Annotated in this window: 57 protein-coding genes (2 of these 57 cut by a window edge); 15 read left to right on the top strand and 42 right to left on the bottom strand. The window is 49.0% G+C overall.

The genetic code is table 11. The features are described 5' to 3' along the window. The 11 genes from lpxD to rpsB all read right to left on the bottom strand — a co-directional run. On the bottom strand, positions 1–884 hold the 5' portion of the coding sequence (gene lpxD / locus AC6R0S_RS13715; RefSeq protein ID WP_500638144.1) for a UDP-3-O-(3-hydroxymyristoyl)glucosamine N-acyltransferase. Its footprint begins 148 nt before the window's first position; only the first 884 of its 1,032 coding nucleotides appear in the window; it begins with the start codon at positions 882–884; its stop codon lies off the left edge, out of view. A 6-nt stretch (positions 885–890) separates the two neighbouring features. Further along, positions 891–1,400, bottom strand: coding sequence for an OmpH/Skp family outer membrane protein (locus AC6R0S_RS13710; RefSeq protein ID WP_500633918.1), 510 nt, complete (start codon positions 1,398–1,400; stop codon positions 891–893). Between the two features lie 14 nt (positions 1,401–1,414). Then, a complete protein-coding gene (gene bamA / locus AC6R0S_RS13705; RefSeq protein ID WP_500638143.1) occupies positions 1,415–3,838 on the bottom strand; it encodes an outer membrane protein assembly factor BamA in 2,424 nt (807 codons plus the stop codon). Between the two features lie 39 nt (positions 3,839–3,877). After that, positions 3,878–5,236, bottom strand: coding sequence for a sigma E protease regulator RseP (gene rseP / locus AC6R0S_RS13700; protein WP_500638142.1), 1,359 nt, complete (start codon positions 5,234–5,236; stop codon positions 3,878–3,880). Beyond that, on the bottom strand, positions 5,233–6,441 hold the full coding sequence (gene ispC, locus AC6R0S_RS13695; protein ID WP_500638141.1) for a 1-deoxy-D-xylulose-5-phosphate reductoisomerase: 1,209 nt from the start codon (positions 6,439–6,441) through the stop codon (positions 5,233–5,235). The genes rseP and ispC overlap by 4 nt, the downstream gene beginning before the upstream one ends. A gap of 48 nt (positions 6,442–6,489) precedes the next feature. Next, the gene (locus tag AC6R0S_RS13690) at positions 6,490–7,332 is read right to left on the bottom strand and encodes a phosphatidate cytidylyltransferase (RefSeq protein ID WP_500631731.1); all 843 of its coding nucleotides are present in this window, start codon (positions 7,330–7,332) and stop codon (positions 6,490–6,492) included. Positions 7,333–7,343: 11 nt separating this feature from the next. Then, positions 7,344–8,099 carry a polyprenyl diphosphate synthase gene (gene uppS / locus AC6R0S_RS13685; RefSeq protein ID WP_334554463.1) on the bottom strand — a complete coding sequence of 252 codons (756 nt, stop codon included), beginning with the start codon at positions 8,097–8,099 and terminating at the stop codon, positions 7,344–7,346. A 96-nt stretch (positions 8,100–8,195) separates the two neighbouring features. Continuing rightward, a complete protein-coding gene (gene frr, locus AC6R0S_RS13680; RefSeq protein WP_334554544.1) occupies positions 8,196–8,753 on the bottom strand; it encodes a ribosome recycling factor in 558 nt (185 codons plus the stop codon). A gap of 108 nt (positions 8,754–8,861) precedes the next feature. Beyond that, on the bottom strand, positions 8,862–9,593 hold the full coding sequence (gene pyrH / locus AC6R0S_RS13675; RefSeq protein ID WP_334554461.1) for a UMP kinase: 732 nt from the start codon (positions 9,591–9,593) through the stop codon (positions 8,862–8,864). A 245-nt stretch (positions 9,594–9,838) separates the two neighbouring features. Then, a complete protein-coding gene (gene tsf / locus AC6R0S_RS13670; protein ID WP_334554459.1) occupies positions 9,839–10,681 on the bottom strand; it encodes a translation elongation factor Ts in 843 nt (280 codons plus the stop codon). Positions 10,682–10,814: 133 nt separating this feature from the next. Then, positions 10,815–11,543 carry a 30S ribosomal protein S2 gene (rpsB, locus tag AC6R0S_RS13665; protein ID WP_334554457.1) on the bottom strand — a complete coding sequence of 243 codons (729 nt, stop codon included), beginning with the start codon at positions 11,541–11,543 and terminating at the stop codon, positions 10,815–10,817. Positions 11,544–11,918: 375 nt separating this feature from the next. Here rpsB and map point away from each other — a divergent pair, with 375 nt between their 5' ends. From map to AC6R0S_RS13650, 3 genes are all read left to right on the top strand, one after another. Further along, positions 11,919–12,797, top strand: a complete 879-nt coding sequence (gene map, locus AC6R0S_RS13660; protein WP_500638140.1) for a type I methionyl aminopeptidase — start codon at positions 11,919–11,921, stop codon at positions 12,795–12,797. Between the two features lie 98 nt (positions 12,798–12,895). Then, positions 12,896–15,517, top strand: a complete 2,622-nt coding sequence (glnD, locus tag AC6R0S_RS13655; protein ID WP_500638139.1) for a bifunctional uridylyltransferase/uridylyl-removing protein GlnD — start codon at positions 12,896–12,898, stop codon at positions 15,515–15,517. 137 nt (positions 15,518–15,654) lie between these two features. After that, the gene (locus AC6R0S_RS13650) at positions 15,655–16,038 is read left to right on the top strand and encodes a DUF3461 family protein (protein ID WP_334554450.1); all 384 of its coding nucleotides are present in this window, start codon (positions 15,655–15,657) and stop codon (positions 16,036–16,038) included. A 92-nt stretch (positions 16,039–16,130) separates the two neighbouring features. Here the strand turns inward: AC6R0S_RS13650 and pgpA are convergent, their stop codons facing one another. The 15 genes from pgpA to vcdP all read right to left on the bottom strand — a co-directional run bounded on the left by pgpA (position 16,131) and on the right by vcdP (position 29,144). After that, positions 16,131–16,634, bottom strand: a complete 504-nt coding sequence (gene pgpA, locus AC6R0S_RS13645) for a phosphatidylglycerophosphatase A (RefSeq protein WP_500638138.1) — start codon at positions 16,632–16,634, stop codon at positions 16,131–16,133. After that, on the bottom strand, positions 16,631–17,608 hold the full coding sequence (thiL, locus tag AC6R0S_RS13640) for a thiamine-phosphate kinase (protein ID WP_500631735.1): 978 nt from the start codon (positions 17,606–17,608) through the stop codon (positions 16,631–16,633). The genes pgpA and thiL overlap by 4 nt, the downstream gene beginning before the upstream one ends. A 61-nt stretch (positions 17,609–17,669) precedes the next feature. Continuing rightward, positions 17,670–18,137 (bottom strand): transcription antitermination factor NusB, encoded by a 468-nt coding sequence (gene nusB / locus AC6R0S_RS13635; RefSeq protein ID WP_334554444.1) that lies wholly within the window; start codon positions 18,135–18,137, stop codon positions 17,670–17,672. After that, positions 18,137–18,607 carry a 6,7-dimethyl-8-ribityllumazine synthase gene (gene ribH, locus AC6R0S_RS13630; protein ID WP_053408902.1) on the bottom strand — a complete coding sequence of 157 codons (471 nt, stop codon included), beginning with the start codon at positions 18,605–18,607 and terminating at the stop codon, positions 18,137–18,139. Before ribH ends, nusB begins: the two co-directional genes overlap by 1 nt. Positions 18,608–18,737: 130 nt before the next feature. Continuing rightward, positions 18,738–19,844, bottom strand: coding sequence for a bifunctional 3,4-dihydroxy-2-butanone-4-phosphate synthase/GTP cyclohydrolase II (gene ribBA / locus AC6R0S_RS13625; protein WP_500638137.1), 1,107 nt, complete (start codon positions 19,842–19,844; stop codon positions 18,738–18,740). 46 nt (positions 19,845–19,890) lie between these two features. Then, entirely contained in the window at positions 19,891–20,544 is a 654-nt protein-coding gene (locus tag AC6R0S_RS13620) for a riboflavin synthase (protein ID WP_500626545.1), read from the bottom strand. 1 nt (position 20,545) lies between these two features. Continuing rightward, the gene (ribD, locus tag AC6R0S_RS13615; RefSeq protein ID WP_500638136.1) at positions 20,546–21,646 is read right to left on the bottom strand and encodes a bifunctional diaminohydroxyphosphoribosylaminopyrimidine deaminase/5-amino-6-(5-phosphoribosylamino)uracil reductase RibD; all 1,101 of its coding nucleotides are present in this window, start codon (positions 21,644–21,646) and stop codon (positions 20,546–20,548) included. 26 nt (positions 21,647–21,672) lie between these two features. Further along, positions 21,673–22,122 carry a transcriptional regulator NrdR gene (nrdR, locus tag AC6R0S_RS13610; RefSeq protein WP_334554434.1) on the bottom strand — a complete coding sequence of 150 codons (450 nt, stop codon included), beginning with the start codon at positions 22,120–22,122 and terminating at the stop codon, positions 21,673–21,675. A gap of 103 nt (positions 22,123–22,225) precedes the next feature. Continuing rightward, complete coding sequence (locus AC6R0S_RS13605) at positions 22,226–23,476, bottom strand: glutamate-5-semialdehyde dehydrogenase (protein ID WP_500633926.1); 1,251 nt, start codon at positions 23,474–23,476, stop codon at positions 22,226–22,228. 19 nt (positions 23,477–23,495) lie between these two features. Then, entirely contained in the window at positions 23,496–24,629 is a 1,134-nt protein-coding gene (gene proB, locus AC6R0S_RS13600) for a glutamate 5-kinase (RefSeq protein WP_500633927.1), read from the bottom strand. Positions 24,630–24,766: 137 nt separating this feature from the next. Beyond that, positions 24,767–25,156 (bottom strand): sigma factor-binding protein Crl, encoded by a 390-nt coding sequence (gene crl / locus AC6R0S_RS13595; protein WP_500633928.1) that lies wholly within the window; start codon positions 25,154–25,156, stop codon positions 24,767–24,769. A 105-nt stretch (positions 25,157–25,261) separates the two neighbouring features. Next, positions 25,262–26,509 (bottom strand): esterase FrsA, encoded by a 1,248-nt coding sequence (gene frsA, locus AC6R0S_RS13590; protein ID WP_500633929.1) that lies wholly within the window; start codon positions 26,507–26,509, stop codon positions 25,262–25,264. Between the two features lie 121 nt (positions 26,510–26,630). Continuing rightward, positions 26,631–27,095 (bottom strand): xanthine phosphoribosyltransferase, encoded by a 465-nt coding sequence (gene gpt, locus AC6R0S_RS13585; RefSeq protein WP_487901288.1) that lies wholly within the window; start codon positions 27,093–27,095, stop codon positions 26,631–26,633. Between the two features lie 214 nt (positions 27,096–27,309). After that, entirely contained in the window at positions 27,310–28,602 is a 1,293-nt protein-coding gene (locus tag AC6R0S_RS13580) for an NCS2 family permease (protein ID WP_500638135.1), read from the bottom strand. A 455-nt stretch (positions 28,603–29,057) separates the two neighbouring features. Next, positions 29,058–29,144, bottom strand: coding sequence for a small protein VcdP (gene vcdP / locus AC6R0S_RS13575; protein WP_500626601.1), 87 nt, complete (start codon positions 29,142–29,144; stop codon positions 29,058–29,060). Between the two features lie 448 nt (positions 29,145–29,592). Between vcdP and AC6R0S_RS13570 the strand changes: the two genes are divergently transcribed. Continuing rightward, the gene (locus tag AC6R0S_RS13570) at positions 29,593–31,065 is read left to right on the top strand and encodes an aminoacyl-histidine dipeptidase (RefSeq protein WP_500638134.1); all 1,473 of its coding nucleotides are present in this window, start codon (positions 29,593–29,595) and stop codon (positions 31,063–31,065) included. A gap of 324 nt (positions 31,066–31,389) precedes the next feature. Continuing rightward, entirely contained in the window at positions 31,390–32,295 is a 906-nt protein-coding gene (rimK, locus tag AC6R0S_RS13565; protein WP_500638133.1) for a 30S ribosomal protein S6--L-glutamate ligase, read from the top strand. 42 nt (positions 32,296–32,337) lie between these two features. Here rimK and AC6R0S_RS13560 read toward each other — a convergent pair whose 3' ends face one another. The 3 genes from AC6R0S_RS13560 to dinB all read right to left on the bottom strand — a co-directional run bounded on the left by AC6R0S_RS13560 (position 32,338) and on the right by dinB (position 35,738). Then, positions 32,338–33,699 carry a sodium-dependent transporter gene (locus AC6R0S_RS13560; protein ID WP_500631744.1) on the bottom strand — a complete coding sequence of 454 codons (1,362 nt, stop codon included), beginning with the start codon at positions 33,697–33,699 and terminating at the stop codon, positions 32,338–32,340. 169 nt (positions 33,700–33,868) lie between these two features. Beyond that, positions 33,869–34,612, bottom strand: coding sequence for a DUF2884 family protein (locus AC6R0S_RS13555; protein ID WP_500638168.1), 744 nt, complete (start codon positions 34,610–34,612; stop codon positions 33,869–33,871). Positions 34,613–34,685: 73 nt separating this feature from the next. Continuing rightward, complete coding sequence (gene dinB, locus AC6R0S_RS13550; RefSeq protein WP_500638132.1) at positions 34,686–35,738, bottom strand: DNA polymerase IV; 1,053 nt, start codon at positions 35,736–35,738, stop codon at positions 34,686–34,688. A gap of 154 nt (positions 35,739–35,892) precedes the next feature. On the opposite strand from dinB, the gene AC6R0S_RS13545 reads away from it, so the two are divergent. After that, positions 35,893–37,107, top strand: coding sequence for a GGDEF domain-containing response regulator (locus AC6R0S_RS13545; protein WP_487901295.1), 1,215 nt, complete (start codon positions 35,893–35,895; stop codon positions 37,105–37,107). Positions 37,108–37,152: 45 nt separating this feature from the next. Here AC6R0S_RS13545 and nqrM read toward each other — a convergent pair whose 3' ends face one another. From nqrM to bolA, 9 genes are all read right to left on the bottom strand, one after another. Beyond that, on the bottom strand, positions 37,153–37,386 hold the full coding sequence (gene nqrM, locus AC6R0S_RS13540) for a (Na+)-NQR maturation NqrM (protein WP_334554408.1): 234 nt from the start codon (positions 37,384–37,386) through the stop codon (positions 37,153–37,155). Positions 37,387–37,407: 21 nt separating this feature from the next. Then, positions 37,408–38,412, bottom strand: a complete 1,005-nt coding sequence (locus tag AC6R0S_RS13535) for an FAD:protein FMN transferase (RefSeq protein ID WP_500631746.1) — start codon at positions 38,410–38,412, stop codon at positions 37,408–37,410. Positions 38,413–38,522: 110 nt separating this feature from the next. Continuing rightward, complete coding sequence (gene nqrF, locus AC6R0S_RS13530; protein ID WP_334554404.1) at positions 38,523–39,746, bottom strand: NADH:ubiquinone reductase (Na(+)-transporting) subunit F; 1,224 nt, start codon at positions 39,744–39,746, stop codon at positions 38,523–38,525. Positions 39,747–39,779: 33 nt separating this feature from the next. Further along, a complete protein-coding gene (gene nqrE / locus AC6R0S_RS13525) occupies positions 39,780–40,376 on the bottom strand; it encodes an NADH:ubiquinone reductase (Na(+)-transporting) subunit E (RefSeq protein WP_014232790.1) in 597 nt (198 codons plus the stop codon). A gap of 7 nt (positions 40,377–40,383) precedes the next feature. Next, the gene (locus AC6R0S_RS13520) at positions 40,384–41,016 is read right to left on the bottom strand and encodes an NADH:ubiquinone reductase (Na(+)-transporting) subunit D (RefSeq protein WP_487901298.1); all 633 of its coding nucleotides are present in this window, start codon (positions 41,014–41,016) and stop codon (positions 40,384–40,386) included. Next, the gene (locus tag AC6R0S_RS13515; protein WP_334554398.1) at positions 41,016–41,786 is read right to left on the bottom strand and encodes a Na(+)-translocating NADH-quinone reductase subunit C; all 771 of its coding nucleotides are present in this window, start codon (positions 41,784–41,786) and stop codon (positions 41,016–41,018) included. The genes AC6R0S_RS13520 and AC6R0S_RS13515 overlap by 1 nt, the downstream gene beginning before the upstream one ends. Beyond that, complete coding sequence (locus tag AC6R0S_RS13510; protein ID WP_334554396.1) at positions 41,776–43,020, bottom strand: NADH:ubiquinone reductase (Na(+)-transporting) subunit B; 1,245 nt, start codon at positions 43,018–43,020, stop codon at positions 41,776–41,778. The genes AC6R0S_RS13515 and AC6R0S_RS13510 overlap by 11 nt, the downstream gene beginning before the upstream one ends. A 5-nt stretch (positions 43,021–43,025) precedes the next feature. Beyond that, positions 43,026–44,366, bottom strand: a complete 1,341-nt coding sequence (locus tag AC6R0S_RS13505) for a Na(+)-translocating NADH-quinone reductase subunit A (RefSeq protein ID WP_500638131.1) — start codon at positions 44,364–44,366, stop codon at positions 43,026–43,028. A gap of 424 nt (positions 44,367–44,790) precedes the next feature. Further along, complete coding sequence (gene bolA / locus AC6R0S_RS13500; protein WP_500626533.1) at positions 44,791–45,102, bottom strand: transcriptional regulator BolA; 312 nt, start codon at positions 45,100–45,102, stop codon at positions 44,791–44,793. Between the two features lie 149 nt (positions 45,103–45,251). Between bolA and AC6R0S_RS13495 the strand changes: the two genes are divergently transcribed. The 4 genes from AC6R0S_RS13495 to AC6R0S_RS13480 all read left to right on the top strand — a co-directional run bounded on the left by AC6R0S_RS13495 (position 45,252) and on the right by AC6R0S_RS13480 (position 49,007). After that, entirely contained in the window at positions 45,252–46,382 is a 1,131-nt protein-coding gene (locus AC6R0S_RS13495; protein WP_500638130.1) for a methyltransferase, read from the top strand. Positions 46,383–46,441: 59 nt separating this feature from the next. Continuing rightward, complete coding sequence (locus AC6R0S_RS13490; RefSeq protein WP_334554388.1) at positions 46,442–47,011, top strand: YajG family lipoprotein; 570 nt, start codon at positions 46,442–46,444, stop codon at positions 47,009–47,011. Beyond that, positions 47,011–47,556, top strand: coding sequence for a peptidylprolyl isomerase (locus AC6R0S_RS13485; RefSeq protein ID WP_487901302.1), 546 nt, complete (start codon positions 47,011–47,013; stop codon positions 47,554–47,556). Before AC6R0S_RS13490 ends, AC6R0S_RS13485 begins: the two co-directional genes overlap by 1 nt. A gap of 95 nt (positions 47,557–47,651) precedes the next feature. Further along, entirely contained in the window at positions 47,652–49,007 is a 1,356-nt protein-coding gene (locus AC6R0S_RS13480; protein WP_500638129.1) for an AmpG family muropeptide MFS transporter, read from the top strand. A gap of 76 nt (positions 49,008–49,083) precedes the next feature. Here AC6R0S_RS13480 and AC6R0S_RS13475 read toward each other — a convergent pair whose 3' ends face one another. The 3 genes from AC6R0S_RS13475 to AC6R0S_RS13465 form a co-directional block, all read right to left on the bottom strand. Beyond that, positions 49,084–49,755, bottom strand: a complete 672-nt coding sequence (locus AC6R0S_RS13475; protein WP_500626528.1) for a ChrR family anti-sigma-E factor — start codon at positions 49,753–49,755, stop codon at positions 49,084–49,086. Beyond that, the gene (locus AC6R0S_RS13470) at positions 49,752–50,336 is read right to left on the bottom strand and encodes an RNA polymerase sigma factor (protein ID WP_334554380.1); all 585 of its coding nucleotides are present in this window, start codon (positions 50,334–50,336) and stop codon (positions 49,752–49,754) included. Before AC6R0S_RS13470 ends, AC6R0S_RS13475 begins: the two co-directional genes overlap by 4 nt. A gap of 85 nt (positions 50,337–50,421) precedes the next feature. Next, positions 50,422–50,988 (bottom strand): LON peptidase substrate-binding domain-containing protein, encoded by a 567-nt coding sequence (locus AC6R0S_RS13465; RefSeq protein WP_500633936.1) that lies wholly within the window; start codon positions 50,986–50,988, stop codon positions 50,422–50,424. Between the two features lie 356 nt (positions 50,989–51,344). On the opposite strand from AC6R0S_RS13465, the gene AC6R0S_RS13460 reads away from it, so the two are divergent. The 4 genes from AC6R0S_RS13460 (at position 51,345) to csdA (ending at position 54,931) form a co-directional block, all read left to right on the top strand. Continuing rightward, complete coding sequence (locus tag AC6R0S_RS13460) at positions 51,345–52,133, top strand: nucleoside-specific channel-forming Tsx family protein (protein WP_500638128.1); 789 nt, start codon at positions 51,345–51,347, stop codon at positions 52,131–52,133. Positions 52,134–52,240: 107 nt separating this feature from the next. Beyond that, positions 52,241–53,128 carry a 2-dehydropantoate 2-reductase gene (gene panE / locus AC6R0S_RS13455; RefSeq protein WP_500638167.1) on the top strand — a complete coding sequence of 296 codons (888 nt, stop codon included), beginning with the start codon at positions 52,241–52,243 and terminating at the stop codon, positions 53,126–53,128. Continuing rightward, a complete protein-coding gene (locus AC6R0S_RS13450; protein ID WP_500633938.1) occupies positions 53,121–53,720 on the top strand; it encodes a DJ-1 family glyoxalase III in 600 nt (199 codons plus the stop codon). The genes panE and AC6R0S_RS13450 overlap by 8 nt, the downstream gene beginning before the upstream one ends. Beyond that, entirely contained in the window at positions 53,720–54,931 is a 1,212-nt protein-coding gene (csdA, locus tag AC6R0S_RS13445; protein ID WP_500638127.1) for a cysteine desulfurase CsdA, read from the top strand. The genes AC6R0S_RS13450 and csdA overlap by 1 nt, the downstream gene beginning before the upstream one ends. A gap of 88 nt (positions 54,932–55,019) precedes the next feature. Here the strand turns inward: csdA and radA are convergent, their stop codons facing one another. Continuing rightward, a complete protein-coding gene (gene radA, locus AC6R0S_RS13440) occupies positions 55,020–56,399 on the bottom strand; it encodes a DNA repair protein RadA (protein ID WP_500638126.1) in 1,380 nt (459 codons plus the stop codon). A 134-nt stretch (positions 56,400–56,533) separates the two neighbouring features. Here radA and AC6R0S_RS13435 point away from each other — a divergent pair, with 134 nt between their 5' ends. Continuing rightward, a protein-coding gene (locus tag AC6R0S_RS13435; protein ID WP_500633940.1) for a PilZ domain-containing protein crosses the window boundary here: on the top strand, positions 56,534–57,671 show its 5' end (the start). The gene runs 1,208 nt beyond the window's last position; the window shows 1,138 of its 2,346 coding nt (coding positions 1–1,138); it begins with the start codon at positions 56,534–56,536; the stop codon falls past the right edge of the window.

Below are 57,671 nucleotides of genomic sequence, written 5' to 3'. Positions count from 1 at the left end.
ATACCTCGCATCACCATGCCCATACCGGTAATGGTAACGCCATCGGCAATCTCAATATGACCATTGATCACGCTGCCGCCACCAATGATACAGTACTTGCCAATGGTGGTACTGCCAGCAACAATCGTACCACCCGCCATGGCGGTACCATATCCGATGTGTACGTTGTGCGCGATTTGCAGTTGGTTATCAAGAATGACGTTATCTTCAATCACCGTATCGTCAAGCGCACCACGGTCAATCGTGGTACATGAACCGATTTCAACTCGGTTACCAATGCGAACGCTACCAAGTTGAGGAATCTTAACCCACTCACCTTTCTCATTGGCATAACCAAAGCCATCTGAGCCAATCACTGTGTTGGCTTGCACTAGACAGTCTTCACCAAGAGAGACTTGATGATAAATGCTCACATTCGGCCATAGCTTGGTGCCTGCACCAATTGAGACGTTTTTGCCAATAAAGCAGCCCGCGCCAATCGAGACATTATCACCCAGTGTTGCGCCTGACTCGACCACCGCATTCGCGCCGATCGAGACATTGCTGCCCAGTGTCGCATCCGCGGCGATAACGGCACTTGGCGCGATTTCAGCCGCTGGCATAGGCGTGGTGTCTAGTGCTTGCGCTACTTTAGCAAACGCGACATAAGGGTCGTCAACGACAAGCACGTTACCGTGACATTGCTCTCGCTGGGCCTCTTTGACCATCACCACAGTGGCTTGGCACTGAGCTAGGTGCTTGGCGTACTTAGGGTTAGAAAGAAAAGTGACATGGCCCGCTTGGGCTTTGTCCATCGGAGCAACCATAGTGACGGTCGCCGTTGCGTCGCCATACAATTGACCCGAGGTAATCGTTGCCAGTTCGGCAAGAGTCAGAGTTTTCATAAACAATTATTTAAGTGCTTTGATCACATCTTCAGAAATATCGAATTCAGGCTTACCGTATTGCAATGCGGTAATATCGATCACGAGATCGTAGCCTTGCTTTTCAGCGATTTTGTTCACCGCGTCTTGAATCACTTTAAACAGTTTCTGCTTCTCTTGTGCTTCACGACGAGCAGACGCTTGCTCAAGAGATTGACCTTTAATGCGGAATTCATTTTCTAGCTGCGCAATTTCGATACGCGCTTTTTCGACATCTTCTTGGCTCATCAGCTCAGCGTCACGCTTAAGTTTTTCCACTTTGGTACGCGCTTTCGCTTCAATCGCTTTTAGCTCGTCCGCTTTGTCTTTAAAGTCTTCCTGCATTTTCTGCAGAGCAACTTCACGTTGGGGCAGAGCCTGAAACACCATGGCGGTATTGATGTAACCAATTTTTTGCGCCGCTTCTGCTGCATGAGCAAAAAGAGAAGACGTCATAATAACAAGGCCAAGGCCCGCCGCTTTGATAGTTTTGTTCACTGTAAAATTCCCCTTTAGAAGGTTCTGCCGATTGTGAAAGTGAAGAATTCTTCGTCATCACCTTCGTATTTCTTAATAGGTTTCGCGACCGAGAAGACCAATGGTCCCATCGGAGACATCCATTGCAACGCCGCACCGTATGATGCGCGATAGTTGGTTGGATCTGAGTAATCCTCATAGTATTGAGTGCCCGCATAACTCGCATCGTAGTTAAACTCGGTATCCCACACACTTGCCGCGTCGACGAACACACTGGTTCGGATTTGGCTGCGCACTTCATCAGACGCAAATGGCGTCGGTACAATCAGCTCCATACTGGCCAGCGCGATAGCATTACCACCAACCGAGTCGTCCGTTGCCACCACACAGCCGTCGTTTCCACTGCTTGGAGGACAGACGCTCGAGTTGCTGGAGTTGTAAACCGCCCTTGGACCTGCTGAGTTAGAACCAAAGCCACGTAATGTGGTGAAGCCACCCGCGTAGTAGTTCTCATAGAATGGGAACAGGTTATCGTTGCCATCCGTTTGACCGTAACCATTACCGTAACCCAAGCGACCACGCATCAACAAGGTAAACTCGTGCTTTTTGGTCAATGGCACATACTGTCTCACGTCGTACTGCAGCTTAAAGTACTGCGCGTCTGAGCTAGGCACGGTGGCCTTGGCGAACGCACGTTGGTAGTTACCTGCTGTTGGGAAGTAGCCCTTGTTGAGGTTGTTGCGCGTCCAAGAGACATTCACGTCAAAATCTTGAGTGATGATGTTATCGCTTTCACCTTGACCAATACTGGCAGCAAACTGCTGCGCCTGATCGTAGGTGGGCACGTTACCGATGTTGTTATGGGTGTAGCCTAACCCGAATTCGAAACGGTTGAGTTCATCAAACGGGAACCCCCAAGTCACACTAGTACCATAACTTTCGTTGGTGTAGTCGATGATCCCCGCTTCTGAGGCTTCAAATTCGTTGTAGAAAATCTTACCGCCCATACTGACACCATCGAGGTTCCAGTACGGATCACGATACTCAAGGCTGACGTTCTTCTGGTAGTCGTTCATCATTGCACTGATACCGACGCGATCTCCAGAGCCCGCAAAGTTATCTTGTTGCAAACCGACCTGGAAACTGACCCCCGACTCAGTGCCGTAGCCAACACCAAAGTTAATGCTGCCTGAGTTGGCTTCTTTGACGTTGTAGACTAGGTCTACCTGATCATCACTGCCCGGAACTCGTACCGTCTGGACATCAACGGTTTCGAAGAAGCCCAAACGGCTCAAACGGTTTTTACCCGTTTCGATCGCGCGCGAATTAAGCCAACTGCCTTCCATCTGACGCATTTCACGGCGCAGCACTTCGTCTTTGGTCGCATTGTTACCGACAAAGCGAATATCACGAACGTAGATACGATTCCCCGCCTCGACATTGACAATCAAAGACACCTGCTGATTTTTATCATCAAATTCGGGAATGGTGGTCACTTGTGGATAGGCATAACCGGCTTCACCCAATACGCGCTTGATGTTCTCTTCAAGAGAGGTCACGGCAGAGCCATTGTAGATTTCGCCGTTTTCGAACGTAACCAAATCTTGCAGCTCTTGCTCTTTACCGATCAGTTCACCACGGAATTGGACATCTTTGACGGTGTACGGCAAGCCTTCTGATAACCCCAACGTGATGTACACCCCTTTTTTATCGGGTGAAATCGCGACTTGCGTCGAATCCACTTGGAATTTTAAGTAACCACGATCCAGGTAGTACGATCTTAAGGCTTCAATGTCGCCCGCTAAGACTTGCTTTTGATATTTATCATCGGCGAGGAAGTTCCACCATGCGACATCCACATTAAGATTGAAACGGCTCAAAAGCTCTTCATCTTCGAAGACTTCATTGCCGATAAAATTGATTTGTTGGATTTTCGCAGAGACACCTTCAGAGAAGACGAATTTGACATCACTCCGGTTACGCGGCAGCGGCGTCACGACTGCTTTGACTGACGCGTTGTATTTACCCACGCTGTAGTAGAAATCTTCCAACCCTTTCTCAATATTGGATAGGGTAGTGCGATCCAGCGCTTCACCGACACGCATTCCGGAGGCGTCAAGGTTTTGCTGCAACTGCTCTTCTTTGATCGCCTTATTCCCAGAGAAAGAGATGCTGGCAATCGTTGGGCGCTCTTTGACTTGCACCAACAACACATCGCCATCGCGAAGCACTTTGATGTTCTCAAAGTTACCCGAATCGTAGAGTGCACGAATGATCTCAGAAACGTCTTGCCCATCGACAGTGTCACCGACACGGACAGGCATTTTCAAAAGCGCCGCACCGAGAGCCACACGCTGCAACCCTTCGATCTGTATGTCTTCAACCACGAAGCTCTCGGCACCGTTTGCGCTCACACTCGTCGCGAGAAGCGTCGCAAACAGAATATTTTTCATCGCCATATTTGTTTTAGTTATTCCTTTCTACACCCTTCGCCCCGTTTAAAGACGAGCAAAATCATTGAAAATCGCCACTGCCATGAGAGAGAAGATAATCGCACCGCCGATACGGTAACCCATTTCCTGGACTTTTTCAGGCACAGGGCGTCTGATTATGGCTTCAATAGCAAAAAACAATAAATGTCCACCGTCGAGCATCGGCAGTGGAACGAGGTTTATAATGCCTAAGTTCACGCTGATAAGCGCAAGGAAGCCGAGAAAATAGACCAAGCCATAATCGGCGGTCGTTCCTGCCCCTTTCGCGATCGAAATCGGTCCACTTAGGTTGTTCAATCCAACATCACCGACAATCAGTTTTTTCAGCATACTGATGGTCAAGGTGATCACTTGCCCGGATTTTTCAATCGCTTTACCGACTGATTCAAATACACCAAATTGCAGGTCGAAGCGATAGCTTTGCGGCCATTCTGCGACTTCTGGAGCAATTCCCGCAAAACCAATCACTCGCTGGTCTGAAAGCGCTCGGCTGTCTGGTGTTAAAGACACGTCCACAGACTGGCCATCACGCTCCACCTTGAGTGCAAGCGCGCGATTAGGGCTTGCTTGAATGGTCTCGACGACCTGCTGCCAACTCTCGACAGCCCGTCCATCGATACTCACTAACGTATCACCGACAAGCAGGCCAGCACGTTCACCGGCACTTCCCTCGCCGACATTGGTCAAACGAGCGGAAATCTCTGGCGTAAAGGGAATAAATCCAAGCGCTGACATAGCAGACTGCGTCTCAGGGTCAAAGTTCCATTCATCTAAATAGAGCTCTTTGGTTTCTTCGACCCCCACACCGTCCGCCGGTGCGACGGTCAGGGTCAATTGACTGTCGCCAATATGGCGGATAAGCCCCATATTGACCGACTCCCAATCTGCGGTTTTGACGCCGGAAACCGCTTTAAGTTCCATGCCAGGTTCAAGACCGGCTTGCGCCGCAATCGAGTATGGCGTGACTTGTCCCACGACCGGTTTCACCGCAGGGACACCAATGATGAACACCAACCAATACGCGAAAATGGCAAACAGGAAGTTAAATGCTGGGCCTGCCGCGACAATAGCGCTTCGCTTCCACAACGGTTTACGGTCAAAGGCGAACGCTTGCTGATCCGCGGGCACATCATCCACTCGGCCATCAAGCATTTTCACGTAACCACCGAGAGGGATCAAAGAAATAGAGTACTCGGTGCCATCTTTACCGACTTTACTCCATATGGATTTACCAAAACCGATAGAGAATTTTTCGACTTTTACGCCACAGCGGCGCGCCACCCAAAAATGGCCAAACTCATGCACGGCGACCAAAATGCCTAATGCAATGATAAATGAGATAAAGTTCCACAAAATACCGGTCATAGCGTCCGTCCGTTCATGGTTTCTATGGCGAATGCACGTGCCATACGATCGAGCTCTAGAATGCTCTCCAAACTATCACATTGCCCCTGACCACGGCTAGCACAGATCCGATTAGTGACCTGCTCATTGATGCGAGCGATGTCAGTGAACGCCAGTTTACGATCAAGAAAAGCCTGCACTGCAACTTCGTTGGCCGCATTGAGCGCTGTGGTCGCATGCTGGCCTTCAAAACAGGCATCAATGGCCAATTTCAAGCAGGGGTAACGTTGGTAATCCGGCTGTAAAAAGGTCAGTTCGCCCACTTGAGTAAAATCTAACGGTGCCACACCAGCAGCAATACGCTCAGGGTACGAGAGTGTCAGCGCAATCGGCGTTGCCATATCCGGCTCGCCCATCTGAGCCAAGACGGAGCCGTCACGATATTGCACCATTGAGTGGATCACAGATTGAGGGTGGATCAGAACTTTGAGTTGCTCGCGGCGAGCATTGAACAGCCATTTTGCTTCAATAAACTCAAGCCCTTTATTCATCATGGTGGCCGAATCCACCGAGATTTTTGGCCCCATGGACCAGTTGGGATGAGCAATCGCTTGTTCTGGGGTCACCTGCTCTAGACTCGCAATGTCGCTGTAGCGAAACGGCCCGCCAGAACCGGTCAAAAGAATATGGCTAATACCCTGCTTTTCAAGATCGCAGCGCCCTAGCTCCGTTTGCGCCTCGACGGGCAAACATTGGAAGATGGCATTGTGCTCGCTATCGACAGGCATTAACTCCGCGCCATACTTGGCAACCGCGTCGATAAAAAGTTGCCCAGACATCACCAACGCTTCTTTATTGGCAAGCAGCACTCGCTTACCGGCTTTCACCGCCGCCATGGTCGGTAACAAACCGGCCGCGCCGACAATGGCCGCCATCACGGTATCGACATCATCCAGCGCCGCCATTTGGCACATTGCATCCACACCAGATAAGACATCAATGGTGAGCGACTCTCCGGTTAACGCTAACTTGAGCGCGCGCGCAGCATCATCGCTCGCCATGACCGCATACTGGGGTTTCCACTTAAGGCACAACTGGCGCATTTTCTCGACGTTGTGTCCCGCGACCAAAGCAACGACCGAATAATGTTCACGATTCTGTTCGAGCACCTTAAACGTACTGTCACCAATCGAACCTGTCGCGCCGAGTATTGTCAACTTACGCATAGTAGTTACAACCAAGAAGGTAAAGGCAAGCGCTGGCTTGCCTTAGAATTAGAAAATGAAGTAGAGCAGCGCAAACACGGGAAAGGCAGCCGTCAAACTGTCAATGCGATCCAATACACCGCCATGACCAGGAATGATGTTACTGCTGTCTTTAATGCCAGAGACGCGCTTAAACATGCTCTCTACCAGATCGCCCAATACTGAGATAATCACCGTTGCTAAGGTAATCCCGACCATCACAAATGCGTTGGTAAACGGAATCTCAAACCAATGTGAAAAGCCCCAAGCAACTAAACTGGCGGTCACCATTCCGCCCACTAATCCTTCAATGGTTTTATTGGGGCTCACTTTAGGTGCCATTTTATGTTTACCGATGCTTTTACCGACAAAGTAGGCACCGCTGTCCGCCGCCCAAACAATCAAACAGACAAATAGAACCAAACGCGCGCCGTGGAAAGGATCGCTATAGAGGTCCTGCGCACGCAGCATCACCACGCTCCAGAAAAAGGGCAATAGCGTTAAGATTCCGAAAAGGTGTCTGAGCAGCGTCGACCCCTGCCACAGTGTGGCGGATTTGGGATAGGTAATCGCCAGCACGCTGGCAAAAAGCCACCAACCACAACCTAAGCCTAGTAAAGTAAGGTGGGATAAGGAAATCTCATTTAAGCTGTACGCATCAAATGGGACAAAGAACGCACTGGCCGCAAACAGTATCGCTGCAGGGACAAGTGCTAAGTAGCGGGATTTGGCCTCGACAAATTGAGTCCACTCCCAAAAACCTATCATAGTGACCACGGCCAGCGCCGCCATAAACGTAGGTAAAGACAGTTGAAAGATGCCTAAAATGACTAACGGAGCAAGGATAAGTGCCGTTATTATTCTTTGCTTCAAACTTAAATCCTTTATTCGCTTTTCATCAATGCCTTGATTTGTTCACCTGTACACCCGAACCGTCGTTCGCGATTAACAAACCAAGTCACTGCTTCGACAAGACTATTCTCGTCAAATTCTGGCCAGTAGATCGGCGTAAAGTAGAGCTCAGCATACGCCATCTGCCATAGCATGAAGTTGCTAATTCTACACTCTCCACTGGTTCGAATCATCAAATCGACCTCAGGAATGTCGTTCATCGACAAATGATCGGTCATTAATGATTCAGTAATCTCTTCTGGTGCAAGTTCACCGCGAGCCACTTTGCTGGCAATCGCTTTGGTCGCTTCCACAATGTCCCATTTGCCGCCGTAATTCGCCGCAATATTGATCACCATTCCGCTATTGTTCGCCGTTAAGGCTTCTGCAGCGGCAATTTTCTCTTGCAAGCGTTCATTAAAACGAGACTTGTCACCAATGATCCGAAGCTTGAGGTTATTCTTATGCAGTTTCTTTACTTCTGATGACAGCACAGAAATAAACAACTCCATCAACACGCCGACTTCTTCTTCTGGTCTGCGCCAATTCTCGCTACTGAAAGCAAACAAGGTGATGGCCTTGATGCCGAGTTTAGCGGAAGTCGAAATCGCCTTACGTACCGCTGCCACTCCATTTTTATGGCCAAAGACACGCGGTTTACCTTGTGCTTTCGCCCAACGGCCATTGCCGTCCATGATGATTGCGATGTGTTTAGGGAGTACGTCAGGTGAGAGTTGAATGTTTTGCATAAGAGGGATTGGGTTTCCAGCAGGGTCGAAGAGATGCAATAAAAAAACGCTGTGCTGTTCGCCCAGCGTTTTTACTCATGGGCAGTTTAATGACTATTAAACTTCCATCAACTCTTTTTCTTTTGCTGCTAGCACTTCGTCAACTTTCTTAACCGCTGCGTCAGTCAGTTTCTGAATTTCATCTTGTGCTTTGCGATCTTCGTCTTCAGAGATCTCTTTGTCTTTCAATAGCGCTTTAAGGTCGCCATTGGCATCACGACGAATGTTACGAATCGCCACGCGAGCACCTTCTGCTTCACCGCGAACGATCTTAACGAGGTCTTTACGACGCTCTTCTGTCAGTGGTGGCAAAGGAACACGGATGATAGTGCCCGCAGACATTGGGTTTAGCCCCAAATCAGACATCATGATCGCTTTTTCTACTTTCTGAGTCAGCTCTTTGTCGAATACCGTGATCGCCAGTGTACGCGCATCTTCCGCAACAACGTTCGCGACTTGGTTTAACGGTGTTGGTGCGCCGTAGTACTCAACTGAAATACCAGAAAGAAGGCTTGGGTGAGCACGACCAGTACGTACTTTAGATAGGTTGTTTTTTAGCGCTTCAACGCTTTTTTCCATGCGCTCTTGAGCGTCTTTTTTGATTTCGTTAATCACAATATCACCTTGATGTGTCATTCTTATCGAAGTCTCCCCACTAATGGGATGACGACCTTCGAAAGGCAATACCGTAGCCAACACAATGCTCGCTACGGTTGAATTCAATTAGTTTGCAGAGCTAATCAGTGTGCCTTCAGCTTCACCCATAACCACGCGGCGCAGTGCACCAGGTTTGTTCATGTTGAACACACGAATTGGCATTTTGTGGTCACGAGCCAGAGTAAATGCGGCTAAATCCATTACTTTCAGTTCTTTATCAAGAACTTCAGCGTAAGATAGCTTATCATACAGCTCCGCGTCTGGGTTGGCTACTGGGTCTGCAGTAAATACCCCGTCCACTTTTGTCGCTTTGAGAACCACGTCAGCTTCAATCTCAATACCGCGCAGACACGCCGCTGAATCTGTTGTGAAGAATGGGTTACCTGTACCGGCAGAGAAGATCACAACGCGACCTTGGCGCAGCTGGCTGATAGCATCGGCCCAGTTGTAATCATCACACACACCTTTTAGAGGGATAGCGGACATCACACGCGCGTTCACATACGCACGATGCAGCGCATCACGCATCGCAAGACCGTTCATCACTGTTGCTAGCATGCCCATGTGGTCACCGACAACTCGGTTCATACCTGCCTCAGCAAGACCGGCACCACGGAACAAGTTACCACCGCCGATAACAACACCCACTTGAACGCCCAGTTCAACGAGCTCTTTTACCTCTTGAGCCATACGATCAAGGATCGTAGGGTCGATACCAAAACCTTCTTCGCCTTGTAGAGCTTCACCGCTCAGTTTTAACAGAATACGTTGATATGCTGGTTTAGGGTTTGTCGTCATGGAGTCTACCTTCCAATAAAGAGAGTGGTTGATTAACAGTCATGGATAGGGGAGAAAATCAAGTTCATAGACCCTAGTTCCTAGAGAAGAAATCCACTCTAGACTCTAGGAACTAGGCACTAAGCACCTAGGAACTCGCACCGAGTCACTATCACCCCTATTCATCACGGCTAATCGTTTGCACGCTAGTCATAAAAAGACCGCAGCCTTGGCTACGGTCTAAATAGTAAGCGCTACACTCAGGATTAACCTTTTTGAGCTGCTGCTACTTCTTCAGCAAAGCTCATTTCTGCGCCTTTCTCAATACCTTCGCCAACTTCTAGGCGAACGAACGTAGCAACAGAAGCGCCTTTCTCTTTCAGCATTTCGCCTACAGATTTCTTAGGCTCCATGATGAACGCTTGACCTGTTAGAGAGATTTCGCCAGTGAATTTCTTCATGCGGCCGATAACCATCTTCTCAGCGATCTCTTGTGGCTTGCCTTCGTTCATAGCGATTTCAACTTGAACTTCTTTCTCTTTAGCCACTACGTCAGCTGGTACGTCTTCTGGGTTAACGTACTCTGGCTTAGACGCAGCAACGTGCATTGCAACGTGCTTAAGAGTTTCAGCATCGCCTTCACCCGCTACCACAACACCGATTTTCTCACCGTGACGGTAAGAAGCGATTGCAGCACCTTCAACGTACTGAACGCGACGGATGTTGATGTTTTCACCGATCTTAGCAACTAGAGCAACACGCTCTTCTTCGAATTTAGCAACAAGCTCTTCAGCAGATGCTTTAGACGCTAGCGCGTCTGCTGCTACTTTCTCTGCGAATGCAGTGAAGTTGCCATCTTTAGCAACGAAGTCAGTTTGGCAGTTAACTTCAAGAAGAACAGCAACACCGCCTTCTTCTTTGATGATGATTGCGCCTTCAGCTGCTACGTTACCTGCTTTCTTAGCAGCTTTCGCAGCGCCTGATTTACGCATGTTCTCGATTGCTAGTTCGATGTCAGCGTTTGCTTCAACAAGCGCTTTCTTACATTCCATCATACCTGCGCCAGTACGTTCGCGCAGTTCTTTAACTAGAGCAGCAGTAACAGCCATTCTCTATTCCTCAGTTGATTCTGGATTGGGTAAAAAACAGGGGCCTACACACGTTCGGCCCCTATTGATAACTATAACTCAGTTTATGCGACAACAAGATTGCACATAAACCAAGTGTGACACGGAGCCGCTATTATTCAGCTTCTACGAAACCGTCTTTTTCAGCAGCTGCAGCTACGTCTTTGTTACGACCTTCTGTAACCGCTTGAGCAGCAGCGTTTAGGTATAGCTGTACTGCACGGATTGCGTCATCGTTACCTGGGATAACGAAGTCAACGCCGTCTGGGTTAGAGTTAGTATCAACAACAGCGTAAACTGGGATACCTAGGTTGTTTGCTTCTTTAACTGCGATGTGCTCGTGATCAGCGTCGATAACGAATAGAGCGTCAGGTAGGCCGCCCATATCTTTGATACCACCAAGAGATTTCTCTAGCTTCTCCATTTCGCGAGTACGCATTAGAGCTTCTTTCTTAGTTAGCTTGTCAAAAGTACCGTCTTGAGACTGAGCTTCTAGGTCTTTTAGACGCTTGATAGACTGACGAACAGTTTTGTAGTTAGTTAGCATACCGCCCAACCAGCGGTTGTTAACGAAGTACTGGTTGCTAGCAATAGCCGCTTCTTTAACAGCTTCAGATGCAGCGCGCTTAGTACCTACGAAAAGAACTTTACCTTTTTTCTCGCCAACTTTTGCTAGCTCAGCAAGCGCTTCGTTGAACATTGGTACAGTTTTTTCTAGGTTGATGATGTGAACGCGGTTACGAGCACCAAAGATGAATGGCTTCATTTTTGGGTTCCAGTAACGAGTTTGGTGACCGAAGTGAACACCAGCTTTCAGCATATCGCGCATTGATACAGTTGCCATTTTAAAATCCTCTATGGGGTTAGGCCTCCACATTCCCCATAACTCCGACTAGGCTTCTGCCCAGCACCCCGGAATATGTGTCGGAATGTGTGTGATTTAAAGATAAATGTGTTTGGATGTTGCCCGCTTCGCCACCTCAACGCATCAAGGTGAAGAGAACAGACCGCAATTCCGGCGCGCTTTATATCATATTTTTGCGTTGTTTGGCTAGAAAAAAAACCACTTTCACCGCGTCCACCCCCCGCGAAATCACCGACCGTTACAGTAACCCTAGTCATTTTAAGGATTTATCGAGATTACACTTTCGCCCCTCTTCCTGTTAGAATGCGGCCATTCGCACCAGAGCGTGCTGACAGTGTTAGATAGAGAAAGCCGATGTCAATTAAGATCAAAACCGCACAAGAAATTGAACGCATGCGCATAGCTGGCGCATTGGCCGCTGAAATCCTAGAGATGATCGAGCCACACGTCCAAGTCGGCGTGACGACCGATGAGCTCAACCAGATTTGTCACGACTACGCCACCAGCAAAGGTGCGTACTCTGCGCCACTCGATTATCATGGGTTCCCGAAATCTATCTGTACTTCGATCAACCACATTGTTTGCCACGGCATTCCTGCCAACCAAGATGAAGTTGGTAGCAACGGTCAGATGAAACCGGCGGTGTTAAAAGATGGCGACATCATCAACATCGACATCACAGTGATTGTTCCTGATGATGAAAACGCCGATCTTTCCGTGCGCCCAGCAGGCTACCATGGCGATACTTCGAAGATGTTCTTAGTGGGTGAGGTCTCCCCTGCCGATAAGCGCTTGTGTATGGTGACACAAGAAGCCCTGTACGTCGGGATGCGTAAAGTCAAACCGGGTGCTACGGTTGGCGATATTGGTAGTGCCATCGAGAAATACATCAAAGAGAACAACAAGAAAAACCCACGTAATAAGTTCTCTATTGTCAAAGACTTCTGTGGTCATGGTATCGGCAACGAATTCCATGAAGAGCCACAAATTGTTCACTACAAGAACAATGACCGACGTGTGTTGAAAGAAGGCATGTGCTTTACCATCGAGCCTATGATTAACGCCGGTAAATTTGGTGTCAGCGTTGATGCCGAAGATGACTGGACGGTCTACACTGGCGATGGCAAAAAATCCGCTCAGTATGAGCACACCATAGTAGTAACGAACAACGGCTGTGAAGTGCTGACACTAAGAAGCGATGACACCATCCCACGCCTGATGAACAACGATTAACGATTGAATGGAATATCCCCGCTTACGGGGATATTTTTTTATCTGACTAACTTTGCTAGATTCCTAATTAGGATTTTTTTGCTGCATGGATTCGCTGTATGCCCTTTCAAACCCCTTTAGCGCTCGACGAGTCGCAACTCTCCGTCGCCGAGCTTAAACAGCAACTGGAACATTTTGCTGAACATCAAAAGAATGAATTTCTCAACCATCACCCAGTGACTGACCTTGTCCTAGGTCGCTCTGACTACATTGATTTACTATTAAATCGACTGTGGCAACATTTCGGTTTCGCCAACTTACCCAACATCAGCTTAGTTGCGGTAGGCGGTTATGGCCGCGGTGAGCTACACCCGCTCTCGGATATCGATATCCTGATTGTCTCTCGCCATACCTTACCGGAAGCGCTGGCCGCCAAAGTCAGCGAGTTTATTACCCTGTTGTGGGATTTGCGCCTGGAGATCGGTCACGCCGTGCGTACGGTTGAGCAATGCGCTCAAATCGGCCGTGAAGACCTAACCGTTGCGACCAATTTGCAAGAAGCGCGCCTGTTGTGTGGCTGTGAAGAGACCTTCCACAAGCTGAAGATGGAAATCCATTCAGAGAGCTTCTGGCCAAGCGAAATCTTCTATCAAGCGAAAGTACAAGAGCAACGTGAGCGCCATGCGCGCTATCACGACACCACCTACAATCTGGAGCCCGATATTAAATCGACGCCAGGCGGACTTCGGGATATTCACACCTTAAGCTGGGTCGCAAGGCGCCATTTCGGGGCCACTTCTTTGTTAGAGATGAGTAAATATGGCTTTCTCACTGACGCGGAATATCGTGAGTTGGTCGAATGCCAAGATTTCCTTTGGCGCGTGCGCTTTGCCTTGCATCTACAGTTAAAGCGCTACGACAACCGACTCACCTTTGCCCACCAAGCCCAAGTAGCCGAGCTGCTCGGTTTTCAAGGTGAGGGTAATCGAGGTGTGGAGAAAATGATGAAAGAGTTCTACCGCACGCTGCGCCGTGTGGCTGAACTCAACAAAATGCTGCTTAAGTTGTTCGACCAAGCGATTCTGGACAATGGGATTGAGGCCGAGCCTATCATTCTCAGTGAGGACTTTCAGCGCCGAGGACACCTAATAGAAGCGCGTAAACCTGCATTGTTCCAAGCGCGTCCTGAAACCATTCTGGATATGTTTTTACATATCGCCAACGATTCCACCATTGATGGCGTCGCACCCTCAACCATGCGCCAACTTCGCACCGCTCGGCGCCGTTTGAACAAGTTTCTTCACACTATCCCAGCGGCGCGTGAAAAGTTTATGGATCTATGCCGACACCCGAACGCCCTCACTCGCGCCTTTACTCTGATGCACAAACTCGGAGTGTTAGCCGCCTACTTACCGCAATGGAGTCAAATTGTCGGTCAGATGCAGTTCGACTTATTCCACGTCTACACCGTCGATGAGCACAGCATGCGCTTGTTGAAACACATTCACACCTTTAGCTTTGCGCAAAATCACGACAAGCATCCGATCTGTTGTGAAATCTACCCACGAATTCAAAAGAAAGAGCTGTTGATCCTAGCGGCGATTTTCCATGATATCGGTAAGGGACGTGGCGGCGATCACTCGGTGATTGGCGAAGGGGAAGCCTATGATTTCTGTATTGAGCATGGTTTGTCGAAACCTGAGGCCAAACTGGTTTCTTGGTTGGTTCGTCATCACCTCTTGATGTCTGTCACCGCTCAGCGCCGAGATATTTACGATCCTGAGGTGATCACTGAGTTTGCCAAGCAAGTGCGAGATGAAGAGTATCTGGAGTACCTCGTCTGTCTAACCGTCGCTGATATCTGCGCCACCAACCCTGAACTTTGGAACAGCTGGAAACGCACCCTGCTCGCTGAGCTTTTTTACTCGACGCAACGTGCCTTACGCCGCGGTTTAGAGAACCCTGTCGATGTGCGTGAGCGTATCCGTCACAACCAGCAGTTAGCTTCTGCCCTGCTGCGCAAAGAGGGATTCAGTGCCAGAGAGATCGAAGTACTGTGGCAACGCTTTAAAGCCGACTACTTCTTAAGACACACCCATAAACAAATTGCGTGGCACTGCGCACATCTACTGCGCCATGACGATCCGGCTAAGCCATTAATCTTAATCTCTAAGAAAGCAACCCGAGGCGGAACGGAAGTGTTTGTCTACAGTAAAGACCAACATGCTCTGTTTGCGACAGTGGTGGCCGAGTTAGATAGGCGCAATCTCAACGTTCACGATGCGCAGGTCATGACCAGTAAAGATGGCTATGTGTTAGATACCTTTATGGTGTTGGATCAACACGGTGAGGTCATTGATGAGACGCGCCACAAGGCACTGATTAAGCACTTGGTCCACGTACTCGAAGATGGTCGCCCAACCAAGATCAAAACCCGTCGAGTGCCGCGTAACCTGCAGCACTTCAAGGTGAAAACACAAGTCGACTTTCTGCCGACTAAGAGTAAAAAGCGCACCTTGATGGAGTTTGTGGCCCTCGATACCCCAGGACTGCTTGCCACGGTAGGGGCGACGTTTGCCGAATTGAATCTCAACCTGCACGCCGCCAAAATCACCACCATTGGTGAGCGGGCTGAGGACTTGTTCATTATCACCAGTGATCACACCGGCAAGCTCAGCGAAGAAGAAGAACAACGACTGCGTGAGACCTTGATCAAGAACGTGGCTGAGTTGGCGCCGTAAGCGATCTCGTCCACAAGTTGCAAAGCTGATTAAAAAACAACTATCTACCACGATCATAGGCTGCTACATTAACCTATGAACACTTTGTTTCCCTTCCCGGATGGGAAGGGGTTATTACAACACAAAAGAGGTAGCTTATGTTTCCAAACCTCACTGGTTTAGGTATTCACGAGCCTAAGCAAATTGAGCGCTATTCACTTCGTCAAGAAGCGCACAAGGATGTGTTAAAGATCTATTTTCGTAAGCAAAAAGGCGAATTGTTTGCGAAAAGCGTAAAATTCAAATATCCCCGCCAAGTCAAAAACGTACTCGTCGACAGTGGCAGTCACCAATACAAAGAAGTGACTGAGATTAATCGCAATTTAACGCTGGTTATCGATGAATTAAACCAAATCACGCGACCAGAAAAAGCGGCTGAAACGGACGTGAAACAGAAAATCTTGTCCGATCTTCGTCACTTAGAGAAAGTGGTCGCCAGCAAGATTGCCGAGATTGAAGCCGACTTAGAGAAGCTGAAATAAGCGTACTCTCAACCTAGAAAGACAAAGGACAGCGCGGTCGCTGTCCTTTTTTATTGCGTTCCATATTTTGCTGTCTCTATGACTAAGCCCTGCTATAGCCAGCCTGCATATCGACCAATGAGATAGAGTGATACCGCAGCCATGAGGCCAGCGACGATATCATCAATCATAATCCCTAAGCCGCCGTGGATACGCTTATCGAGCCAGCCGATCGGCCAAGGCTTGACCATATCGAAAAATCGAAACAAGACAAATCCGGTCAACAGCCACTTCCAATCCGTCGTCGACAGATTAAACAGAGGCACCACCAGCATGGTGATCCAGAAGCCAGCAAACTCATCCCAGACGATCGATCCGTGATCATGCACGCCCATGTCATCAGACGTCACTTGGCAAATTTTGACGCCAATCCAGCAAGAGAACAGCACCGCCACAATATAGAGTGGTAACGGTAGCTGGACTAAAAGAAGATAAAAAGGCACCGCAGCTAAGGTGCCCATGGTGCCGGGGACGATAGGAGAAAGCCCGCTGCCAAAGCCTGTCGCAAGTAGATGCCACGGGTTTTTCAGCGAAATAAGTGCTAAGGGATTTGTCATACTGATTCACTAAAATGATCATAGCCTTGTCGTGGCCATGTCATTGATTGTCCTTTTGAGTGAAGTTCCCAGTGACCCTGTGGGCGAATTTGGCCGATGCAGGTCACCTTACAATTACAGTGTGCTAGCGCACTCTCAATGGAGCCACGATTGGCCTCGCTGACGGTAAAACAGAGTTCGTACTCTTCGCCGCTCGACAACGCCATTTGCTGAGCACGTTCAGTGCTGGCCAAAAATGTCACCAGTTCATTAGAAACAGGAAGCGTGCTCACGTCAAGGCTTGCTCCAACCTCTGAGCATTCAAGAATATGCCCAAGATCAGCAATTAACCCATCAGAGATATCGACCGCGGCACTGGCGAGCCCCAACAAGGCTTGTCCGACCAAGACACGCGGCGTTGAATAGTAATGTCGATGTACTAACTCGCTTGCCAAAGGCTTTTGGGCCAAGCTTGGATCAAGGATCACATCCAACCCCGCTTGGCTATCACCAAGCTCTCCGGTGACGTAGATCCAATCCCCTACTTGAGCCCCATCTCGGCGTAGCGCTTTATTTGGGTCTACGTATCCCTGTACTGTTAAGGTCATACTGAGCGGCCCTTTGGTGGTGTCTCCGCCAATCAGTTGAATATCGAAATAGTCCGCCAATTGGTAGAATGCGTCACAAAATCCGCTCAACCAAGACTCATCAGCCTCAGGTAGGGTGAGCGCCAACGACACCCAAGCAGGTGTTGCTCCCATCGCCGCTAAATCACTGATGTTGGACGCCAACGCTTTGTGCGCAACAGCGTGAGGATCGGCATCGAGGAGGAAATGGGTCCCCGCGACTAAGGTATCAGTGCTGATCGCAATCGCCAGATCACTGCCTGGTGGTTGGACTAGCGCACAGTCATCGCCTGCCGCCAACAGCACGTCTTTGCGCTGCCCTTGTCGACCAACAAAATATCGATTAATTAGGTTAAATTCACTCGCCATACAGAATTTCTCACATAAAAAAGGTCAGCGCTTGCTGACCTTTTATCTCAAAACTACTGAGTTACTTTTTACGTACGTGTGGTGCGGCTTTATCCAGCACACCATTGACGAATTTGTGGCTGTCTTCTGCAGCAAACACTTTTGCCAACTCAATCGCTTCGTTGATGACCACTTTGTAAGGAACATCTTCGCGGCGAGTCATTTCATACATCGCAAGACGAAGCAACGCAAGCTCCATCATGTCCAAATCTTGCATTGGACGCGCGGTGTATGGGCGAATTTTGCTGTCTAGCTCTGTGTGACTTAGCACAACACCTGATAACAGGTCACGGAAGTAGGCAACGTCTGTATCTGGAGCAGAAAGCGCTGGCTCTTGAGCGTGGTGCTCTTCTTCATCGTACTTACCGCCCGATAAGAACTGCTCTTCAATTGTGGCAACATTTTCTTTGGTAATTTGCCAAGAGTAGATTGCTTGTAAAGCAAATCGACGTGCATTACGACGTGCGGCTGGTTTCACACTGGCCCCCATTAGGAATCAATTTCTGATAGAACGTTAATCATCTCAAGTGCGCTTAGTGCAGCCTCTGCACCTTTATTACCAGCCTTGGTTCCTGCGCGCTCAATTGCTTGGTCAATTGTATCAACGGTCAATACGCCAAACGCCACTGGTAAACTGTATTCCAATGAGACTTGAGCAAGACCTTTGTTACATTCACTACAAACATAGTCAAAGTGTGGTGTACCACCACGAATCACCGTACCAAGCGATACGATCGCGTCAAATTTACCGGTTTTTGCAACACGCTGAGCAACCAATGGCAGTTCAACTGCACCAGGGCAACGCACAACGGTGATGTTCTCTTCGCTAACTTGTCCATGACGCTTTAAAGTATCGATTGCACCAGACAATAGACTTTCGTTAATAAAACTGTTGAAACGAGAAATAACGATAGCAATTTTTGCATTTGGCGCTGGGAAGCCACCCTCGATCACTTTCATAAGCTTTCCTTTAACTATATTCATCAAGTGAGAATCGCCGGATTCTAGCACAAATTTGTGAGCAATATCTAATGGAAATTCGCACCGACTGGGGAGGTGGCAGACGATGCCACCTTCCACTCAATCCTGCTTATTCGCAGATGTACTCAACGACATTCAAACCAAAACCACCCAATGCATGGTATTTTTTGTTGGTTGATGACAGCAGACGCATATCATGCACGCCGAGATCCGCGAGAATTTGCGACCCAACGCCCACGCGACGTGATGTGCCTTGACGCTTGGCCAGCGTCGGCGCTTCCCCTTTGTCTTGCGCTTCAAACATCTTCACGCGGTGGATGAGTAAATCGGTCGACTCTTCGTTGCCCAAAATCACCAATACACCGCCCTCTTCACCGATGCGCTTCATCGCCGCATCCAGGCTCCAGCTGCGGTCTGCGTTCCGGTTACTGTGCAGCAAGTCAGTAAAGGTATCTTGTAAGTGGACACGCACCAATGGGGTATGCGTCATCTCACCTTTGCACAACGCGTAATGGACTTGGTTATCAATAACATCACGGTATGTGACCAATTTGAACTCACCAAACTCCGTCGGCAATTGGCACTCTGCTACGCGCTCAATGGTGGTTTCCGTGTTGTTGCGATACTCAATCAGATCGGCAATGGTGCCCAGTTTGATGTCGTGCTTTTGCGCAAACACTTCCAAATCAGGGCGACGCGCCATCGTGCCGTCATCATTAAGGATTTCAACAATCACGCCTGCGGGCTCAAGACCTGCAAGGCGAGCCAAATCACAGCCTGCTTCGGTATGACCTGCGCGCGTTAACACGCCACCTTCTTGCGCGGCCAGCGGGAAAATGTGCCCGGGCTGAACGAGATCCGCCGCTTTGGCGTCTTTTGCCACTGCGGCTTGCACTGTGCGTGCGCGGTCGGCGGCAGAGATACCCGTTGTCACTCCTTCAGCAGCCTCAATCGACACCGTGAAGTTGGTGGTATACTGTGCGTTATTGTCTTGCACCATAGGTGGCAATCCGAGCTTTTCACAGTGTGACTTGGTCATGGTCAAACAGATCAAACCGCGACCGTGGGTTGCCATAAAATTGATCGCTTCCGGCGTGACGTGCTCCGCCGCCATGATCAAATCCCCTTCATTTTCACGATCTTCATCATCCATGAGGATGACCATTTTACCCAAGCGAATGTCGTCGATGATTTCTTGAGGCGTACTAATTGGCATGATTCTGTTCCTTATTATTGGCGCGGCTTTTGCGGACGTTCCGTCACTACGCAAATCCGTTTTGTTGTAAGAATTCGAGTGTTAGGGTGGATTCTGGCTGTGCAGAGGTGGAGGCCGTTAATAGACGCTCCATGTAACGGGCCAAGACGTCGACTTCGAGATTGACTTTACGCCCGACGTGGAAGTCGGCGATGGTGGTCTCTTCTCCCGTATGCGGCACGATAGTGAGCTTGAAAGCGTTTTTACGTAGCGCATTCACCGTTAAGCTAATTCCATCAACCGTGATGGAGCCTTTCTCTGCCACGTATTTCGCGATGGATTCCGGCATCGAGACCCAGAACTCAATCGCGCGACCGACACTGTTGCGCTCAACGATCTCGCCAACACCGTCCACATGGCCGGAGACAATATGACCGCCAAATCGAGTGGTCGGCAGCATGGCTTTTTCAAGGTTAACTTTGTCGCCCGCTTGATAATCAGCAAAGCCGGTTTTTTGCAGTGTCTCGAGGGATAAATCGGCGCTGTAACTGGTCGCGGTGTAATCCACCACCGTTAAGCAGACACCATTGGTCGCAATACTGTCGCCCAGTTTGACATCGCTCATGTCCAATTTACCGACCTCAACGGTCACACTGATGTCTTCCCCTTTTGGGGTGATGGCAGATAGGATCCCTACTGCCTCTACAATACCTGTAAACATATTAGGATTCTTTGTTAGCTAGTTTGGCGACAACACGAATATCTTTGCCGACCATACGAATATCTTGAATATCGAGCTCGATGCATTCACTCATGGCACCAAGCCCTAAAGCACCGAGCAGGCCTCGTCCATCACTGCCCATCAGTTTAGGCGCGAGGTAGAGAATCAGCTCATCCACCAATCCCGCTTTGAGCACACTTTGCGCAAGCGTTGGGCCCGCTTCAATCCATAACTGATTGATGTTGTGATCTTGGGCTAAGCTGGCGAACGTAGCAAAGAGATCCACATGTCCATCATCCCCGAGCGGTGCGTTGAGAGCGCCATTTGGCCCCACCACCAGCACCTCGCCCGGTGTATTAAAGAGTTTGAGCTCTGGATGAAGCTGCCCTTGCCGGTCCAAAATGACACGCACTGGCTGACGGAGATCGGTGGGTGAGTATTGAAGTTTCAGCGACGCAGGCAAATCGTCAAAACGGACATTGAGTGAAGCGTCATCGGCGATCACCGTTTGGCTAGTGGAGAGAATCGCACTGCTTTGCGCTCGGTAGCGCTGCACATCCTGACGGGCTTCTGGACTGGTGATCCATTGGCTCTCCCCATTGCTTAGCGCCGTTTGTCCATCAAGGCTCGCCGCCAGTTTCAGTTGTACATAAGGCATTTTGCTGTGCATGCGCTTTAGGAAGAATGGGTTTAACGCCACGGCATCTTGTTCGAGCAGCCCGACTTGGACCTCAATACCCGCGGCGCGCAGCATTTCAATACCACGACCTGCTACTTGCGGATTAGGATCTTGCATCGCGCAGACAACCTTCGCGACTTGGGCATTGATCAAACCTTCCGCGCAAGGCGGCGTGCGACCATAGTGAGAGCACGGCTCCAAGGTGACATAAGCGATCGCCCCTTGCGCCTTGTCGCCTGCCATACGCAGTGCATGTACCTCAGCATGAGGCTCACCAGCTCGAAAGTGGAAACCTTCACCGACAATGTCGCCATCTCGGGTAATGACACAGCCAACATTAGGATTCGGCGCTGTGGTGTATTTCCCCCGCTGTGCGAGTTCAATGGCGCGCGCCATCATTTGATAATCTTGTGCACTAAACATGCTCGCCTTTCACCACGCTTAACCGTTTAATCTTCGAGCTTGGCGATCTCTTCACCAAACTCACGAATATCTTCAAAGCTGCGGTACACAGACGCGAAACGAATGTAAGCCACTTTGTCGAGCTCTTTCAACTGCTCCATGACCAGATTGCCGATCATCTCACTCGGCACTTCTCGTTCCCCCGTCGCACGCAACTTAGATTTGATCATGCTGATGGCCAACTCGACGGCATCGGCACTCACCGGACGCTTCTCAAGCGCTCGTTGCAAACCACCAATCATTTTATCTTCATTGAATGGCTCACGATTTCCGTTGGACTTGATGACTTTCGGCATCACCAATTCCGCGGTTTCAAAGGTAGTGAATCGTTCACTGCACGCTAAACACTGCCTGCGGCGGCGCACCTGGTGGCCGTCAGCTACAAGACGAGAGTCGATCACTTTAGTATCGTTCTCAGAACAAAAAGGACAATGCATATCACCTCCATATTAGTGGCAAACAGTGTAACGGAAATCCAAGAAGTTAGAAAAGCAAAAGGGGCAAACTTGCCCCTTTTTCAAATGGTGTCTGGTGAAAGTGTTAACTGCGCGGCAAGTAGTTCGCTTTACCGACCCATTTGTAGCTGGTGAGCTCTTCTAGACCCATAGGACCGCGTGCGTGCAATTTCTGGGTCGACACGGCAACTTCAGCACCAAGGCCAAACTGCGCACCATCAGTAAATCTCGTCGCTGCGTTGACATACACCGCTGCTGAACCCACTGAGTTAATGAAACGCTCTGAATTTTCCAAGCTGTTGGTCATGATCGCATCGGAGTGGCTCGCGTTGTGAACGCGCATATGGTCAATCGCCTCATTGACATCCGCCACCACTTTCACGCCTAAGGTGTAACTCAACCATTCGGTGTCAAAGTCGCCCTCTTTCGCGTCGCGAAGATCGCGTGCGCCCGCCATCAAGGCTTTCGCTTTAGGTTCTGCGACAAACGCGACACTCTCGTTTATGCGCTCAACAATCATAGGCAGAAAACGTTCCGCGACCGCTTGATGGACCAATAAGGTGTCTAGCGAGTTACATGCTGATGGACGCTGTACTTTGGAGTTTTCCACCACATCGAGCGATTTTTCTAGATCCGCACTCTCATCAACAAAAATGTGGCTAATGCCAAATCCACCGATGATGACAGGAATCGTACTGTTCTCTTTACACATTTTGTGTAAGCCTGCGCCGCCTCTTGGGATGATCATATCCACGTACTCATCCAGTTTGAGTAGCTGAGAGACCCATTCGCGATCTGGATTTTCAATGTACTGAACCGACGCCGCAGGCAACCCAGCTTTGGCCAGTGCAGATTGGATGACTTTCACCAACTCCATATTGGAGTAAAACGTCTCTTTACCACCACGCAAAATACTCGCATTGCCGGTTTTTAAACACAGCGCAGCAATATCGATAGTGACATTAGGGCGCGCTTCATAAATCACACCGACCACACCGAGCGGCACACGACGGCGAGAGAGAGACATGCCGTTCTCTAGCACCTTGCTGTCTATCTCACTGCCAACAGGATCATTGAGGGTGATCACATTGCGCACATCATTGGCAATACCGCTCAAGCGCTCAGGATTGAGCAGCAGACGGTCAAGCAGGGCATCGGTCAACCCCGCTTCGCGGCCCAGTTCGATGTCCTTAGCATTGGCAGCAAGAATAAGGTCTGCATTGGCTTCCAATTCATCAGCGATGATCGCTAGGGCTTGGTTCTTCTGTTTCGTTGATGCGGTGGCAAGTTGAAAAGCAGCGTCTTTTGCTGCCTTGCCCATTGAAATAAGTTCCACTCTTGGCTCCTTCGTCTGATTATTCTTGGATAACGACCATATCGTCGCGGTGCAGCACTTCACTACCGTAGTCGTAACCGAGGATAGCGATAATATCTTTACTGTGCTTGCCGATAATTTTGGCCATGTCTTGGCTAGAGTAGCTAGCGATACCTCGCGCGACTAGCTGCCCGTTGGGTGCGGTCACTTGAACCACCTCACCACGAGCAAACTCGCCAGTCACCGCTGTGACGCCTTTAGCCAATAAGCTGCTGCCGTTTTTGATCACGGCACGCACCGCCCCATCATCAATCGTGATGGTGCCTGATGCCGCAGGGCCAGCAAGAATCCAACGTTTACGGTTTTCCAGCGCTTCATCGCATGGCAAAAAGCGCGTGCCTTGCGGCGCTTCACTTAACGAATCAAAGATCACATCTGGCGCGCTACCTGCCGCGATGATGACTTCAATCCCAGCTCGGCGTGCGATATCAGCCGCTTGTAGCTTGGTCGCCATGCCGCCTGTCCCTAAGGTTGTGCTACTGCCGCCGGCGATTTTACGTAGCGTATCGTCGATGGTTTTCACTTCTTTGATCAACTCTGCTGAGGGATCTTTGCGTGGGTCAGCGGTAAACAGACCTTTTTGGTCCGTCAATAGCAACAGTTTGTCTGCACCGCAAAGAATGCCGACCAAGGCAGATAAGTTATCGTTGTCGCCAACTTTGATTTCACTGGTGGCGACGGCATCGTTCTCATTCACAATAGGAATGATGTCGTTATCAACTAAGGCATTGATGGTGTCGCGTGCGTTGAGAAAACGCTCTCTGTCTTCAAGGTCAGCGCGCGTGAGCAGCATTTGACCAATCTTAATGCCGTAAATGCCAAACAAGGCTTCCCAAGTTTGAATCAACTGACTTTGACCAACCGCCGCCAGCAACTGCTTGCTGGCCATCGCATTGGGGAGTGCGGGGTAACCTAAGTGCTCTCGACCTGCGGCAATAGCGCCCGATGAGACCATGACCACTGAATGGCCCTGCTTTTTAAGTTCTGCACATTGACGCGCAAGCTCAACCATATGAGCCCGATCAAGCGCCAAAGTCCCACCAGTGAGTACACTGGTCCCAAGTTTCACTACCACAGTTTTTGGTGATGTGGCAGCGGTGCGTTGCTGATTCATGACACTTCTACTTTGAATGAGAAATAAGGATGGTTAAAAAACTGACCTGTTGTTTTAGCAATCAAATCCGCTTTTCACAAGTAGAAAAGGCGCGATAACGCGCCTTTTTACTAGGATTCAATGTCAATCAATGAAATTTAGACAAATTCGACCGATTGCTGATGCATTTTTACTTCGAGATCAAACTCCGTTGACAAGGTTTCAATCAATTTTTGATGAAACGCTTCTTGGGTTTTGGTGACCTCTTCCACGGCCTTTTTCGGCAAGGGGTCGTCTCGCCATTCACCACTGACATCATAAAGGCCAGTACGGTAACGCGCTTCGTAATAGCCGTCGACTAAGCTAAGCTCAAGCCACCAGCCCCAAAACTCGCGTTTTTCAGGGGATTTCTTGTCGTTGACACACACAGACAGGCAATCAAATAGATACGCCCCTTCCGAACTCTGTACTTCTCGCAGATAGGGACCAATGGCACGCAGTGTGGTTAACAAGCGAAAATGCGTCGGGGTCTTTTTTTCTCCAGTCATAGTGAATCTCCATATTCATTATTATCTGTTGGCTGGAACACGGTGTGACGGACACTTTAGATGCGGTACGTCATTACTTTAGTGTCGTCTAAAAAACCCACAATGTCATCTAATTAGCTCATCTTCTAGCCACTTGATCGCTAAATCGAGGGATTGCTCATATCCTTGTGTAATTGTCTTAGCACTGATTTGCTTCGCTTTGCCGTATTGGCTGTACAAGGCGACTAATCGGTTGTCACTAAAGGGAGAAACAGGATCTCGCTCTAAGTTCATCGCCAAAATAGGCACCTTGGTTTTACGCCCACCTAAGATACCCTGCACCTTCAACGACCATGCCATCAGTTGAATCGCCAGACTGTTGATATCGACAATATTCTTCCCAATGCGCGATGCCAACACGTCCAGATACATCTTGGGCATCTGCTTGATTTTATCCGGAGACGATAAGATGTCATGAATCGGCGCCCCTAGCGTTACGCACGCCTTGATCTTCTCTTGCTCCATAAATGACAAACGCACCATGGCATTGCCACCAAAACGAAACCCGATCAAACCCACTCGGTGATGATCAACCCAAGGAATATCAACCAGTTGATTGAGCACAGCCTGATGTAGGCAAGAGCTATCATGCGTCAGATTCCAATGGGTGTTGTGACCCATAGACGGCAAATCGATAGTGAGCATCGCGATGCCTTTTTTGGCTAGATGATCGCGAAATAGACGCCACATATCCGTTTGTAGACTATCGAGACCTGCGCTCACCATCACCACAGGTTGTGGCTCATCAGTGCGAGTTAAGTGAAGGTGGGCGACGATTTTTTTATTTTGATGCGGGATCTCTAGCCGTTTGATGGTGTACTTAGTCTGTTTCGCTGCTTCCTCATAAGCATTGCCCGCCAACACTTGCGCCTGAGCGGCGAGCGTATCGTTTTTGAGATGCGGATAACCAGCGATACTGTAACAAAGGGAGGCGTTAAAGAGCTCATCAGCCGCTTCTTCACCTTTGAGTTGTTGAGCGCGCTTTTGATGCAGCATACCCAACTTTGTCCACTCGAAGTTCCAGTTCCCGCTGTGATAGCCCATCACAGTATCTAGCCACTCATCGTGGGTACGCGAATGCTTTGAGGAGGCCATCGCCGCTAATACGCCTTCGATTTCGATAGGTTGTAGACCTTGCCATGTCCATTGCAGGCGGCGTAAGTTGCGATACCATTTGTAGCCGTCTTCGACACGTTTTTCATCCAGCAGCGCCTGACTTGATGGCATGTAGGCAATCAACTCCGACGTCTCTTTGGCTTTTTTATCTTTGGCAAACAGCGTCTCAGACAGGTTTTTGCTTACTTCTTCCGACATCACATTACTCGTGTATTCGTTCGATTCTTTCATAGTAATAAAAAAAATGACCCAAGAAAGGGTCATTTATCAAGATTCTTTATTGAAATCGCCAATGCATTCACCCAAAAGTGAAAAAGCATTACTTTTGCTTGCGATTGATCGGTTCGATGTATTGAATCGCCATATCCCATGGTTGCTCAATCCAAGTCTCTTGAGCGATATCAACCACGTAGTCATCTAAAAGTTCAGCGCCCGATGGTTTCGCGCACACGGCGATCAATTTCGCTTTCGGGTACAAGTCACGTAGTTTGCGTGCTGTGTCACCACTGTCGACCAGGTCTTCAACGATAAGGTAACCTTCACCGTCACCTTCAGGTGCTTTCAATACGCTCATATCACGTTGGTGATCGTGATCGTAGCTTGAAATACAGATGGTATCCACGTAACGAATACCGAGTTCACGCGCTAAAATAGCACCCGGTACTAAACCGCCACGGCTCACAGCCCAAATTCCTTTCCATTGCTCGGCAGGCATCTGCTTTTCTGCAAGTTCACGACAGTACGCGTGCATCTGATCCCAAGTGATGATGAATTTTTTACTCATTGTAATAACCTAATAGTTTTGTCCAATCGGCATCCCCTGAAAAACAAGCTCAGTTGATACAACCTACAGCTTGATGCACCAGGCCAAATAGGGGAAAAGCTACGCAAACGATTATTTTACCGGAAGCGGCGGCCAATACCAATGGCGAATTATATTCACTATAAAACAACGCCACAGCGAAAGCGCTGTGGCGTTGTTGATTCAATGCTTGTGATTAACCAGCGAAGACGTACTTCAGCAAGAAGACTGCCGATAGTACCCAAACGCTCACAGACACGTCGCGTCCTTTACCACTCAATAGTTTAATTGCAGCGTAAGAGATAAAGCCCAGTGCAATACCTTCTGCGATAGAGTAAGTCAGTGGCATCAGCAGACACGTCACCACAACCGGCGCCGCTTCTGTTAGATCACGCCAATCGATGCTGACCAAGCCAGACATCATTAGAATCGCTACGTAGAACAGTGCGCCAGCGGTCGCGTATGGAGGAATCATGCCAGCCAAAGGCGAGAAGAACAGTGCCAACAAGAACAGCACGCCAACAACCACCGCCGTTAAACCAGTACGACCGCCTGCCGCAACCCCTGCCGTAGACTCTACGTAAGACGTGGTGCTTGAGGTACCGAGTACCGCGCCCACTGACGTTGCTGTTGAGTCTGCTAATAGTGCTTTGTTCAAACGTGGTAGTTTGCCGTCTTCTTTAATGAAGTTCGCCTTAGTTGCAACACCCACCAGCGTACCCGCCGTATCAAAGAGATCAACAAACAAGAAAGCAAAGACCACTGAGATCATGCCCACTTCAAACACGTCAGCAATGTTCATTTCCATAAAGGTCGGCGCAATGCTTGGTGGTGTCGACATCACACCGCCCCACTGTACATCACCCACCAATAGACCGAGCGCGGTGATAATAAGGATCGCGATCATCACAGCGCCACGAACGCCGCGGTACACCAAACCGATGGTCAAGAAAAAGCCCAAGGCAGCCAAGGCTGGTGCGAGGTTTGTGATGTGGCCCAAGCCGACCAAGGTCGCTGGATTATCAACGACGATGCCTGAGTTTTGTAGGCCGATAAACGCAAGGAATAGACCAATACCCGCAGAGATACCCGTGCGCAGCGACAATGGGATGGAGTTGATGATCCACTCACGGATTTTGAATACCGAAAGCGCCATGAAGATCAAACCAGAGACAAACACCGCACCGAGCGCGACTTGCCATGAGTGACCCATACCCAAAACAACACCATAAGTGAAGAACGCGTTGAGGCCCATACCTGGCGCCAATGCAATCGGGTAGTTAGCGACAAAGCCCATGATAAAACAGCCAATCGCAGCGGCTAAACAGGTCGCAACAAAGACAGCGCCCTTGTCCATCCCTGCATCGGCCAGCATCGCTGGGTTGACAAAAATGATGTAAGCCATTGTCAGGAATGTGGTCACACCGGCAATGATCTCAGTTTTGACATTCGTGCCATTTTCACTGAGTTTGAACAGTTTTTCGAACATGATCGAATCCTAAAAGGGTAAAAAGTAAACGGTTGCGTAATCGATTGGCGGAATTATAAAGTCATCAAATAGTAAATTCCAGATAGAATTATGACTCTAATCAATATTTCGGGTTGTAAATGGGCAACCTATCGCTATAAAAGAGCCACAAACAAAACAAAAACAAAGAAAATTCATAAAGATAGAAAGAAAAGACATCATCATTCAGACGGTGAACTTTTGTACCATGTTGTAAACTTTCAAATCCAGAACGGCAGTTTGTAACCTGAGTAACACGTGCTTATGTGCATAATATGCAGAGAATGGCATTAATAAGGAGAAATCGGTGAGTTGGCGGATAAAAAAACGCCACTCAAAATGAGTGGCGGTTGAATCATGTCAGCGAAAACGGCGCTGCAAATATATTCCAATATTAGGGGGTGAACATAACGTTCGAGATAAACAAGCTTTCAGTGTTAGTAACCAAAGCTAGTGGGGTAAGTAAAGCTTCCTGTATAAACAGATTTGTTTAGCCAGAACGCTGCACTTGGTAAACCTTTCATAACATCACCTTCTAAATCAATTAAACACATTACAATGATTGATTTCTCAGTTCCTTGGAGGCGATAACTCGGACTCATCCTTTGAGCGTTTTTACTTCGCTGCCGAAGTGGTTACAAATATACCTTATAGAAATTAAATTACAACACCAAAAGTGATAAAAGTCACAAAAAATTGCGATTGCTGATTCAAATTAAACCGCAGTTGTAATTTAATTACATAAAAATCACTAGCATCTAAGTTAATCTGTCAGATTGATAATCACATCATTGAATATCCCGTCGATAGAGGGGTAGGCACTTTTCGCTGCAGTTTGCATCAACTCACTTGGGTATCGATCTTGAGAGTGCTATTCTGACCAACATCAAATCGGCAAGTTTGGATGTTTGTGCTACTCATCATTTGGTGCATAAGACAATATTTGCCATCTCTCATTATAAGGAGTTATCCGTGTCTGAGTTCCATTCTGAAATTAGCAGCTTGTCACCAGCGCCTTTGTGGCAGTTTTTCGACAAGATTTGCTCCATTCCTCACCCATCGAAACACGAAGAAGCCCTAGCGCAAATGATCATTGATTGGGCGACCGATCAAGGCTTAGAAGTCAAACGCGATCCAACCGGCAACGTCTTCATCAAAAAACCGGCGACCAAAGGGATGGAGAATAAAAAAGGTGTGGTTCTGCAGGCTCACATTGATATGGTGCCGCAGAAAAACGAAGACACGGATCATGATTTTACCCAAGACCCGATCCAACCTTATATTGATGGTGAGTGGGTCACCGCCAAAGGTACAACCTTGGGTGCGGACAACGGCATTGGTATGGCGTCTTGTCTCGCGGTATTGGCGTCCAATGACATTAAACACGGGCCACTAGAAGTGCTGCTGACGATTGATGAAGAAGCAGGCATGACTGGCGCATTTGGTCTTGAAGCGGGTTGGTTAGAAGGCGACATTCTGCTTAATACCGATTCTGAGCAAGAGGGTGAAGTGTACATGGGTTGTGCCGGTGGTATCGACGGTGAAATGACGTTCGAGATCCAACGCGAAGCTCTGCCCGCGGGCTATGTGACCCGACAGCTTATTCTTAAAGGCTTAAAAGGCGGACACTCAGGCTGTGATATCCACACTGGACGCGGTAATGCCAACAAACTCCTCGCTCGATTCCTAGCAGGTCACGCAAGCGAACTGGATTTGCGCCTGATTGAATTCCGTGGTGGTAGCCTGCGTAATGCAATTCCACGCGAAGCGTTTGTTACGGTCGCCGTCCCTGCTGAAAACGAAGCCAAGCTTGCCGAGCTTTATCAGTTCTACACACAACGGCTTATCAACGAGCTCGGCAAAGTGGAAACTAGCCTTGTCACGTTTAACGAAGCGAGTGAAAGTCAGGAAGGCGTGCTATCTATTAGCGATCAACAGCGTTTTATCGCCGCTTTGAACGCCTGCCCGAATGGCGTGATTCGTATGAGTGACGACATTGAAGGAGTGGTCGAGACCTCATTAAACGTTGGTGTCATTACCACAGAAAAAGAAGCCATTCGCGTTCTCTGCTTAGTTCGCTCTTTGATTGACTCGGGTCGCCAACAAGTTGAAGGCATGCTCACCTCCGTGGCTGAGCTTGCTGGTGCTAAGATCGCTTTCTCTGGCGCCTACCCTGGCTGGAAACCGGATGCGGATTCAGAGATCATGGCCATCTTCCGCGACATGTATGAAGGCATTTACGGTCACAAGCCGAACATCATGGTGATTCACGCCGGTCTAGAGTGTGGTCTATTTAAAGAACCTTACCCCAATATGGATATGGTCTCTTTTGGTCCTACCATTAAGTTCCCTCACTCACCAGATGAGAAGGTTAAGATTGATACCGTGGCGCTCTTTTGGGAGCAAATGGTCGCCCTGTTGGAAGCGATTCCTGAGAAGGCATAGTCTTTCATCTAAACATGGTATTGCTGTACTAGCCGAGCTCTTGCTCGGCTTTTTTGTGACTCAAAATCGCCGCACGGATTGGGCTAACATCGAGCGATAATATTTGTGGTGACGACAATTAATTTTTGTTAGCCAAGCCATTTACCCCACTGCTAAGGTTCGCGTCCTTACAGCGCTGAGGCGTCATTACCGCCACTTTTTCGCGCTGACTCTTTATCTTAAAAGTCACAGGTGCTCGCTCTGGCATCTGAGTTTCTATTGTTTTGTTTGCACTCATTCGGAGACCATCGCCGGATGAGTATTGCCCTATTAGGAAATCACAGCATGAAAATCGGTGTTCTGTCTCGTAACGCTAAACTTTACTCGACCAAGCGTTTAATCGAGGCAGCAAAAGAACGCGGCCACGAAGTGAAGGTTATTGACGCTCTACGTTGTTACATGAATATCAACTCAGACAAACCTGAAATTCATTTCAAAGGCGAAGAGCTGTCAGGGTTTGATGCCATCATTCCTCGTATTGGCGCCTCGGTGACGTTCTATGGCACCGCTGTGTTGCGTCAATTTGAGATGATGGGTGTCTATCCGGTCAACGAGTCCGTGGCGATCACCCGCTCTAGAGATAAGCTTCGTTCCATGCAGTTACTTTCTCGTAAAGGCATCGGTATGCCGATCACCGGCTTTGCCAGCAAACCAGATGATGTGAAAGATTTGTTGGAGATGGTCAGCGGTGCGCCTGTTGTGATCAAGCTTCTAGAAGGAACACAAGGTATTGGCGTAGTGCTAACTGAAACACGAAAAGCAGCCGAAAGTGTGATTGAAGCGTTTATGGGCTTGAAGGCCAACATCATGGTCCAAGAGTATATTAAAGAAGCCGGCGGCGCCGATATTCGCTGTTTTGTGATTGGCGACAAGGTGATCGCCGCGATGAAGCGTCAAGGGGCGGAAGGCGAATTTCGCTCAAATCTGCATCGAGGCGGCAGCGCATCACTCGTCAAAATCACGCCGCAAGAGCGCCGTACTGCGGTTGCTGCGGCCAAAATCATGGGTCTTAACGTCGCTGGCGTGGATTTGTTACGCTCAGAACGTGGACCACTGGTGATGGAAGTGAATTCATCTCCTGGTCTTGAAGGTATTGAAGCCGCAACAGGTAAAGACATTGCAGGGATGATCATCGACTTTATTGAAAAAAATGCGGCGATAAAAGGGACAAAAACACGAGGTCGTGGCTAGTTGAAGGGTTGAAGAGTGCCTGTCAGGCACTCTTCAAGCTTTTTAAAACGACGCCCAGATCACCGTCGCGACAAGCAGCGGGCAGACAAATTTGACATACACTGGCCATACTTTGCCAAACCACCCTAGGCTAAACTCTGGATACCCTTGCTCTAGCTCGCGAACTTTCCCTTTACGACTCCAAACCCAGCCACCAAACAGACAGAACATTAACGCCGCCATCGGCTGCAGATACTGCGTGGCGATCATCGCGACTAAGCCAAATAAGGCAGAGAAGTGATACACCACAACCACACTGACTAACGCTATCGCGCCGCCTAACCACCAACTGGTCGCCGTTCTTCCCGTACCGAAACGTTCGCCAACTAAGGCAACGGGGCACTCAAGCATCGAGATTGAGGAGGTCAACGCGGCAATAGTCAGCAACAAGAAAAACACCACAGCAAAGAGTTGCCCAAGAAGCCCTAAGCTTTCAAACATCAACGGCAGTACCCTAAACACCAAGGTATCCGAGCTGAGTAATGAGCCATCTTCAGCGTAGATCTGAACACCTTTTTGCATCGCCACAAACATGGCAGGCAATACCACCAATCCCGCAATAAAAGCGACAGCGGTGTCAACCAAGGTGACGTTCATGGCCATCTTTGGCAGGTTCTCTTTTTTACTCAGGTAAGAGCCATAGATCAGCATGGAACATCCCCCTATGGTTAGCGAGAAGAAACCTTGCCCCATCGCTGCTAAAATCAGCTTACGATCCATGATCTTAGCGAAATCTGGCACCAAATAGTGTTTGAGACCTTCCATTGCGCCCGCTTGGGTCATGATGTAGATAAACAGCAAAGCGAAGAGCAAAAACAACGCAGGCATGAGCCGAGTCGACCATTTCTCGATGCCCTGTTTAACACCACCTTGAACAATCAAAATGGTCAGAACATAGAAGATCACAGTGCCCAATAGGTTACGCTCGATGCTAAAGCCTTTGAACCATGCACTCAGGGCGTCGAGCCCTGCCAGATCACACACCGCCGCGAACAAGAAGCAAATCAACCACCCGCCAACGATGCTGTAAAAAGCGAGCACAGCACACGGTACACTCAGACCAACCCAACCGACCATGGAGCCGATGTTTTTTGCCATAGGGTGAGAATGAAGTGAGCGCATACTATCAATGGGGTTTGCTTGACCATGACGACCAATTGCCATTTCAACCACTAGCATCGGAAAGGCGACGACAAAGATCATGATCAGATAGACCAATAGAAATGCCCCGCCACCGTTGCTTGCCGCTTGGGTTGGAAAACCCCAAATATTCCCTAACCCCACAGCCGCACCAGCCGCTGCGAGAATGAATCCTAAACGTGAACCAAAGTGCTCACGAGCTTGTACGTTGTCTGTTTGTGCCATACCACTTTGCACCATTAAACTAGTTGACTGGTACAATATAGATAAACACTGGCCATTTCAATTGCTGGACTACATTTCTCTAGCTTAGTGACATAGAAAACAAAGAAGATGCTAGTAAAGGTGATTTTACAAGCATCTTCATTATTATTAGAAAAGATAAAAAGTAGGGTTAGATGGTAAAGACCGGATAGTTTTTTAACTCTGGGATCTGTTGATGCAGCTGCTGCTCTTGCTCGACCATCTCTTCTAATGAATCACACAATGCATCGCCTTTTTTCTGCAACTGAGTTCCATGCTCATCCAACCGAGCCGCAATACGCTCTTTCAGTTCGGCCATGGTTTCCGCCATTTCGGTGAGGTTAATCCCGCCTTCGGCGGTCATCTTCGCCTGAAGCGCAGCAAAACTGCTGGTAATAAACTCTTGGTTAAATAGTGCTTTGGCTTTTTCAAAATCTTCTGCCCAAGTTTGCGCCATTTCACGAAAGCTTTGCGCCGGCAAAATAAGATCACCGTCGTTGTAATATCTCGATTCCATATCCTTATAGAAAGCTCGCAGTGATGCTTTGACCCCCTCAAAGGCGTCGGGTGTATCAAAGCTATCAGCAATATCATCAATAATATCATCCGCTAACGCTAAGCCATCTTGGGCTAACTGCTTTGCTTTAGGTACGTAGCTATTGAGGTTTTGTTTATATTCTTCAATGGCTTTTTTCTGCTCGGCGCTGAGCGGTACGCGCTCGCCGTGAATAGTCAACTCGTTATTCCCATCCACCACCGCACTGTCACCACTGGTTTGATGGATTTCTAGCTGACGCTCATTGAGGTGAATCTCATTTTGCAGCCCAATATGGCATTGAGCCGCGAGCGTAGGTGCCGAAGCACTGAGTGCCAATGCCAATACGATTTTTCTCATCATGATTTACCTATGTCCTTTTTGCTGACGCTAGCAGGGTTTTGTCAGTGTTATGCTGCCCCTGTGTCAACATTTAGAAGAAACTCAGCTGCTTGGTTTGCTCTTCAGGCTTCAACATCACGCTTAATCCAAGCAAGCGAATCTCCCGGCCTTGTTGTCTGGTTAATATATCACTAAGCAATTGCTTAAAATACGCCAACTCCAATTGATTGTGCCCGTGCTCAATAGTGGTGAGTTGGAAATCGGCGAACTTCATTTTGATGCCCTGTTTGATGATCCCTTTATCCGGTGACGCTCTTTCTAAGCGCCGTTCCAGCTCTGGGAAGAGTCGCTCTTCAATCACTTGCCAGCATTGATCATAGCTGTAAATATTATGACTGAACGTGCGCTCCACACCCACAGACTTTCGCTCTCGCTCTGTCACGACTTCACGTGCATCAATCCCCTGGCTCTTGTTCCACAAGGACGCCCCGAGGCGCCCAAAACGGCGCAACAGTTCACGATAATCGCTGTTTTTTATGTCCTCGCAAACATAAAAGCCCGCTTGATGCAGCTTCTCTAAACTTACCTTGCCGACACCGGGGATTTTCTCTAGCGGCAAACTGTCCACGACGCGTTGCACATCCTGCGGTGGGATCACACACTGGCCATTCGGCTTATTGATGTCTGAGGCTACCTTGGCGAGAAACTTCACAGGCGCAATCCCGGCTGAGGCGGTCAAATTGAGCTCCTGATGGATATCCTGTCGAATCGCTTGCGCAATTAGGGTAGCGCTGCCATGGCAGTGCGGGGAGTGCGTCACATCAAGGTAAGCTTCATCCAAAGAGAGAGGTTCGATGAGCGGCGTATAGCGCGCGAAAATCTCTCGGATCTGCGCTGAGACCTCTTTGTAAACTTGCATCCGACCGGGTACAACCAATAGATGCGGGCAAAGCTTCAGTGCCTGTGCGGTTGGCATTGCACTGCGAACGCCGAACTGGCGCGCTTCGTAGTTGCACGTGCTGATCACTCCACGTTGCTTTTCGCTGCCTCCGACGGCCAGAGGACGCCCACGATAAGCAGGGTGATCACGCATCTCGACCGCAGCGAAGAAGCAGTCCATATCGATGTGAATGATCTTCCTCATCGCCTTTTGAACCTAAAAACTGTATATCCAAACAGTATAATTTATCTTCCCATAACCACAAAGCCGAATTTTGGTTTGAGAATTGTTAAAAGATTCGCAAGTTAATGAGATACAGTTATTATTAACAGGTTAAATATAGATTAGGAGCACCACGTTGAATAATAAAGTGTTGGTCGTAGAGGATAGCCGCGCCTATCGCAACTATCTTACTCAACAACTTTCCTCACTCGGCTGTCACGTGATTGGTGTCGAATCGTATGCCCAAGCCAAAGAGACTTTAGAGAAACATCCGTCGTTTCGCTTCGCGGTGTTAGATTACTGTTTGCCTGATGCGCAAGATGGCGAAGTGATTGATCTGGTTCTTTCTCATGAACAGAAAGTCATCGTCCTTACCGCCACTTTTAATGAGCAAGCACGGGAACGATTTATTGCCAAAGGGGTGATGGATTACATCCTCAAAGACAGCATGGCCTCAGTGTCTTATTTGCTGCCACTCGCCAAACGCTTGCTCAACAACGAAAATCATCATGGCTTGGTGGTTGATGATTCCCCCACCGTTCGTCGCCATGTTGCGCAGCTATTGGAACATCAATACATCAAAACGACTCAAGCAGAAAATGGCCAGCAAGCGCTCGAACTGATTGCGCAGAACCCAGACATTACCTTTATCATCACCGATCATGACATGCCGGAAAAAGACGGCGTGATGATGACAAGGGAACTGCGCCAGACTTACACCAAGAATCAGCTCGCGGTACTGGGTTTATCCGGTACGGGAAGCAAAACCTTAACCGCGCAATTTCTTAAAGCTGGGGCGAATGACTTTCTGACTAAGCCCTTCAATCAAGAAGAGTTTTATTGCCGTGTTCACCAGTTGCTTGATATGAAAGAGGCTACGGATGAGCTGTATAAACTCGCCAACCAAGATGCACTAACAGGCTTATGGAATCGCCGTTTTTTGTTTGATCAAGTGTGTGATGGCTGCGAAAAACGCAACATTGCAATGCTCGATATTGATCACTTTAAGCAAGTAAATGACAACTACGGCCACGATGGCGGTGATGCGGCATTGGTTATGGTCGCCAACATCCTAAAGATCTATTTTCCGGAAGATATTGTCGCCCGATTTGGCGGAGAAGAGTTCTGTATTCAATCTTGCCAACCGTATGACGACTTTGTAAAGCGGCTGGATAGTATGCGCCGCCGAGTCGAAAAGACGCCGATTCATTACGCTGACGACACCATCAATGTCACTATCAGCATCGGCGTGTCTTGTATTGAGGCGAGCCTTGATGGCCAAATAAAAGTGGCTGACGATCGGCTCTACACCGCAAAAGCGAATGGTCGCAATCAAGTCGTCAGCCAATGACCATTGGCTCATAACCATTAGGGAATAACCGTTAGCGAATAACGGTTAGGCAATACGGTCCTTTTCCCAAGCGGCCAGCTTTTCTGCTCGCGCCGCTTCTCTTGCTTCGCGTTTTTTACGCGCATCGCAAGGCTCAGGGCAATTACACACTTTCTCAATGCCCACAGCGCCTAAACCGCCGCAACTGCCCTTCACCACTTTCTTTTGCACTATGTAGCCAATAGACATGGCTGCAATCACTGCAATGAAAACACCGAAGGTGATAATAAATGTACTCATAGTGACATGCTCTCTTGCCGTTTATTGATGTAAGTATGGCTTATAGGTGGACGAAGCGAACTCTTTAAACCCATCGTCTGTTTTTACAATCATGAGTGCCGGGATCTGGTGCACTTCTGCCACCTTCATTCCCTCTTCTTCACCTAAGACCATAAGACCCGTCGCCAGCCCATCTGCGGTCATTGACGAAGGATGTAAAACCGTCACCGACACCACTTTATGATCTATAGGTTTACCCGTTTCAGGATTGATGATGTGGGAATAGCGAACCCCATCACGCTCAAAATAGTTGCGGTAATCACCTGATGTGGCAATCGCCATATCGCCGGGTTCAATAATATCTTGAATCGCACGCTCATCGACCGAAGGTTTTTCAATCGCGATACGCCAGCCGACACCCTCACGATTTACGCCTTTGAGGCGAATCTCACCGCCCACTTCAACCATGTAATTGTCGACACCGATGGATTGGATGTAATCCGCCAGCACATCCACTCCCCAACCTTTGGCGATGGTTGATAAGTCGACGTAAAGATTGGCAATCTCTTTGCGCAGGGTATTGCCCTCAACATGCAGATGCTCAATCCCCACTCTGGCCTGGCGCTTCGCCAGCTCTTCATCGGTGGGTACCACTTCACGGCGCGCTTCAGGTCCGAATCCCCATAAGTTGACCAAAGGCCCAACCGTCACATCCAATGCACCTAGAGTAAGACCGTTAAGGCGAATGGCTTCTTTCACAACCAACGCCGTTTGTGGCGACACGGGAAAAGGTTCCGTGCTTTCACTTTGGTTAAAACGGCTGAGCTCTGAGTCCTTACGATAGGTCGACATTTGGTCGTTGACCTCCTCAAGCAGGCGATCAACCTCTTGCTGAATGACTTCAGGTTCAGGCAGCCCTTCGGTATTGAGGTACTTGATGTTGTAAGTCGTCCCCATCGTTGGGCCGCTTAAATGTATTTGCTCAACGGGCTGTTCACACCCTGCCAGTATCAGTAGGGAAGCAAACGCAACAAGCCACTTTTTCACAAAAAACTCCTGGGTTTCGGGTTGGTTTATCCAGTCATGTATAAACGGGTCGTGTGGAATGCAAAATGGCTGACTCAAAGAGCCAGCCATCGTTTTAGAGGCGCGAACTATTAACCGCCAAAGTCATCGAGTAGGATGTTTTCATCCTCTACACCCAAGTCTTTTAGCATGCCAATAACGGCCGCATTCATCATCGGTGGACCACACATGTAGTACTCACAATCTTCTGGAGCTTCATGATCCTTCAGATAGTTTTCGTACAAGACATTGTGGATAAAGCCTGTGTAGCCATCCCAGTTGTCTTCTGGCATTGGATCGGACAATGCACAGTGCCAAACAAAGTTGTCATTCTCTTCTTGCAGCATATCGAAATCTTCCACATAGAACATTTCGCGCTTAGAACGTGCGCCGTACCAGAAAGACATCTTACGCTTAGAGTTCAAACGCTTAAGCTGATCGAAGATGTGAGAACGCATTGGCGCCATACCCGCACCACCACCGACGAAGACCATTTCCGCATCGGTATCTTTCGCGAAGAACTCACCGAATGGACCAGAGATCGTACACTTGTCGCCTTCTTTCAAAGACCAGATGTAAGAAGACATGATACCTGGTGGTACCTCAGGATTATTAGGCGGCGGCGTAGCAATACGTACGTTCAGCATAATAATCCCGTGCTCTTCTGGGTAGTTAGCCATTGAGTATGCACGGATTGTCTCTTCGTTTACCTTAGACTCGTAGCGGAATAGGTTAAACTTATCCCAATCCTCACGGTACTCTTCTGGTACATCGAAGTCAGCGTATTTCACATGGTGAGCTGGCGCTTCAATCTGAATGTAGCCACCTGCACGGAAAGGTACAGACTCGCCATCTGGGATTTGTAGCTTAAGCTCTTTAATGAATGTCGCTTTGTTATCGTTAGAGATAACGGTACATTCCCACTTTTTAACGCCGAAGATCTCTTCTGGTAACTCGATATCCATGTCGGTTTTCATCGCGACCTGACAGGCAAGACGCTCACCTTCACGAGCTTCACCTTTAGTAATATGGTCTAGCTCGGTTGGCAGGATATCACCACCACCGGATTTGATTTTAACGCGACACTGGCCACAAGAGCCACCGCCACCACAGGCAGAAGATACGAACACACCCGCGCCCGCTAGAGCGCCAAGTAGCTTACCACCTGGTTGTGTAACGATCGCCAGATTCGGGTCATCGTTCACAGAAATTGTAATGTCACCTGTTGGTACCAGCTTAGATTTAGCGAAAAGAATCACTAGTACTAGCGCCAGTACAATCAGAGTAAACATCACTACACCAAGAATAATGTCCATTGACTATTCCTTAATTGTTGCGGTTTACCCGACTTACAGTTGAACACCAGAGAAAGACATAAAGCCTAACGCCATCAGACCCACAGTAATGAAGGTGATGCCAAGACCACGTAGGCCTGGAGGAACGTCAGAATACTTCATCTTCTCACGGATACCTGCAAGAGCGACGATCGCGAGCATCCAGCCCACACCAGAACCAAAACCGTACACGACAGATTCGGCAAAGTTGTAGTCACGTTGTACCATGAAAGATACACCACCGAAGATCGCACAGTTTACGGTGATCAACGGTAGGAAGATGCCCAATGCGTTGTACAAAGGTGGGAAGAAACGGTCCAAGACCATTTCTAGGATCTGTACTAACGCTGCAATCACACCAATGAAGGTAATGAAGTTAAGGAAGCTCAAGTCAACGCCTTCGACTAGCGCGTTCTCTCGCAATACTAGGTTGTAGACTAGGTTGTTCACAGGAACCGCAATGGTCAATACCACCACAACCGCCACACCTAGACCGAATGACGTCTTCACTTTCTTGGATACCGCCAAGAAGGTACACATACCCAAGAAGAAAGAGAGCGCCATGTTCTCGATGAAAATCGATTTAACTAACAGACTAATGTAATGTTCCATGACGACCTTACTCCTTCGCTTCGACTTGTTCTGGTTTCAGGATACGAATACCCCAAATTAGGAAGCCGATCAGGAAGAACGCCGAAGGTGCTAGGAGCATCAGGCCGTTTGGCTGGTACCAACCGCCGTTGCTCACCAATGGCAAAACTTCTAGACCAAACAACTTACCGCTACCAAACAGTTCACGGAAGAAGCCAACAGTGATCAGAACGAAACCGTAACCCAAACCGTTACCGATACCGTCAATCAAAGACGGCACAGGCTCAGATTTCATTGCAAATGCTTCTGCACGGCCCATAACGATACAGTTGGTGATGATCAGACCTACGAAAACCGACAACTGTTTTGAGATGTCGTAGAGGTAGGCTTTCAACACCTGGTCAACCACGATAACCAAAGAGGCGATGATCGCCATTTGGACGATAATACGCACACTGTTAGGGATGTGGTTACGAATCAGAGATACACAGAAGTTCGACAATGCCGTAACAAAGGTTACCGCCAGTGTCATAACAAAAGCTGTCTCAAGTTTGGTCGTTACTGCAAGCGCAGAACAGACACCGAGAACCTGTAGCGCGATCGGGTTGTTGTCCAATACCGGCGCTAAGATGCTCTTTTTCACGTTTTGTGCACTAGACATTAGTTCAGACCTCCGTCACGAACTTTTGCTAGGAACGGACCGAAGCCCATATCACCTAACCAGAAGTCAAAAGTGTGTTGAACACCGTTACTTGTTAGCGTTGCACCTGAAAGGCCGTCAACACCGTGCTCAGAACCCGCTGGTGCACCACCTTTCACGACTTTAATCGCTGGCTTGTGGTTGTCATCAAACAGTTTCTTGCCGACCCACTGTGCACGCCAAGATGGGTTTTCTACTTCACCACCAAGTCCTGGGGTTTCACCCTGCTCGTAGTAAGTAATCCCTGCCACTGTGTTGCCATCCGTTTCAACCGCGACGAACGCGTACATCATCGACCATAGACCGTTGCCGTGAACCGGAAGGATAACCTTAGAGACAGAGTCGCCATCTTTCACGAGGTAAACCACGCCTGTGTTCGCGCGACGCAAGATTTTCGCTTTGTCGTCTGCCGCGTCAAGCTTGATGGACTCCGCTGGATCTTTCGCCGCTTTACGCTGATCGAATGTCGCTGCGTTACCTTCAACGAAATCACCGGTAGTGAAGTCTACAAGACGAGGTTCAATATACTGAGCGAAGAGCTCAGGGACTTTTTGGCCCTGAGAATCGATGCCAGACACTTCGATAATCTTGCTCTGCTTGTCGAGAACCGCGTTCGCTTTCTGCTTATCACGCAGACCGACCGCTGCTGTTGAAACGATGATTGAACAAACCAGGCTCAACCCGATAACAACACCCAGCGTCTTTTTAATGCTGTCGTTATTACTTGCCATAGCGTGCTAGTCTCCGCTTGATGTTCTTTTCAACTACTACATGGTCGAACAGAGGTGCAAATAGGTTCGCGAATAGAATCGCCAGCATCATACCTTCTGGGTACGCTGGGTTGACGACACGAATCAGAACACACATTACGCCGATGAGCGCGCCGTACCACCATTTACCTTTGTTGGTAAAGGAAGCCGACACAGGGTCTGTTGCCATAAAGAACATACCGAATGCAAAACCACCTAGAACTAGGTGCCAATGCCATGGCATGTTGAACATAGGGTTGGTATCAGAGCCAATCACGTTAAATAGCGTTGCAGTTGCAATCATACCAATCATCACGCCGGCAATGATGCGCCAAGACGCAATACGCATGTAAACGATCATCGCTGCACCGATCATCAGTGCCAGTGTCGAAACTTCACCAATTGAACCTGGGATGTTACCAATAAAGGCATCCATCCAAGTGATCGGCGCGCCAGTCACGGTGTTCATCAAGGCACCATTACCACCTTGAGCCCATTGGCTCAATGCAGTCGCGCCAGAGAAACCGTCAGCCGCCGTCCATACAACGTCACCCGAGATTTGAGCTGGGTAAGCGAAGAATAGAAACGCACGACCCGCCAATGCTGGGTTGAGGAAGTTACGACCTGTACCACCAAAGATCTCTTTTGCGACGACAACACCAAAGGTGATACCTAATGCGGCTTGCCACAATGGAAGCGTCGGTGGAACGATGAGAGCAAACAGAATGGAGGTCACAAAGAAACCTTCGTTGACTTCATGCTTGCGCACCATACAGAACAGCACTTCCCAGAAACCACCAACGATGAAGACCGTCGCGTAGATAGGAAGGAAGTAGGTTGCGCCAAGTAGCATTTTACTACCCACGCCCGCGTCTACTCCGATGGTACCGCCGAGCATTTCTGTTAACCAGTAATGCCAATTACCCGCAACCACAGCCGCAAGTTGATCCCCTGCGTACATATGGTTAAGAGCAGCGATGGCTTGGCCACCAGCGTTGTACATACCCCAGAACATTGCTGGGAACACCGCAAACCAAACCATGATCATGATACGTTTTAAGTCAACGTTATCACGGACATGTGAGCTTTTCTTTGTCACTAGACCTGGTGTGTAAAACAGCGTTGCCGCCGCTTCATACAAGGCAAACCACTTCTCGTGTTTGCCGCCCGGCTCAAAGTGATGCTCGATGTCTTCAAGAAACTTTTTAAGCGCCATGAAAATTACCCTTCCTTCTCGATCTTGTCTAAGCATTCACGAAGTAGCGCACCGTACTCGTATTTGCCAGGACACACAAAGGTACACAAAGCGAGATCTTCTTCATCCAACTCCAGCGCACCCAGTGCTTGAGCACTGTCGGTATCACCGGCACACAGGTCACGAAGAAGCAGCGTTGGTTCCATATCAAGCGGCATAATGCGCTCGTAGTTACCAATCGGTACCATTGAACGGTCACTACCGTTGGTCGATGTTGTCATATTGAACAACTGACCATTGAATAGATGACCTAGGAAAGAACGAGTGACAGAGAACTTGTTTTTGCCCGGCATCGCCCAGCCAAACAGTTCTTTCTCACGACCTTCGCGCAGGACAGAGACCTGCATGTGGTAACGACCTAAATACGCGTGCGGACCTGTGGCATGAACGCCAGAGAGGACAGAGCCTGAAATCACACGAACTTCACCAGGCATGAGTTCGTTGTCCGTCACGTCGTCTAGAGACGCACCGATCGTGGTACGAATAAGACGAGGGTTATTAACCACAGGACCCGCTAGTGAAATCACACGGTCTGTGTAGAGTTCCCCCGTCAAGAACAGCTGACCAAACGCGATCACGTCTTGGTAGTTGATGCTCCACGCCACATTTTCCGCATTCACTGGGAACAGGTAATGCATGTGAGTACCGGCGAGACCGGCTGGGTGTGGGCCATCAAACACATGTTCTTCAACGTTCGGTTGAGACGAGCGAGGAAGACTAGTGCCAGATTTACAAACGTAAACCTTGCCGTCAGTGAGGGTTGAGAGAATATCAAGACCAGCAACAAAGGCTTCTTGCTGTTCATTAATAATTAACTCAGGTTGAGCTGCCAATGGATTGGTGTCCATGGCGGTAACAAAAATCGCTTTTGTCGAAGACTCGATTGCTGGAACCTTGCTGAACGGTCGAGTACGTAAAGCTGTCCAAAGACCAGATTCAACCAGTTGAGACTTCACCGCTTGTGGGTCAAGACTGGCTAGTTGAGCTGCTTCGTACTTATCGAATGTCACCTGTTGCTCACCGGATACTTCAATCACAACGGATTGGAGTACACGTTTTGCACCACGGTTCACCTCGATGACTTTACCGCTTGCTGGAGAAGTAAACTTCACACCAGGATTCTTCTTATCTTCAAAAAGAACTTGAGCTTTCTTTACTTCATCGCCTACGCGGACATGCATGGTAGGACGCATGCCGACGTACTCTTCGCCAAGCAAGGCGACTTTCTTGATGGTTTTACCATCATTAATCACCTGGGTAGGAGCACCTGCGATAGGTAGATCCAAACCCTTTTTTATTGTAATCATACGCACTTGCACTACTTTTATCGGGAAAAAGATTCTTTGATTGCGTAACTTTTAGACACGACACTTGTGTCCGGTTTTGGTGATGTTTTAAACACCAAAATCGCAACATCCTCTTAAAAATCACATCGCAGAAATGCAACGAGATTTATCAGGTGCGATAGTCTATCATCTTTTGCAAAGACGACGCCATGACCAATACAGGTATTAAAGAAGATATTTCGAACGTTTTGAGTTTAAAAGGCTAAGGAATCGTCATAACTTTGAGCCATCGCACAAAGACCCAAATATCCACAAAGACTTTCTGTCACAATCCGTCATAAGGCGAAATATTTCATTTTAATGCCTGCCGTCCATTCATATGTTTCTTTACTGTTAACAAGCCGGCTTAATACCCCTACACTTTAGAGGTGTTTACACTGTCACTTTATGCTTTACTACCACCCATGCACATCGGGCTATCTGGCGCACTCTGGTTCTGCGCTTGCCACTCTTGCGGCGTGTATGTGTGGATGGATAAGGCGTGAATATGATTGGCCAATTCATCGGACAAGGCCTGATTCACAAGACGGTGCCTCGCAATTAACCGAGCGCCATCAAAGTGTTCACTCACGACAATGACTTTAAAGTGGCTCTCTGAACCTGCGGGAACATTGTGCATGTAGCTTTCATTCACCACTTGCAGGTGGCTTGGCTGGAAAGCCTCGTGAAGTTTCGATTCTATTGTTTGCTGGAGCATGAATTCACCGTTACGCTAATCTGTTTAAGCGAGTTGGATTATGGGCGTGACCATAATAATGTGCTACTCAGTAAAGAAAAGGTTTTAGTTTTCACTGCCAGTAACATTTGCGACAATTTAGCCATTCCTATGATGAGACCATTGACTGCATGAAAACTGAGCTGACTCTTTTTGAGCGAACACTGTTCCTTTACCGTTACCCTAAGCGTAGCAACGACACCTTACAAGCCTGGGACGCCGGAGATGAGTACCTGATCAATCATGTCGAGCAACTTTCTCTCACAAAAGGGAGCCACATCGTTGTTTTAAACGATCATTTTGGTGCGCTCAGCACGTGGTTCTCTCGTGACTACCGAGTCACCATGATGAGTGACTCGTGGATTGCTCACCAAGCGACACACGCCAACCTTGAGGTAAATCAGTGCCCTAAGGTCACGCTCTGCTCAACGCTCGACCCTGTCCCTAAAGATGCAGATCTAGTGTTGATGCAAATCCCTCGTACCAATCGCCACTTAGTGTGGCAGCTCGCTCAGTTAAGAGAGACACTGTCGCCAACCATCCCTGTCATTGCGGTCAACAAAGCAAAAGAGATCCACAGCTCAACACTGAAACTGTTTGAGAAACACTTGGGCGACACGACGACCTCTTTGGCGTGGAAAAAACACCGTCTGGTATTTAGTTTCGCTAATTGTGATACGCCTATCCCCGCAGTGGCGATCACTGAATGGCCCGTTCCTCAACACGGGATGACGCTAAAAAATCACCCTAACGTCTACTCAGGCGAGGGACTAGATCAGGGAGCGAGCTTTTTTCTTGACCACTTGCCAGACAACCTCGGCCACGCTCGAGCACTTGATCTTGGCTGTGGCAATGGCGTGCTGTCCGTTAAGTTATCACAGCTTAATCCAGCACTGTCGATCACCTGCGTCGATGAAAGTTTCAGCGCCGTGGCGTCGGCGCGAGAAAACTTACGTCCCTATGACACAGGTGAGCGTCAAATAGAGTGTATTGCCAACAACTGCTTGGATGGATTTGATGCTGATCGCTACGATGTGGTGCTTTGCAACCCACCGTTCCACCAGCAACAAACCATTACTGACCACATCGCTTGGCAAATGTTCTGTGATGCAAAGCATGTTCTTCGTGTTGGTGGGCAATTATTAGTTATCGGCAACCGCCACCTCGGCTACGATGGAAAACTGAAAAGAGTGTTTGGTAAACATCAAGTCAAAGTGATCGCATCAAATAAGAAATTTGTTATTTTACAAGCGACTAAATAGTCCTCTATTATCTTTGAACTGAGAGTTAACTTCATACGTGAAGCATTAAGGAAAAGACAATGAAAAAACTGGTATTAGCGGCGTCAATGGCCATCTTGACCGCCTGTGCGTCCCCTCAGCAAGAGCAACTGAACTTTATGCCACAAGCGGTACTCAGTCGCGGTGATTTAGTCCAGGACGCCACCTTTACTATTACCAGTAAAGATGTTCGCTCTGCGCAATATGTCGCCTTGGTCGACAGTGGCCGCTCTAACATCGAACCGATTCATTCTAAACAGAATGTGCGTATCACATTAGAAAATGCCCTGCTAGAGCAGTTCCAATCTCAAGGTTTCCGTAACACCGTCAACAGCGAAAACGCACTGAAGATTGAAGTGCAGGAAGCTTTGGTGTCGGTCAAACACTCGGTAATGGAAAATGAGATGGACGGCAAAGTAGTGCTAGAAATCACCGCCGAAACGCCACGCGGCAAGTTAGTAAAAGCTTACACCGGCACAGCGAAACGCACAGGAGCACTCAGTGCATCCAACCAAGAGATCGAAACCGTTCTTAACGATGTGGTCAACCTGGTGCTAAAAGAAGTCGCGAACGATCGTGAATTGCAAACTTACATGCAGGAGCGTTTCTAATGTGGAAGTGGGCACTGACGTCACTGGCATTGGTGAGCCAACTTGCGTTTGCCGGGCCAAAAGTCTTGGTGGAAACCACGCTGGGTAATTTCACCCTTGAGCTTAACCAAGAGAAGGCGCCGATTACGGTCGCCAACTTCCTCAAGTACGTCGAAGAGGGCAGTTATGCAGGGAGCCAATTTCACCGCGTGATCCCTGGCTTTATGGCGCAGGGCGGCGGCTTTGACACCAATATGAAACAGTTGAGTACGTACGCTCCAATTCAGAACGAAGCCGCAAACGGGCTAAAAAACGACCGTGGCACGATTGCAATGGCGCGTACCAACAACCCAAATTCTGCCACTCGCCAGTTTTTCATCAACTTTAAAGACAATCACTTTTTAGACTATGACCAGCGCCCGCCGGGCTATGCGGTGTTTGGTAAAGTGGTCGATGGCTTTGACGTCGTTGAATCGATGGCGGGCATCAAAACGCACAATGTCGGTCGCTATAGTGACGTGCCGTCGATCCCTATCGTCATCAAAAAAACCACCCTTATTGAATAAACCTCTACCCGCCCCAACACATGTTGGGGCGGTGGCATCTCCGTCGTTAGTGACCTGCCCTCTTATTTCAAACCGCACAGAACAAGGATACGTCTATGTCTGCGACATCATCGCCAATGTCATGGCGCGACACCATCAAAAGCTATCTCGATAAGCGTCTGCTTTGGGTATTTATGCTGGGCTGCTCAAGCGGCTTTCCGTGGGTGTTGATTGGCTCCAATATGTCTGGCTGGCTTAAAGATGCAGGCTTAACCCGAGCCGCCATCGGCTATTTTGGTAGCGTGTTCGCCGTCTACGCGATCAACTTTTTGTGGGCACCACTGGTTGACCGAGTCCGCCTGCCTTATCTCACCGATAAAATTGGCCAACGCCGCAGTTGGATATTACTCTGTCAGCTTGTTGTGCTCTCTTGCACCCTGTTCATTGCCGGTGTCGATCCTGCAAAAAACTTAGCGTTCACGTCGATGCTCGCGCTGGGTATTGCGATTGCCTCAGCGACACAAGACATTGCTATTGACGCCTTTCGTATCGACACCTTCCCTAAGTCTGAATCCTCTAAACTGCCTCAAGCCTCAGCGATGGCCGTGATCGGATGGTGGACGGGGTATTCTCTACCGGGTTATCTCGCGTTTATCAATGCAGACAGCATGGGGTGGAATGGCGTCTATTACGGCATGGCGATCATCGTTGGGGTATTGATGCTCTTTACCTTGCTGGTCGGCGAGCCCAGGACTGAGCGAAGTGCGCTGCAAGAACAAGCCGAGCAAAGACATTACCAAGTCGTCGATTCAAAAACCGTCGCGTGGTTGAGTGTCACGGTTGTCGAACCCTTCCTCGATTTCTTCAAACGTAACGGTGTGCGCGTCGCGATCACGCTGTTACTGTTTGTGTTCTTGTTCAAGATTGGTGAGGCGTTCCTTGGCCGCATGTCGATCACTTTCTACAAAGAAGTCGGCTTTAGCAATGAGCAAATTGGTTACTACTCGAAATTGATTGGTTGGGGGGCAACCATTGTCTTTACCTTGGTCGGCAGTCTATTTAACGTCAAATTTGGCATCGTTCGCGGGCTGATGATCGGCGGTATTGCGATGGCGGGCAGTAACTTAATGTTTGCCTGGATCGCCAAGACAGGACCAAGTGAAACCCTCTTCTTAGCCACGATCATTGTGGACAACTTCACCACGGCCTTCTCAACCGTCGCGTTTGTCTCATTTTTGACTGTACTCACCGGCCAAGCCTTCTCCGCCACGCAATATGCGCTGCTGGCTTCACTCGGCAACTTCGGCCGTACGACCCTTGCGTCATTCAGTGGCGAGCTCGCCGATTACTTAAACGATTGGTCACTGTTCTTCATACTGACCGCGGTAATGGTTATCCCAAGCTTATTGATGCTCTATTCTCTGCGTCACTACTTCTCGGATCTACTCGAAAAAGCACGTCAGCAAAAATAGACAAGATGGCAAGAACGAAAAAGGCTTGGAGTGCTCCAAGCCTTTTCTTCTGTCTATTATTAATCTAGGGAAGAGACTAAGGGTACAAGCCACGCCCAAACATATTGAAGACTCGGGCGACGCCTTGGGTGAAGATCATAGGCTCAGTCAGCACCGTTAAACACAAGCAATCTTCACCAACTTGAGTTTGCGGGCTGTGCTTGACCGATGCGTCTTTATAGAGAAAGTCGCCGACCTCATAATGCCCTTCTTCGTCAGAAAAACCACCATGAAGGACTAACGTCGATTCGAACCCTTTATGGGTGTGCTCGGGCACTTTGACCCCTTCCGCCATGTACATAAGATTGACACGGGCGTTGCCGGAAATCGCGATAGGAGCGCTAAACACCTTGCCACCATAATTGCGCCACTCGCCGATTCGATCATACAGCTTGGATAATGCAAGCGGTAAGGTCATCGAGCGTCCGTTGACATCAATCGTTTTCGGCTGGCGCAGCAGCTTGATAGGATCTTTGATCTGCTCAGTTTGGGTGATGCTTGCCAGCATCTGCTCAAGACTTTGCACTGGTGTTTGGTTGTCTGGCACCTCTTGCTCAAGCGCGAACCCGCACTCTTGCTCAAAGGATCTCACTTGCTCTTTACAATGTGGGCAACTTTCCAAATGCACGGCAATAGTGAACGCGTTGACATCATCCAATGACCCTTGTGCGTATTGCTGCAACATTTCGATGTGTGGATGGTAACTCATAAGCGATCGGCCTCTATGGAATGTTTCAGTTTTTCAATCGCGAGCCTTAGGCGCGACTTCACGGTACCAAGGGGAATATTCAGCATCTCTGCCACTTGCTGGTGAGGCATCTCTTCCAGATAGACGGCTTTGACCACGGTGCGTTGGGCATCCGGTAACGTATCTAAATATTTCACCACTTGCTCTTTAAGCATCTCTTGCTCTGGCGAATAGTGCTCAACCAAGTCAGGCGGGCAGTAATCGTTGGGCCAAATGTCATCGGAGGACAAATGGGCGTCGCGCCCTTTTTGCTTGCGCAACATATCAAAGCACAAGTTGCGCGCGATGGTGTAAATCCATGTGGAGAGCGAACTCTTACTGCCATCAAACATGATGCTCTTTTGCCAGACAATGGTCAGGGTTTCCTGTACCACTTCCATGCACACTTGCTCATTGCCCATGTGGCGATAGGTAAATTGCTTTAAACGCGGGGTAAAATGTTGGAACACCAGGGCGAACGCTTGTGTGTCCTTCTGTTTTACCCTATCCATACACTCAGTCCAATCGGCTCGAGTGAACGCCTGAGTATCTTCACTGACCATATCGATTCCTTGGTTTCACCTAGTCTTGAGATGCGAACGGGTTACTATACGCGCTCACGCGCGTTTCGATCACTCTCATTCTAGATCAAGGCTGAGGAGAGGGAATCATCTGGTTGATAAAGGCAAGTGCCGCCTCACAAGTTTGCTGTTGATTAAGTGAATCAAACCGACTGGGCGTGAGAGGCAGTAACTCCAACCAACGCTGCGATACCCAGCTTGCATCGTCCATAAAGCGCTGCTGGTATAGCTCCCCCACTTGCGGGTAGTCGTGATACACCTGAAGCAGGTGTTCACCAAGATGAACGTCTGAAGGCGACATCTCTGCCACTTGCCAGTTGGGCAGCGTGCGAATTTTCGCCATGCGCAGCCCATCAAACTCAGTGCGCACCCGCTTGATAGTAAAACGCTGAAGTCCACACACCGTAATACCGAGCAGACCGTCATCCAACTGATCAAAATCGACAATACGAACCAGAGAGCCGGTGTGTGACAGTTGAACGGCGTCTGACTGTTTGGCCCTTTCTAGCAAGCAAATTCCGAACGTGCCGTCTCCTTTCATCGCATCAGAGACGAGTCGTTTGTATCTGGGCTCGAATATCCTCAGTTTCATTTTCCCTTCAGGAAGGACAATGGAACTTAAGGGAAATAGCATGATCTCTTGCACTTTGTTTCACCTCTACATCGTTGCCAATGTGTACGCAGCGCTGAAAAAAACCGATCACTAACCAAATCTGTTGATTCATTGACAAGCATAAAATTTCGCATAAACGTTTGCGTAAACGATGTCTGTATCAAAAAGTATGCAAAAGTGTGAAAGTTCCTCGACAACTGAGTTTTCCATCTATAAATGTGATCAACCTCACTAATTTTGTGTGTTTTTGCACTCCGTATCACTATCAATTGAGATTTAAATCGCTATTATGCTCACCAACTGAGCACGTCGGAGAACGTGCTACACAATATATGGACGTCATTTTTACACTTAACGAATACATAGAGAGTCCCACTATGCGTAAATCACTTCTAGCTCTTGGTGTTGTAGCAGCAATGTCTGCGCCTGCGATGGCAGCTGACTATTCAGACGGCGACATCCACAAGAACGACTACAAATGGATGCAGTTTAACCTTATGGCTGCAGTCGATGAACTTCCTGGCGAATCAACTCACGATTACCTAGAGATGGAATTTGGCGGACGTTCAGGAATCTTCGACCTCTATGGTTACGTTGACGTGTTCAACTTGACTTCAGATCCAGGTAGTGACAAAGCTGAAGCAGAAAAGATCTTTATGAAGTTTGCACCACGCATGTCTCTTGATGCATTAACTGGTAAAGATTTGTCATTTGGTCCAGTGCAAGAGCTATACGTAGCAACTCTAATGGAATGGGGTGGTAATTCTGACGTAAATACTCAGAAAGTTGGCCTTGGCTCAGATGTTGAGCTACCTTGGTTTGGTAAAGTTGGCTTAAACTTCTACGGTACATACGACAGCAACAAAAAAGATTGGAACGGCTACCAAATCTCGACTAACTGGTTCAAACCATTCTACTTCTTCGAAAACGGCTCGTTTATCTCTTACCAAGGCTACATTGATTACCAATTTGGTATGGAAACAGATAAAGGCTACGCGACTGCTAGCAATGGTGGCGCAATGTTCAATGGTATTTACTGGCACTCAGACCAGTTTGCTGTAGGTTATGGCTTAAAAGGCTATAAAGATATCTACGGCATTAAAGATACAGATGGATTTAAGTCAACTGGCTTTGGTCACTACTTCGCAGTTACTTACAAATTCTAAGTTAACAGCTATTTCATAGCTAAATGGCGCCAATCGGCGCCATTTTTATTGGCATTCTCGCGGCCAATCCGTATCCTTGCCTCAAATCCTTAACCCTTTGCTTGATGATGAATATCGTGATTCTCGGTCCTGGTGCGATTGGTACCTTGTGGGCCCATGCGCTCTATCGAGCGGGGCACGCTGTCTCGGTCTATTCACGACATGACGTAGTGAGCCTATCCCTTTGCATAGATGGTCAATCTCTAACGTTCGCCAACAACCAACCTGACCGCTTAGCCAATGCCGACCTTTTGTTGGTCACACTCAAAGCCCCTCAGGTATGTGAGGCTCTGTCGCCACTCCGAGGCCTCCTTCACCCCGATACCATGATCATGCTGATGCACAATGGCATGGGTAACGCAGAGCAAGTACAGACCTGGCTACCCAACAATCCTTTACTGCTGGCGACCACCACGCACGGCGCTTTGCGCAGCGACGGTGGGTCAATTCAACATACCGGCCAAGGGGAAACCTTTATCGGTGCTGCGAATCTTCGCGGTCAAGCGTGTGGCTTTCTGGCCGAGGTGCTCAACCACGCTTTTCCAACAACCGCATGGCACCCAGACATCGAACAAGCGTTGTGGCTGAAACTTGCGATTAACTGCGCCATCAATCCGCTGACGGCTTTAGAAGATATTCGCAATGGTGAGCTGGCCCGAGACGATCTTCAGGCAACCATTGCCGAGATCGTCAGTGAAGTGCATAGCGTCATGCATGCTAAGGGCTACACCATCACTCAAAAAGAACTGTTCGAGAAGATCAATGGCGTGATTGCCAACACCGCTCGTAACTTCTCATCCATGCATCAAGATATTGTGCATAAAAGGCACAGCGAGATAGACTTTATTACTGGATACCTCCTCAAATGGGCGGCGCACTACGGGCTAACCACACCGATGAATCAACGCCTATACCAAGAGATAAAACAGAGAGAACAGAGCTGGAAAGATGACTAAAAAAGTACTGATCCCCATCGCCCCTGGTAGCGAAGAAATGGAAGCGGTCACCATCATCGATATGATGGTACGTGCCGGCTATGATGCCGTGGTGGCCAGCGCCGACTTTGATGGTCATCTGACCATGATTGGCTCACGCGGCATCCCACTCACGGCGCAATGCACACTGGTTGATGTGGCAGACGATGAATTTGACGCCGTCATCCTACCCGGTGGCGTTGGCGGCAGCGAGGTCTTTCGCGACAGCACCGTTTTGGTCGAGATTGTGCGCCAGCAGATGTACGAAGGTAAGTTGGTCGCAGCCATTTGCGCCGCGCCTGCGCTCGTTCTGGTTCATCATGGCTTGTACACCGATGCGCTGATGACCTGTCACCCTAGTTTCTGGCCGATGATTGATGAGCAGAGACGCCGTGTCAAACGCGTCACCTACGACATCAATCACAATCTAATGACCAGTCAGGGACCGGGCACAGCGTTAGAGTTTGCAATGGAAATCATCATTCATCTCTCTGGAAAAGCCCATGCTGCCACAGTTGCCGAGCCGATGGTCACGATTCCGACCCTGCAATATCACAAATTGGGTGAAGCGTAATGAGAGAAACCGCTGAGATCATTGGCCAATTTCCAGCACTCAACCAAGACGTGAATGGGCAGCGTTTGGTCTACCTTGATAGCGCGGCGACGACACAAAAGCCACAGTGCGTCATCGATACATTAAGCCGTTACTACAGTCAACAAAACGCCAATGTCCATCGTGGTAGTCACCGTTTAACGGCTCAAGCGACCAGTGAATTTGAAGCAGCCAGAGCTCACATCGCTGAGTTTATTGGCGCGCAGAGTCCGACGTCCATTATCTGGACACGTGGCGCAACCGAAGCGGTCAACCTAATCGCTCAAACCTATGCGCGCAGCACTTTGTCTCCGGGCGATGAGATCTTAGTCAGCGAGCTGGAGCATCACGCCAATATCGTACCGTGGCAAATTGTCGCCGAGCAAACGGGCGCGAAAGTGGTGAAAGTGCCGATGACGCCGCAGTGTCAATTTGATCTTGCAGCCTTTGAATCACTCCTTTCAACGCGCTGCAAAATTGTCGCGTTAGCGCACGTCACCAACGTAACGGGCACGCGTCAACCGGTTGAAACCGTGATTGAGAAAGCCCATCAAGTGGGCGCGATCGTGGTGGTCGATGGGGCACAAGGTATTGTGCATGAGCCGGTTGATGTCGAGCGCCTAGGCGCTGACTTTTATCTCTTTTCCGGCCACAAGCTGTTTGCGCCCGCAGGGATTGGGGTACTGTATGGCAAACTCGATCTTCTCAACGCTATGCCCCCTTGGCATGGCGGCGGAAAAATGGTCGAAAAAGTCTCCTTCTCTGGGACGACGTTCAGCGAGCTACCGGGGAAATTCGAAGCCGGCACCCCCAATGTCGCTGGCGCGCTGGCGCTCAGTCGCGCAGTGGCCTGGCTTGAAACATTCAATCTCTCCGACGTTGAAAAACATGTACGCGCCCTCGCCCGTCAAACCAATGAAAGGCTCTCAGCGCTACCTGATGTTAAAGTGCTGGGTTATCAAGACAACGCCTCGGTGGTCTCTTTTATTGTTGAGGGTGTGCATCATCAAGACGTCGCGACCTTACTGGATCAACAGGCGATTGCGGTGCGCGCCGGAAACCACTGCGCACATCCTTTGATGGACGCTTTGAACGTCTCAGGTACGATTCGAGCCTCCTTTGCCCTCTATAACCAGCAGGATGATGTTGATCGATTGATTGAGGCCGTAGAAAAAGCACTGGATATGCTTTAGAGCGGCGCGATGCACCGACAAAAAAGCGCCTTGCTGAATGTTCGGCAAGGCGCTTTTTAATTCGTTCAGTGCTCAATCGCGCTGACAGTTACAACTCATCAAACGCTTCAATCGCTTCAGACAGCTTTTTCACACCATGGATTTGCATGCCTGCAATCCCGCCTTTAGGCATGTTCGCAGCCGGCACGATCGCTTTTTTAAAGCCGTGCTTAAACGCTTCGTTCAAGCGCTCTTGACCACTGGGCACCGGGCGAATCTCCCCCGCTAACCCGACTTCTCCAAACACCACAACATCTTTAGGCAGTGGGCGATCTCTAAAGCTGGATAGCAGCGCCATGACCAAGGCGAGATCGGCACTGGTTTCGGTGACTTTGACACCGCCGACCACATTAACAAACACATCTTGGTCAGCCATCTGCAGTCCCCCGTGCTTATGCAGCACAGCAAGTAGCAGCGACAAGCGGTTCTGCTCAAGACCCACCGCAACACGACGTGGATTGGCCAACTGGGAGTAATCCACCAGCGCTTGTATCTCAACCAACAAGGGTCGTGTGCCTTCCCAGACGACCATGACGGAACTGCCTGAGGTTTCTTCTTCACCGCGCGACAAAAAGATGGCTGAAGGGTTACTGACTTCTTTTAGCCCTTGCCCTGTCATGGCAAACACCCCCAATTCATTGACGGCGCCAAAGCGGTTCTTGTGACTGCGCAGCGTTCTAAAACGGCTGTCGGTGCCGCCATCGAGCAACACAGAACAGTCGATAATGTGCTCAAGCACTTTAGGGCCTGCGAGTGTGCCATCTTTGGTAACGTGGCCGACAATAAACACCGAGACGTTGTTTTGCTTAGCATAACGGGTCAGCGCGGTGGCAGACTCCCTCACCTGAGCGACGCTGCCCGGTGACGACTGCACATCCGAAACGTGCATGACCTGAATCGAGTCAATCACCATGATCTTAGGCTGTTCTTGCTCCGCGATCTGGCAGATGCGATCGACGTTTGTCTCCGAAAGCATTTTGAGGTTGTCTTTAGGTAGCCCCAAGCGCGACGCGCGCATCGCGACTTGCTGCAAGGACTCTTCCCCTGTGACATAGAGGGTCGGCATTTGCGATGCTAAGTAACACATGGTTTGCAGCAGCAATGTCGACTTACCCGCGCCAGGATTACCGCCGATCAAGATCGCGGCACCTGGGACGACACCTCCGCCCAATACTCGGTCTAGCTCTTTGAAACCGCTGCTAAAACGGGGCACTTCCTGTAGATCAATCTCAGACAACGTCTGTACTTTGGTTTCAGCGGTGTTGCCCGCGTATCCGCTCAAGCGCTCGTTACGCGCCGCGGTTGGTGAAGCGGCTAAACGCACCTCACTGATGGTATTCCAAGCGCCACAAGCATTACATTGCCCTTGCCATCTTGGGAAATCTGCGCCGCAGTCGTTGCACACGTAGGCTCTTTTTGCCTTTGCCATGGTTCCTCACCTGCTATTGTGTGACCTTATCAATTCGAATCTGGGTCACTTTATCTTGATTCGATGTAACATATCATTAAAGATCGTGTTATCAAGGTCGATAGAGAATAATTAGGTAGATCTAACCATAAAATATGCAGCAACAGGAAATCCTTTCAATCGCTGAGCGGCTCATTGCCGCTTACCACTCACAAGACTTTGAGTACCTTCTTGCCCAAATGACAGAAGGAGAGCCTCCGTCGGTCAAAATATTGGTCAAAATGGAGCTCAATAGAGTTATGGCACCGTGCACCAAACCAGTGGATTTGAGAGGGCGGGTCAAAGGTGAGTGTCGAGAATACAAGCTTGATGGACTGCGCCACTGGTTAGATGATGTCGCCTTCAACGCTTATCACAAAAATGTGCGTAAGTTTGGCGGCTATACCGAAGGCGTGTGGGAAGCGCTGTCCAACACACACAACAACTTTCGTGTTATGCAAAAGCGCGGCAAGCCCATCGGCACCGAAGTGCAAGCCAAAAGCAGTGCACTGGAAGTCGAGCCGATTAACTTAGGCTATGACCTGAAGCGCAAAGAGAATCGTCTGCGTCTTTCCTCCCAAATCGAGCTCAATCTCGCCAAAGGACAACTGGTTCACGGCGTCACCGTTGACCTCTCTCCTTCAGGGGCCAAGTTTAAAGTCCCGTCTGCGTTTGACTATAAGCTGGGTGAAATTGTCGAGGTACGCTTTGTAGAACTCGCCCAGAGCTCGGAAGTAGAGGCCATTCACTCTGCGTTTAGCTATCGGATTGTTGGTATCGACGAGTCTTACGAAAACGATGCAGTGAAGTTTCTGCGTACCATCATGCTCGACGAAACCCAAGCCATCGAAGCGATCATCGCAGAATGCCTCAATAACGACAGTAAAAAAGCCCGTCACGATAATCAAGATAAGATCATCCGCGCTCGCTCTCGAGGTTACGAGCACACTTATCTCAAACACACCTGCAATCTGCCGGTCTTTTTCAGTGGTGACGAGCTCAAACTGGTGTTGATGACGGAGAACAATCAGCCGATTTGGCAGTACTGGCACGACGAACGTAATCAACAGGCGCTCACCAGTTTGTTTAATAAACAGCGCATGAAACAGCTGACCACTCCGGGTATGCGCGGCAGCAGTAACGTACTTTACTCCTTCACCCATGACCATCAGGGCAAGCAGCTGTTTTTCTCGATGATGATGCCGGAAGCGACGCGCGAACAGCGACAGTTGTTTTGGCATGTGGGCGCGAAAA

This window comes from Vibrio sp. R15-SG3-ISO1B, assembly GCF_059833835.1.
This window is presented reverse-complemented; position numbering and strand designations above follow the sequence as displayed.

Bases quoted from the DNA above. Each gene is read 5' to 3' on its own strand.
- csdA (WP_500638127.1), top strand. From the start codon at position 53,720: ATGAGAGAAACCGCTGAGATCATTGGCCAATTTCCAGCACTCAACCAA.
- gpt (WP_487901288.1), bottom strand. From the start codon at position 27,095: ATGAGTAAAAAATTCATCATCACTTGGGATCAGATGCACGCGTACTGT.
- AC6R0S_RS13510 (WP_334554396.1), bottom strand. From the start codon at position 43,020: ATGGCGCTTAAAAAGTTTCTTGAAGACATCGAGCATCACTTTGAGCCG.
- nusB (WP_334554444.1), bottom strand. From the start codon at position 18,137: ATGGGGGCCAGTGTGAAACCAGCCGCACGTCGTAATGCACGTCGATTT.
- nqrM (WP_334554408.1), bottom strand. From the start codon at position 37,386: ATGAGTACATTTATTATCACCTTCGGTGTTTTCATTGCAGTGATTGCA.
- nqrE (WP_014232790.1), bottom strand. From the start codon at position 40,376: ATGGAACATTACATTAGTCTGTTAGTTAAATCGATTTTCATCGAGAAC.
- nqrF (WP_334554404.1), bottom strand. From the start codon at position 39,746: ATGGACATTATTCTTGGTGTAGTGATGTTTACTCTGATTGTACTGGCG.
- frsA (WP_500633929.1), bottom strand. From the start codon at position 26,509: ATGTCGGAAGAAGTAAGCAAAAACCTGTCTGAGACGCTGTTTGCCAAA.
- bolA (WP_500626533.1), bottom strand. From the start codon at position 45,102: ATGCTCCAGCAAACAATAGAATCGAAACTTCACGAGGCTTTCCAGCCA.
- AC6R0S_RS13505 (WP_500638131.1), bottom strand. From the start codon at position 44,366: ATGATTACAATAAAAAAGGGTTTGGATCTACCTATCGCAGGTGCTCCT.
- AC6R0S_RS13460 (WP_500638128.1), top strand. From the start codon at position 51,345: ATGCGTAAATCACTTCTAGCTCTTGGTGTTGTAGCAGCAATGTCTGCG.
- bamA (WP_500638143.1), bottom strand. From the start codon at position 3,838: ATGGCGATGAAAAATATTCTGTTTGCGACGCTTCTCGCGACGAGTGTG.
- AC6R0S_RS13480 (WP_500638129.1), top strand. From the start codon at position 47,652: ATGTCTGCGACATCATCGCCAATGTCATGGCGCGACACCATCAAAAGC.
- AC6R0S_RS13485 (WP_487901302.1), top strand. From the start codon at position 47,011: ATGTGGAAGTGGGCACTGACGTCACTGGCATTGGTGAGCCAACTTGCG.
- AC6R0S_RS13495 (WP_500638130.1), top strand. From the start codon at position 45,252: ATGAAAACTGAGCTGACTCTTTTTGAGCGAACACTGTTCCTTTACCGT.
- AC6R0S_RS13450 (WP_500633938.1), top strand. From the start codon at position 53,121: ATGACTAAAAAAGTACTGATCCCCATCGCCCCTGGTAGCGAAGAAATG.
- uppS (WP_334554463.1), bottom strand. From the start codon at position 8,099: ATGCAAAACATTCAACTCTCACCTGACGTACTCCCTAAACACATCGCA.
- AC6R0S_RS13465 (WP_500633936.1), bottom strand. From the start codon at position 50,988: ATGCTATTTCCCTTAAGTTCCATTGTCCTTCCTGAAGGGAAAATGAAA.
- ispC (WP_500638141.1), bottom strand. From the start codon at position 6,441: ATGCGTAAGTTGACAATACTCGGCGCGACAGGTTCGATTGGTGACAGT.
- AC6R0S_RS13515 (WP_334554398.1), bottom strand. From the start codon at position 41,786: ATGGCAAGTAATAACGACAGCATTAAAAAGACGCTGGGTGTTGTTATC.
- ribBA (WP_500638137.1), bottom strand. From the start codon at position 19,844: ATGCCAATTAGTACGCCTCAAGAAATCATCGACGACATTCGCTTGGGT.
- pyrH (WP_334554461.1), bottom strand. From the start codon at position 9,593: ATGACGACAAACCCTAAACCAGCATATCAACGTATTCTGTTAAAACTG.
- proB (WP_500633927.1), bottom strand. From the start codon at position 24,629: ATGAATCAGCAACGCACCGCTGCCACATCACCAAAAACTGTGGTAGTG.
- panE (WP_500638167.1), top strand. From the start codon at position 52,241: ATGAATATCGTGATTCTCGGTCCTGGTGCGATTGGTACCTTGTGGGCC.
- AC6R0S_RS13555 (WP_500638168.1), bottom strand. From the start codon at position 34,612: ATGAGAAAAATCGTATTGGCATTGGCACTCAGTGCTTCGGCACCTACG.
- AC6R0S_RS13490 (WP_334554388.1), top strand. From the start codon at position 46,442: ATGAAAAAACTGGTATTAGCGGCGTCAATGGCCATCTTGACCGCCTGT.
- crl (WP_500633928.1), bottom strand. From the start codon at position 25,156: ATGACTGGAGAAAAAAAGACCCCGACGCATTTTCGCTTGTTAACCACA.
- AC6R0S_RS13475 (WP_500626528.1), bottom strand. From the start codon at position 49,755: ATGAGTTACCATCCACACATCGAAATGTTGCAGCAATACGCACAAGGG.
- AC6R0S_RS13650 (WP_334554450.1), top strand. From the start codon at position 15,655: ATGTTTCCAAACCTCACTGGTTTAGGTATTCACGAGCCTAAGCAAATT.
- tsf (WP_334554459.1), bottom strand. From the start codon at position 10,681: ATGGCTGTTACTGCTGCTCTAGTTAAAGAACTGCGCGAACGTACTGGC.
- ribD (WP_500638136.1), bottom strand. From the start codon at position 21,646: ATGTTTAGTGCACAAGATTATCAAATGATGGCGCGCGCCATTGAACTC.
- rpsB (WP_334554457.1), bottom strand. From the start codon at position 11,543: ATGGCAACTGTATCAATGCGCGATATGCTGAAAGCTGGTGTTCACTTC.
- AC6R0S_RS13620 (WP_500626545.1), bottom strand. From the start codon at position 20,544: ATGTTTACAGGTATTGTAGAGGCAGTAGGGATCCTATCTGCCATCACC.
- map (WP_500638140.1), top strand. From the start codon at position 11,919: ATGTCAATTAAGATCAAAACCGCACAAGAAATTGAACGCATGCGCATA.
- vcdP (WP_500626601.1), bottom strand. From the start codon at position 29,144: ATGAAAGGTTTACCAAGTGCAGCGTTCTGGCTAAACAAATCTGTTTAT.
- glnD (WP_500638139.1), top strand. From the start codon at position 12,896: ATGCCCTTTCAAACCCCTTTAGCGCTCGACGAGTCGCAACTCTCCGTC.
- pgpA (WP_500638138.1), bottom strand. From the start codon at position 16,634: ATGACAAATCCCTTAGCACTTATTTCGCTGAAAAACCCGTGGCATCTA.
- rimK (WP_500638133.1), top strand. From the start codon at position 31,390: ATGAAAATCGGTGTTCTGTCTCGTAACGCTAAACTTTACTCGACCAAG.
- AC6R0S_RS13580 (WP_500638135.1), bottom strand. From the start codon at position 28,602: ATGTTCGAAAAACTGTTCAAACTCAGTGAAAATGGCACGAATGTCAAA.
- dinB (WP_500638132.1), bottom strand. From the start codon at position 35,738: ATGAGGAAGATCATTCACATCGATATGGACTGCTTCTTCGCTGCGGTC.
- rseP (WP_500638142.1), bottom strand. From the start codon at position 5,236: ATGACCGGTATTTTGTGGAACTTTATCTCATTTATCATTGCATTAGGC.
- AC6R0S_RS13560 (WP_500631744.1), bottom strand. From the start codon at position 33,699: ATGGCACAAACAGACAACGTACAAGCTCGTGAGCACTTTGGTTCACGT.
- thiL (WP_500631735.1), bottom strand. From the start codon at position 17,608: ATGGCGAGTGAATTTAACCTAATTAATCGATATTTTGTTGGTCGACAA.
- ribH (WP_053408902.1), bottom strand. From the start codon at position 18,607: ATGAAAGTGATCGAGGGTGGCTTCCCAGCGCCAAATGCAAAAATTGCT.
- nrdR (WP_334554434.1), bottom strand. From the start codon at position 22,122: ATGCATTGTCCTTTTTGTTCTGAGAACGATACTAAAGTGATCGACTCT.
- radA (WP_500638126.1), bottom strand. From the start codon at position 56,399: ATGGCAAAGGCAAAAAGAGCCTACGTGTGCAACGACTGCGGCGCAGAT.
- AC6R0S_RS13520 (WP_487901298.1), bottom strand. From the start codon at position 41,016: ATGTCTAGTGCACAAAACGTGAAAAAGAGCATCTTAGCGCCGGTATTG.
- AC6R0S_RS13470 (WP_334554380.1), bottom strand. From the start codon at position 50,336: ATGGTCAGTGAAGATACTCAGGCGTTCACTCGAGCCGATTGGACTGAG.